Raw genomic sequence first — 57671 nt, forward strand, 5'->3', positions numbered from 1 at the left:
CGTGGAAACCCACGTCATCGAATTTGCGCCTATGCTGATGGCCGAACAGCTGGATAGTATGGGCGGCGAGCAGCTCAAGCGTAAAATAGAAAGTATGGGCGTGAAGGTCCATACCAGCAAAAATACCAAAGAGATTGTCCAGCAGGGCAACGACGCCCGGAAAACCATGCAGTTTGCTGATGGCAGCGAGCTGCAGGTCGATTTTATCGTCTTCTCCACCGGTATTCGTCCACGCGACAAGCTGGCGACCCAGTGCGGCCTGGCCGTGGCGCAGCGCGGCGGTATCGTGATCAATGACACCTGCCAGACCTCCGACCCGGATATCTATGCTATCGGCGAATGCGCCAGCTGGAACAACCGCGTCTACGGTCTGGTGGCGCCGGGTTATAAAATGGCCCAGGTGACCGTCGACCATCTCCTCGGCAACGACAACGGCTTTATCGGGGCCGATCTCAGTGCCAAACTGAAGCTGCTTGGCGTTGACGTGGGCGGCATCGGCGATGCGCATGGCCGCACGCCTGGCGCCCGCAGCTACGTCTATCTTGATGAAAGCAAAGAAGTCTATAAACGACTGATCGTCAGCGAAGACAATAAAGCGCTGCTTGGCGCGGTGCTGGTCGGAGATACCAGCGATTACGGCAATTTGCTGCAGCTGGTGCTCAACGGTATTGAACTACCGGAAAACCCGGACTCGCTGATTCTGCCAGCGCACGCCGGCAGCGGTAAGCCGTCAATCGGCGTCGATAAACTGCCGGACAGCGCGCAAATCTGTTCCTGCTTCGACGTGACCAAAGGGATGCTGATTTCCGCCATCAACAAAGGCTGCCATACCGTCGCCGCGCTGAAAGCTGAAACCAAAGCCGGTACCGGCTGCGGCGGCTGCATTCCACTGGTGACCCAGGTGCTGAACGCCGAACTGGCGAAACAGGGGATCGAAGTGAGCCACAATCTGTGCGAACACTTTGCCTACTCCCGCCAGGAGCTGTTCCACCTGATTCGCGTAGAAGGCATTAAAACCTTCGAAGAGCTGCTGGCGAAACACGGAAAAGGCTACGGCTGCGAAGTGTGTAAGCCGACCGTCGGCTCTCTGTTGGCCTCCTGCTGGAATGAGTACATCCTCAAGCCTCAGCATACGCCGCTGCAGGATACGAACGATAACTTCCTCGCCAACATCCAGAAAGACGGGACCTATTCGGTTATCCCGCGCTCCGCCGGCGGCGAAATTACGCCGGAAGGCCTGGTGGCCGTGGGGCGTATCGCGCGCGAATACAATCTCTACACCAAAATCACCGGTTCCCAGCGTATCGGCCTGTTCGGCGCGCAAAAAGACGACCTGCCGGAGATCTGGCGTCAGCTGATTGAAGCGGGCTTCGAAACCGGCCACGCCTATGCCAAAGCGCTGCGTATGGCGAAAACCTGCGTCGGCAGCACCTGGTGCCGCTACGGCGTCGGCGACAGTGTAGGCTTCGGCGTCGAGCTGGAAAATCGCTACAAAGGCATCCGCACGCCGCACAAAATAAAGTTTGGCGTCTCCGGCTGCACCCGCGAATGTGCGGAAGCACAGGGTAAAGACGTGGGGATTATCGCCACCGAGAAGGGCTGGAATTTATATGTCTGCGGCAACGGCGGGATGAAGCCGCGCCACGCCGACCTGTTGGCCGCCGATCTTGATCGCGAAACGCTGCTCAGCTACCTCGATCGCTTTATGATGTTCTATATCCGCACCGCCGATAAGCTGACGCGTACCGCGCTGTGGTTAGACAACATGGAAGGCGGCATCGATTACCTGAAGCGCGTCATTATCGACGACAAGCTGGGTCTGAACGCCCACCTGGAAGCAGAGCTGGCGCGTCTGCGTGACGCTGTCGCCTGCGAGTGGACCGAGACGGTCAACAATCCGGCGGCGCAAACCCGTTTCAAACACTTTATCAACAGCAACCAGCGCGACCCGAATGTGCAGGTCGTCCCGGAACGCGAGCAGCACCGCCCGGCAACGCCGTATGAGCGTATCCCGGTCACTCTGGTGGAGGAAAACGCATGAGCCAGTGGGTAAACATCTGCAAGATTGACGATATTCTGCCTGCAACCGGCGTCTGCGCGCTGCTGGGCCAGCAGCAGGTCGCCCTGTTCCGGCCTTACCACGACGATCGGGTCTATGCGATCAGCAATATTGACCCGTTCTTCAATGCCAGCGTGCTGTCGCGAGGCATCATTGCCGAACATGAGGGTGAACTGTGGGTCGCCAGCCCATTGAAGAAACAGCGCTTTCGTCTGCGCGACGGCCTGTGCATGGAAGATGAAAGCCACTCCATAGCGCATTTTGACTCGCGCGTAAAAGACGGCAACGTTCAGCTGAAGGCATGATGCCCTGAGGTTCCCGCCGCGCCCCGGCGGGAGCCATATTTTCTTCTTATGCCAACTAAGCGGTAGGCGCCCGAAAAATCGTATATTGTGCCCTCCCTCTGCTGCTATGCTACGACCGCTTACCCTCTCCCACTGCTTTGCTGCGAGGATGTTCCGTGGATCACTTACCTATTTTCTGTCAGCTGCGCGATCGCGACTGCTTACTGGTCGGCGGCGGTGATGTTGCCGAACGCAAGGCGCGCCTGCTGCTCGATGCCGGCGCCAGAGTCACGGTCAACGCGCTGACGTTCTCGCCGCAGTTCCATGTGTGGGCTGATTCGCAGATGCTGACCCTGGTGCAAGCGCCGTTTAACCCGGCGCTTCTCGACCCCTGCTGGCTGGCCATCGCCGCCACCGACGATGAGGATGTCAATCAGCAGGTCAGCGACGCCGCCGAGGCGCGGCGGATATTCTGTAACGTGGTGGATGCGCCGCAGCAGGCCAGCTTTATTATGCCGTCGATCATTGACCGCTCGCCGCTGATGGTCGCCGTCTCCTCTGGCGGTACCTCACCGGTACTGGCGCGTCTGCTGCGCGAAAAGCTGGAGTCGATTCTGCCGCTCCATTTAGGCCAGTTGGCCCGCTATGCCGGCCAGCTGCGTTCGCGGGTGAAAAAACAGTTTGCGACGGTCGGCGAACGCCGACGTTTCTGGGAAAAGCTGTTCGTCAACGACCGTCTGGCGCAATCGCTGGCCAATGAAGACCGCCAGGCCGTTGCCGATACTACCGAGCAACTGCTGACGGAGCCGCTGGATCATCGCGGCGAAGTGGTGCTGGTCGGCGCCGGCCCCGGCGATGCCGGGCTGCTAACCCTCAAAGGGCTCCAGCAGATTCAGCAGGCTGATGTCGTGGTGTATGACCGTCTGGTCTCCGACGACATTATGAATCTGGTACGTCGCGACGCCGATCGGATTTTCGTCGGCAAACGCGCGGGCTATCACTGCGTGCCGCAGGAAGAGATTAACCAGATCCTGCTGCGCGAGGCGCAGAACGGACGTCGCGTGGTGCGTCTGAAAGGCGGCGATCCCTTTATTTTTGGCCGTGGCGGCGAAGAGCTGGAAACCCTGTGCCACGCCGGAATCCCCTTCTCGGTGGTGCCAGGCATTACCGCGGCTTCAGGCTGTTCCGCCTATTCTGGTATTCCGTTGACCCATCGCGATTTCGCCCAGGGGGTCCGCCTGATCACCGGCCATCTGAAGACTGGCGGCGAGCTGGATTGGCAAAACCTGGCGGTAGAGAAACAGACGCTGGTGTTTTACATGGGGCTGAACCAGGCCTCAGCTATCAGAGAGAACCTGATTGCTCACGGCATGGCGGCGGATATGCCCGCGGCTATCGTTGAGAACGGCACAGCGGTCAGCCAAAGAGTGGTCTCCGGCACCTTAGATCAGCTGGATGTTCTGGCGCAGCAAATGGCCAGTCCGGCGCTGATTATCGTTGGCCGCGTAGTCAGCCTGCGCGACAAGCTGAACTGGTTCTCACATCACTGATACTTAACCCGGCTCAGGCTCGCGGACGCGGCGAAACTGAGCGGTAAACATCTATCGCACACGCTTAAAATACAAAAGGGCGGAATTTATCCGCCCTTTGCTGTCTCTCGCCCGGCTATCGCTTACGGCTTAGCCACAAAACCAATGGCTTCATAGACCGCTTTCAGCGTTTGCGACGCGCGCGCGCTGGCTTTTTCAGCCCCGTCTCTCATCACCTGATTGAGGAGCGCTTCGTCGTTACGGAAGCGGTTATAGCGCTCCTGCAGCTCCAGCAGCATACCGGACACCGCATCAGCGACTTCGCCTTTCAGGTGACCATACATTTTGCCTTCGAAATGCTGCTCCAGCTGCGGAATACTCTGCCCGGTAACGCCCGAGAGGATATCCAGCAGGTTGGAAACGCCGGCTTTATTCTGCTGGTCATAGCGAACAACAGGCGGCTCATCACCGTCGGTCATTGCACGCTTGATCTTCTTCACCACCGATTTCGGGTCTTCCAGCAGGCCGATCACGTTATTGCGGTTGTCGTCTGACTTGGACATTTTCTTGGTCGGCTCAAGCAGGGACATCACGCGGGCGCCGGATTTAGGAATAAACGGCTCAGGCACTTTAAACACTTCGCCGTAAAGGGCGTTGAAGCGCTGCGCGATATCGCGGCTCAACTCGAGGTGCTGTTTCTGATCTTCGCCGACCGGAACCTGGTTGGTCTGATACAGCAGAATGTCCGCCGCCATCAGCACCGGATAGTCAAACAGACCGGCGTTAATGTTTTCCGAATAGCGCGCCGACTTGTCTTTGAACTGAGTCATACGGCTCAGTTCACCGAAATAGGTGTAGCAGTTCAGCGCCCAGCCCAGCTGCGCGTGCTCCGGCACGTGCGACTGAACGAAGATGGTGCTTTTCTCAGGATCGATACCACATGCCAGGTAAAGCGCCAGGGTATCCAGCGTCGCTTTACGCAGTTTCTCAGGATCCTGACGCGCGGTGATGGCATGCAAATCCACGATGCAGTAGATGCAGTGATAATCATCCTGCATGCTCACCCACTGACGCAGCGCACCCATATAGTTGCCAATGGTCAATTCACCTGAGGGCTGTGCGCCACTAAAAACGATGGGCTTAGTCATTTTTCAATTCCTGAGTTTCACTGTACGGTAGCCCGAGTGCGGGCAAGAGTTCATTAAATTGGTCGAAAATGTAGTCCGGTTCGCTGAGCGCAATCGACTCGCCGTAGTTATACCCGTAGGTCAGCCCGATAGAGCGGCAGCCAGCGGCTTTAGCCGCCTGGATATCATTACGTGAATCACCAACGAACAGCAGCTCAGCAGGCGCCAGCCCCAGCTTCTGCGCCACAAGCAGCAGCGGATCCGGATGGGGTTTTTTATTCTTCACATCATCACCGCCGATGACGACCGTAAAATATTTCGCGATATCCAACGCTTCGAGAATTGGTGCAACGAACGGCGTCGGCTTGTTGGTCACCAGCGCCAGCGGCAGGCCTTTCGCATGCAGTGCGCCGAGCGTATCAGCCACCGCCGGGAACAGAAAACTGCCCTCTTCCGCCGCTTCAGCATAGTAGCGATCGAACAGCTTGCGCAGCACCATTAGCTGCTCTGCCTGGGGAATATCGTCATGATCGACGGAAGGTTTCCCCATCGCGGCACGCTGAGTTGCGCGCTCCTGACGCGCCCAGTTCAGGGCCCGCTCCATCAGAACATCCGCCCCGTTACCGATCCAGGTGACGACGCGCGCCTCGCCCGCCATCGGCAGCTCCAGCGCATAGAGCGCGCTATCAACCGCAGCCGTCAAACCCGGCGCGCTGTCGACCAGCGTGCCATCAAGGTCAAAGGCGACACCGCGAACAGAGTGTAATTTATCCATGACTAACCTTTGCTAATTCACTACGCATTTGATCAATAACCTCCTTGTAGTCCGGACGATCGAAAATCGCCGAACCGGCAACAAACATATCCGCGCCTGCCGCCGCAATATCCGCAATGTTGCTGACCTTCACGCCGCCGTCGACTTCCAGACGAATGTCATAACCCGACGCATCGATGCGCTGCCGCACTTCACGCAGTTTATCCAGAGTCTGGGGGATAAACGACTGGCCGCCGAAACCCGGGTTAACGGACATCAGCAGGATCACGTCCAGCTTATCCATCACATAATCAAGGTAGCTCAGCGACGTGGCCGGGTTAAACACCAGGCCGGCTTTACAGCCATGTTCTTTGATAAGCTGCAGGCTGCGATCGACGTGCTCAGAGGCTTCGGGGTGGAAGGTGATGATGCTGGCACCCGCCGCGGCGAAATCAGGGATGATGCGGTCGACCGGTTTCACCATCAGGTGCACGTCGATCGGGGCGGTGATGCCGTAGTTGCGTAGTGCTTTCAGCACCATAGGGCCGATGGTCAGATTCGGCACGTAGTGGTTGTCCATCACGTCAAAGTGCACAACGTCCGCACCTGCAGCCAGCGCTTTGGCGGTATCTTCACCCAGGCGGGCAAAATCAGCCGACAGAATCGAAGGGGCAATCAAATACTGCTTCATCCGCATCTCCTTGAAATTATTTAGTCTTGGGCGGACGGTAAAGAGCCAGAAGCTCGTCCACCTTCTTTCGTGTACCACCGTTGCTGCTGATACTGCGTCGCACTTTGACGACATGCAGTTTAGCCTGACGATACCATTCGCGCGTTAGCGCCGTATCGTGGTTGGAAATCAGAACCGGAACCCGCTGCTCCAGCAGGTTCTCCGCCAGCTGCGCCAGATGGGCCTGCTGCTCAGCGTTAAAGCTGTTCGTATGATAGGCCGTAAAATTGGCGGTAGACGACAATGGCGCATACGGGGGATCGCAGTAGACCACTGAAGAACCGTCCGCACGCGCCATGCTGTCGGCATACGATTCGCAATAGAAGTACGCATTCTGCGCCTTTTGGGCAAAATGATACAGCTCAGCTTCCGGGAAGTAGGGCTTCTTATAACGGCCAAACGGGACGTTAAATTCGCCGCGCAGATTATAGCGACACAGGCCATTGTAACCATGGCGGTTCAGATACAGGAACAGCACCGCACGCCGCAGCGGATCCTGGCTTTCGTTGAATTCAGTACGGAACTGGTAGTACGGCTCTGCTGCGTTATTCTCGGGCGTAAACATGTCACGCGCCGCCGCAACGTATTCATCCGTCTGCAATTTAACGATGTTGTAAAGACCGATCAGGTCGCTGTTGATGTCCGCCAGAATATAACGAGAAAAGTCGGTATTAAGAAATACCGACCCTGCGCCAACAAAGGGCTCAATCAGACAATCGCCTTGCGGCAAATGTTTTTTAATATCGTCAAGCAGGGGGTATTTCCCCCCTGCCCATTTCAGAAAAGCGCGATTCTTTTTCACATGCTGCCTAACTAATTACCACATTCTCCGGCTGTGGAGAAAGCTCCGACAGCATCCTGCGCTTAAGACTACACCGCACTTACTTCAGATCGGCCTGCACCTGATGCAGCGGTTTCGCCCACGGGTTTTTCGCCTGCACATCCGCTGGCAGAGTGGCGACAGCACGCTTCGCTTCATCTTTCGAAGCATAGATACCGCTGACCAGTACATACCATGGCTGACCGTTACGCGTAGTCTCGTAGACGACATATTTATCCAGCTTCTCTTTCTTCGCCCAGCTATTCAGGTTGTTGTAGTTGGAGGAGCTGCTGAGTTGCAGAGTGTAGTTACCCGCCGGCGCCGATTTCATCGAGCTGACATCGCCCGCGGTTTTACCCCCGGCAGTCGCCGCCGGAGCCGCCGTCGCCGCAGCGGTAGCCGCAGGTGCGGTCGCGATTGTCGTCGGCTTAGTCGTCTGTGCGGTGGCAACCGGTTTTTCCGGCTGAGCGACAGGCGCTTTCACCGGCGTGGCTGCTGCGGTGCTTTCGACACGCTTAGACTGGACCGGTTTCGCTTCAACTGGCGCTTTCGCCACCGGTTTCGGCTCAATCACCGTATGCTTGCGCTCTACCGGACGCTGAGCGGCGGCAGTCTGATGTTCCGTTGTTGCCTGGCGTGGAGCGGCGCCATTACGAACAGGAGCAACGGTCGCCGGTTCAGTCGGCAGCGTGGAGTTCGCAACGGCGCTGTCAATCTGGCCCTGCTGCTGAGTCAAGGCATTATTCAGATCGCCCTGAACCTCAACACGCTGCTGTCCCTGCGGCTCGGCGGCAGTCTGGCCCTGAGTCGGGTTAGACGCGATCGGCGGCAGAGAAACATCCTGCTGCGGGTTGTTCGCCGCTGTCTGGCCCTGAGCGGCAGGCTGGCCATTACCAGACTGCCCATTGTCAGACTGATCGCCTGACAGATTAATGCTCTTCTCACCTGACGCGGTTTGTTCACTGGAAGAGGATGGCGACTTCAGCGCAGAGCCAATGCCAACGATCAGCAGCAGCAGCACGAGAATCCCCACCCCCATCATAATATACTGGCGGGAGGCTGGCTTCGCGGGCGCTTTCTTGCGCTTGCGCGGGCGACGCTCAACCGGCTGCTCTTCGGACTCGTCTTCAGACTCTACGTCCGCTTCATACTCTTCTTCATCGCGCTCACGGCGTGCTTTGCTGGCGCGCGTCGGACGGCTGTCGTCCGCATCAAGATCGACATCATCAAAATTGATCTGCGGATCGCTATCGCGCTCGGAAGATTGACGGGAACGACCAGTACGACGATCGCTGCGATCGGCTTTCAGATCGTCTTCTGGTTTTAATTCATCCATTTAACACCCCACTAAAAGGCTTATGCTCACGACTATTGCATGTCACCCGAAATGATAACGCCGCGCGGACGCGGCTAGACCTTCTTATTGTTGCGCTAACTGAGTATCAGCAATCGCGCCAAGAACTACATCATGCGACACTCCGCCGCGAACTTCGCTTTTCCCTATTGCCAGCGGTAGCACCAGCCGCATTTCGCCTGCCAGCACCTTTTTATCACGCATCATGTGGGGCAGATACGCCTGCGCAGTCATCTCCTGCGGCCCACGTACCGGCAAGCCCGCACGCTGCAGCAGCGTCACAATACGCTGTGTATCCTGTGCGCTGAACTGACCTAATCGCTCGGACGTATGCGCGGCCATCACCATGCCAGCAGCAACGGCCTCGCCGTGTAACCAGTTACCGTAGCCCATTTCGGCTTCAATAGCATGGCCAAAAGTATGTCCAAGATTGAGTAAAGCACGTAACCCGGTTTCGCGCTCGTCGGCAGCGACAACTTCGGCTTTCAGCTCACAACAACGGCGAATACAGTACGCCATCGCCTTCTCATCAAGCGCCATCAGCGCATCGATATTGCTTTCCAGCCAGTTGAAGAACTCACCGTCGAGGATAATGCCGTATTTGATCACTTCGGCCAGTCCGGAAGAGAGTTCACGGGCCGGCAACGTCTTAAGACAGTTGAGATCGACGACCACGGAAACCGGCTGCCAGAAGGCACCAATCATGTTCTTACCAAGAGGGTGATTGACGGCCGTCTTGCCGCCGACCGAAGAGTCCACCTGCGACAGCAGAGTGGTGGGAATCTGGATAAAACGCACGCCGCGCTGATAGCTAGCCGCAGCAAAGCCGGTTAAATCGCCGACCACGCCGCCGCCGAGCGCCACCAGAGTGGTGTCACGACCGTGCGGTTTTTGCAGTAAAGCGGTAAAGACGGAGTCCATTACCGTCAGGCTTTTGTACTGCTCGCCGTCGGGTAGAATGACGCTATCGACCTTAACCCCCGCCTGCTCCAGTACAGAGCGAACGTTATCCAGATAAAGCGGCGCCAGCGTTTCATTGGTAACCAGCATAACCTGGTCGCCTGATTTCAGTGGCAGGAAGGAAGCTGGATCGTTAAACAAACCAGCCGCGATGGTAATCGGGTAACTACGTTCCCCGAGGGTTACAGTAAGCCTCTCCATAACGCGACGTCCACCTCAGTTGCTTTTACTCTGACGCTCTTTATTAAGCCAGAATCAATTGCTTTCCAGCATATGAATAATCTGGTTTGCCACTACTTTTGCGCTCTGATCGTCGGTACGGATAGTGACGTCAGCAATCTCTTCATACAGTGGGTTGCGTTCGTCGGCCAACGCTTCAAGAACTTCGCGAGGCGGCGCTTCAACTTGTAATAGAGGACGCTTTTTATCACGCTGCGTACGGGCAAGCTGCTTTTCGATCGTGGTTTCCAGGTACACCACCACGCCGCGGGCGGAGAGACGGTTACGCGTTTCACGGGATTTCACAGAGCCGCCGCCAGTCGCCAGCACGATTCCCTGTTTTTCCGTCAACTCATTGATGATCTTCTCTTCACGGTCGCGGAAGCCGTCTTCACCTTCGACATCGAAAACCCAGCCCACATCTGCGCCAGTGCGTTTCTCAATCTCTTGATCAGAATCGTAAAATTCCATATTGAGCTGTTGGGCTAACTGGCGCCCAATAGTGCTTTTGCCGGCACCCATAGGCCCAACCAGAAAGATATTGCGTTTCTCTGCCATTTTTTCGGTACTACTAAGACTATTCGTTAATGGTAAACCCGCTTCGCGAATACCCAGCGCAGCAGGACATGAACTGAAACCTCATATGCAATAGAGCGAGAGTCAGACTAAAAATTATCTCAATACTCAGGCAGGTTTGGCAACTGAATATACTCGTCATTATTCAAACTACCTCGCCGTCGGCTGCACTTATCCGCCTCCAGCTGCATAGTTATCTATGTTTCTGGGGGTAGCCTCGACGCATCCTGAATGATCTTGTGGATAAATCACCGGACAAAAAGGGAGGATTGATGCCGAACCCGACTCTCAAATCGGTACCCCTTGTATGCTAAATCCGTCCTCACGTCAAACACCTGAAACGTGTTTAGCAAGAAAAACCGCTTAATGCACTGCCAGAATTCGTGGAGTAATGAAGACAACCAGTTCACGCCGTTCGTTATCTTTACCGTCACGACGAAACAGCTGACCGAGCAGCGGGATATCACCCAGTAGCGGAACGCTGTCGCGGGCAGATTTCTTTTTTTGCGAAAATATTCCGCCCAGAGCCAGCGTTTCGCCGCTTTTCACTTCAACCTGGGTCTCAATTTCCTGTTTATCGATAGCCAACGCTTCGCCATTTTCCTGTTTCAGAACCTGGCCCGGCGTATTCTCCGTAATGCGCAGTTTCAGGCGCACGCGATTCTGTTGCAGAACCGTTGGCGTGACCTCCATTCCCAGTACCGCCTCTTTAAACTCAATCGCCGTGGCGCCGCTTTCCCCGCTGGAGACCTGATAGGGGATTTCACTCCCCTGTTTGATGCTGGCGGGTTGCATATGAGAGGCCAGCAAACGCGGGCTGGCGATAATTTCCACCTGCTGTTTTTGTTCCAGCGCCGAAAGCTCCAGCTCCAGCAATCGCCCGCTCAGGCGGCCGATATTAAACCCCACGCGGGTGCTGGCGTCGTTCATCGCCTGATGGCTGCTTAAGGTCGTCAGCTTACCGGAACCCGGCGCGCTGCTGGCTTCGGCCATGCTCCATTTCACCCCCAGCTCACGCAGGCTGGTTTCACTCATCGAGACGATATGTGCCGCCAGCTCGACCTGACCGACCGGCAGATCCATCTCCTGAGCCCACGCCACCAGCGCCGACAGATGTGAAGCATCGTCGTAAATGAACAGGCGATTGGTGCGTTTATCCACCGTCAGGCTTCCCCGTGCGCTGAGCAATTTATCCCCAGCCTTTACCAGCTCGCTCGCATCGGCATGCTGCAGCACCACGCTCTGCCTCTGCAAAGGCAGGTTCTGCAATTGCTTCGCGCGCGCCGCCTCTTGTTGCGCCTGCCGCGTATTTTGCCAGGCCAGAGTATGCACATACAGTACCGTGCCCTGCTGGTTAGATATCAGCCCGGCGCTATCAGTCACCGCGCGCAATGCCTGCTGCCAGGGCACGTTTTTCAGATGAAGCGACACCGTACCGCTGACGTCAGGCGCCACGACCAGATTTTTTTGCTGCATCCCGGCCAGCGTTTGCAGCACCTGGGCAACCGGCACATCATCAACCACCAGCGACACGGGGTTCTCATTTTTTGCCGTCGCTATCGCTGGCAGCAGCAGAAACAGCAGGCTTATCCATCGCATCATGTTTTACTCCTTTTTCGCGCAGCCATGCCCAATGCGCGGGTTCGCATCCAGGCCCTGTTGTTATTTCAACCCGCTCCGCCGTCAGCACACGGATTCGCCAGCCCCCCGGCAAAACGTCATCTTGTCGCACCCGGCGCCATTGGCTGCGATGGTCCAGTAAATAGCCCACCCAATAGTGCGGATGACCGACCGCGCCACCATAGCGCCATTGCGCCAGCTGTGCCGTCTGGCAGCGATCCTCCGCAGGCAGAAACGGATCGCGCTCGTCGGCCAACAATGGAAGCGGGAGCGCAAGCAGCCACAGCAGACGCCCGCCCTTACTCGACATCTTCGGCCTCCAGCTGCAGCGTCATCAGGAGCGCCTCTTTTTCCGGTCGCAGCGAAAAACCCGTTACGCGCATCCCACACTCCGCCAGCCAGGAAAACAGCGCTGGGACCGCCTGCCAGCTGGCCTCCAGCAGCAGCTCACCACCGCGCCCCAACGGGCGCCAGGTCACCAGCATGGCACCTGATACCGGCAGTGCAATCGGGGAGAACAGCAATCGCTTTCGCTCATCCGGGGGGATATTTTGCAAGGCGGTTCGCAGCGGCATTAAGCGAAGCCACTGCTGGCGCAGACGGAGATGTCCGTCGGTTTCTGGCGGTGGAGGCGAAGCTGGCAGCCGCAAAAAAATTACCGCGACCAGCCCCAGAACAATCGGCAGCGCGAGCCACCCGCCACGCAGAGAAAAAAATGCCGTCATTCCACGTTCAATAAGTGCCTGCATCAGCGTGCTCTCCGCTCAGAGAAAAGCGAAACTGCCAGCGCCCCTGTTCACCGCGGCGCGTTTCACCGGCTCTGGCTGGTTTGAACCCGGCAACCGCGTTCAGCGCTTTTTCCAGCCCCGCCACGGCGTTAAGATTCAGCGCCAGACCGCTTAACATCAGGGTATCGCGCTGGTATTCCAGCCGGGTTAACCAGGCCTGCTCCGGTAACTGCGCGGCGATTGCCCGCAATCGGGGTTGCCAGGCCTCGGTTAATGCCCGTCTTTGCTGTCGCAGGCGCTGCCGCTGTACTTGCTGCTGCCGCTCCAGCATGCTGTTTTCGCGTTGCCGGAGCGCGGAACTGAGCTGGTTTTCAGCCGCGGCTCTCACCGCAGCCAGCGCCTCAACCGCATGACGTTCTGCCCGGTGAACCTGGGCAACCGTCAGTAAGATCAATAGCAACCCCGCCGCGTACAGCAGCGTGACACGCAGCCGCTGGCGGCGACGCGCTTCACGCCATGGCAAAAAATTCACCGCCATCGTCATCGTTACCGCCCCCCTAACGCCAGCCCAATCGCCACGGCATAGCGCTCTCCGCAGTCCGGCAACGGAGGCTGCAGGCGATCAATCACGCGCCAGGGGTCAAAAGAGGTCTCATCGTCAGTACGGGTGGCGCAGTGCTGGAGTGATTGACCATCGATCAGCAGGGAGAGTTGTGAAAAAGAAGAGGCTTCAGCGCACGGCAAACTGCCCCAGCCCTCCCGCGTTGCCCACAGCCAATGAGGATCGTGGCGCCATGCCAGGCCTTGCGAACCGGAGGGTAGCCAGGGGAGAAATGCCGCCAGCGCGCTGGCGTCCGGTACAATTCCCGCGATGCGCAGTTTCAGGCGGGCGGCGAGCTGGCGTAGCACGTCGATATCCAGGCGCTGCGCCGCCGTCACCCGCCACTCGTTCTTTGCCGGCGCGGCGCAATAATCGACGCATAGTGAGGCAGCGGGCATCTCCAGCTGTTGCGCCATCACGCTGGCTATCCAGGTTGCCCGCTCCCTGTCGCTGAGAGACAGCTGCGGACGCGGTAGCTGTTTTTGTAGCGTTCGGCTGGCCGGAAACGCAATGCTGACCTGATGCTGCAAAGGCAGCTCCCGCCGCCAGTTCTGCAACCGTTCGGCCAGCGCAACCACGTCAACCACTATGCCATGACGCACGATGCCGGGCGCCAGTTCGATATCCCACCAGCGGCATAACGCCCAACGGGAACGCGCGTAGCGCAGTGCGACCAGCACTATCGCGTCCTGCTGAATATGCATCCCGATTCGCCAGTTGCTGAAAGCCATGCTTACGATCTCCTTGTCCGCCATTACGGCTCGACTCTATCAATGCACCAGGCTTGCCTTTATACTACCGCGCGTTTGTTTATAAACTGCCCAAATTAAACTTAATGGGAAATCTCCGGTGAAGTTCGTAAAGTATCTATTGATCCTTGCAGTCTGTTGCGTACTGCTGGGAGCAGGCTCGGTTTTTGGCCTCTACAAATATATTGAGCCGCAACTCCCTGACGTTGCGACCTTGAAGGATGTGCGTTTGCAGATCCCGATGCAGGTCTATAGCGCGGATGGCGAGCTTATTGCGCAGTATGGCGAGAAACGCCGTATTCCCGTCACGCTGCAAAACATGCCGCCCGAGCTGATTAAAGCGTTTATTGCCACCGAAGATAGTCGCTTCTATGAACATCACGGCGTCGATCCGGTCGGTATTTTCCGTGCAGCCAGCGTCGCTATGTTCTCAGGCCATGCCTCACAGGGCGCCAGTACGATTACCCAGCAGTTAGCGCGTAACTTCTTCCTGAGCCCAGAGAAGACGCTGATGCGTAAGATTAAAGAAGCCTTCCTGGCGATTCGCATCGAGCAGTTGCTGAATAAAGACGAAATCCTTGAGCTGTATCTGAATAAAATCTATCTCGGCTACCGCGCCTATGGCGTCGGCGCGGCGGCGCAGGTTTACTTTGGTAAATCCATCGACCAGCTTAGCCTGAGCGAAATGGCCGTTATCGCCGGGCTGCCTAAAGCACCCTCGACGTTTAACCCGCTCTATTCCATAGACCGCGCGACCGCGCGTCGTAACGTTGTTCTGGCACGTATGCTGAACGAAGGCTATATCACGCAGACGCAATACGATCAGGCGCGCAGCGAAGCCATTGACGCCCGCTACCACGCACCGGAAATCGCCTTCTCCGCGCCGTATCTCAGTGAGATGGTCCGCCAGGAGATGGTCAACCGTTATGGCGAGCAGGCGTATGAAGATGGCTACCGCGTTTACACCACCATCACGCGTAAAAATCAGCAGTCTGCTCAGCAGGCCGTGCGCAATAACGTGCTGGATTACGATATGCGCCATGGCTACCGCGGTCCGGCCAACGTGCTGTGGAAAGAGGGTGAAGCGCCCTGGGATCAGGCGAAAATCATCGCCTCGCTGAAAAACCAGCCCGGCTACGGGCCGCTTGCTCCGGCGGTGATTACCTCGGCAAATCCACAGGAAGCGCACGCGTTATTAAGTAATGGAACGTCGGTCACCCTGAATATGCAGGGCGTCCGCTGGGCGCGTCGTTTTATCTCCGATACCCAGCAAGGGGCGACTCCGCGCAAGGTCACCGATGTCCTGCAGTCCGGGCAGCAAATTTGGGTCCGCCAGGTCGGCGACGGCTGGTGGTTGTCGCAGGTACCGGATGTGAACTCGGCGCTGGTTTCGATTAACCCGCAGAATGGCGCCATTATCGCGCTGGTCGGCGGGTTCGACTTCAATCAAAGTAAATTCAACCGCGCAACCCAGGCCCTGCGCCAGGTGGGCTCAAACATTAAGCCGTTCCTCTACACCGCGGCGATGGATAAAGGTCTGACGCTGGCCAGTATGCTTAACGATGTGCCGATTTCTCGTTGGGACGCCGGTGCAGGTTCCGACTGGCAGCCGAAAAACTCCCCGCCGCAGTACGCTGGCCCTATTCGCTTGCGTCAGGGGCTGGGAGAGTCGAAGAACGTGGTGATGGTTCGCGCCATGCGCGCCATGGGCGTGGATTACGCGGCGGAATATCTACAGCGTTTCGGTTTCCCGGCGCAAAATATCGTGCATACCGAGTCGCTGGCGCTGGGATCGGCATCCTTTACGCCGATGCAGGTTGCGCGTGGTTATTCGGTGATGGCCAACGGCGGCTTCCTGATAACGCCATTCTTTATCAGCAAAATCGAGACCGATCAGGGCGGCGTGATCTTTGAAGAGCGGCCTAAAGTTGCCTGTCCGCAGTGCAACCTGCCGGTTATTTACGGCGAGACGCCGAAATCCGACGTGCTGGAAAATAAAGATGTCGAAGATGTCGCGACCTCTGCAACACCGCAGAACGCCGCGGTGTCGCCGCAGCCAGAGCTTGAACAGGTTAACCAGGCACTGGTTGCGCAAACCGGTTCTGCGGAATACGCGCCGCATGTGATCAGCACACCACTGTCATTCCTGATTAAGAGCGCCCTGAACAGTAACATCTTCGGCGAACCGGGCTGGATGGGGACCGGCTGGCGCGCCGGTCGCGATCTGCAGCGCCACGATATCGGCGGTAAAACGGGGACCACCAACAGCTCAAAAGATGCGTGGTTCTCCGGCTACGGTCCGGGCGTGGTGACGTCGGTATGGATTGGATTTGACGATCACCGCCGCGATCTGGGGCGGACCACCGCATCCGGCGCGATTAAAGATCAGATCTCCGGCTATGAGGGGGGAGCCAAAAGCGCCCAGCCAGCCTGGGATGACTTTATGAAACGCGTACTGGAAGGCGTACCTGAAGAGCCATTAACCCCGCCGCCTGGCGTGGTCACGGTCAATATCGACCGCAGCACCGGCCAGCTGGCGAGCGGCGGCAACAGCCGCGCCGAATACTTCATTGATGGCACACAGCCGACCCATCAGGCGGTGCATGAGGTGGGGACCACGATCACCGACGGCGGCGGGGAAACCCACGAACTGTTCTGACAAAAAAAGCGCCTGCGGGCGCTTTTTTTCTGTTTCTTGTTTGCAGGCCGGACGTCTACAGGCGTCCCTGAGCCCGTAGCCACTCACGGACCAAAAACAGGGCGCTGACGTTGCGCGCTTCGTTAAAATCTTCATCATCGAGCAGCGTCATCAGCTGCGACAGCGGCCAGCGTACCTGCGGTAAAGGTTCCGGCTCATCGCCGGGCAGCGATTCCGGGTACAGATCTTCTGCCACCAGAATATTCATCTGGCTGGAGAAATAGGACGGTGCCATGCTCAGTTTTTTCAGGAACGTCAGCTTATTAGCGCCGAAACCCACCTCTTCTTTCAGCTCACGGTTCGCGGCTTCCATGACGGTTTCACCCGGATCAATCAGCCCTTTAGAAAACCCCAGTTCATAAGATTCGGTGCCAACGGCATATTCACGGATCAGAATGAGATGGTCATCAACAATCGGTACAATCATCACGGCTTCACGCGTCGAAGGGCGCATGCGTTCATAAACGCGACGCACGCCGTTGCTGAACTCGAGGTCCACGCTTTCAACGTTAAAAAGACGCGAACGCGCTACTGTTTCAACATTGAGAATGGTGGGTTTTTGTAATGATTTGCTCATTGTTATCGATCTATGCTGTGATTCCAGGAGTCATTGTGCGATACGCAGCACGGTTTCGGCAATTCAATTCGCCACTTATTTACATAGTTGCAACTTCTGCTCCCAAAATCCGGGAATCAGAAAGATAAAAAAGTCAATAGGTTGAAATGTTTTTGAGAATTTACTGATTCCTGAATTTTCACGATTTTGATAAGCTTGTATGCTGCTGTATCGCACAATAAATTTTCCCGTATACATACGATATCTGCCGAGAGCACCCTGCAGGTTCACGCAAAGTGTTAAGCAACTAAAGACACCTGTAAGAAAAGAATAACTACGATGGGATGGGCATGGGCACCTTTCTGATTTCTTTCACAGCTCTGCTAATCTGCGCATTGCTTATCGGGTGGTGGTATCGATCGCATGCCAGGCGTCGCCGCCTCCCCCTCCTGCATGCCTTTAGCGATGCCGTCACCCGCACGCTTTCTGAGCCAGAACGCCGCGCGGTGGAAAAGTACCTTGAAGGACTCAACCACGCCCGTCAAATGCCGGCGTCGGGGGCAAGCGTTGCCCCTGCCGTACTGTCTCTCACCCAACAGAGCGATACCGTCTTCACGGTGACCCGCGCCATTACGCGCTATGGCATTACCACTGATGACCCGAACAAATGGCGCTACTTCCTCGACTCGGTGGAGGTGCATCTCCCTCCCTTCTTAGAGCAGCATATCAATGATGAAAATAGCGTTGAGCTGATTCCTACCGACAGCCTGCCGCTGGTCATTGCGCTCAATGGCCACGCGCTCAGCGACTACCCGCAGGAGAGCCGCAGTTACGCCCTTGAACGGACATCGTCAACCCAGGCGTCAATCCGCGGGGAAGAGAGCGAGCAGATAGAGCTGTTGAGCATTCGCCAGGAAACGCCGGAGGAGCACGCGCTGAGCCGCCCGGATGGGCTGCGTGAGGCTATCTTTATCGTCACCTCGTTCCTGCTGTTTTACTTCAGCCTGATAAGCCCCTATGTTTTTACCCCGTGGCTACTGGTCGGCGGGCTGCTGTTACTGGCGGCGGGCCTGTGGGGGATCTATGCGCCGCCGCGTAAAACGTCGCTCCGGGAGATCCACTGCCTGCGCGGGATGCCCAAACGCTGGGGTCTGTTTGGCGAGAATGACCAGGAGCAGATCAATAATATCTCCCTGGGGATTATCGATCTGATCTATCCGCGCCACTGGCAGCCGTGGATTGCCCAGGATCTCGGCCAGCAGACGGATATCGATATCTATCTCAGCCGCCACGTCGTGCGCCAGGGGCGCTTCCTGTCGCTGCACGATGAAGTGAAACACTTCCCGCTGCAGTACTGGCTGCGTAGCGCCATTATCGCCATCGGCGCGCTGCTGGTGGTCGTGATGCTGTGGGCCAGCGTGCCGTTGAATATGCCGTTTAAGTTTACGCTTTCCTGGTTGAAAGGGGCGCAAACCGTGGAAGCGACGACCGTCGCCCAACTGGAGAAGTCGCAGGTGCGTATTGGCGATACGCTGCGATTGCAAGGTACCGGAACCTGCAATATCCACTCGCCGGATAGCTGGACGGCGAAAGAGAACTCGCCGTTTATGCCGTTTGATTGCTCGCAGATCATCTGGAATGACGCGCCTCCCCTGCCGCTCCCGGAGTCCGACGTCGTCAGCAAAGCCACGGCGCTGATGCAATCCGTGCAGCGTCAGCTCCATCCCGATCCGGACGATGATTCGCGCGTCAGCCCCACGCTGCGCTCGGCGATTCAGCAATCCGGGATGGTGCTGCTGGATGATTTTGGCGATATCGTCATTAAAACCAACAATCTGTGTGCGGCAAAAGATGACTGTACCCGTTTGAAAAACGCGCTGGTTAACCTCGGTAATACGCGGAACTGGGAAACGCTGACCAAACGCGCCAACTCGGGCAAGCTGGATGGCGTCAACGTTCTGCTGCGCCCGGTAAGCGCTGAATCGCTGGAAAATCTGGTGACCACTTCAACGGCGCCATTTGTCATTCGTGAAACCTCACGCGCGGCGCAGGCCCTTAACAGTCCGGCTCCCGGCGGTTTCCTGATTGTCAGTGATGAAGGCAGCGAGCTGGTGAGTCAGCCGTGGCCGACCACCAGCTTGTATGACTATCCGGCGCCGGAACAGTGGGGCGAACTGCAGCGGCTGGCCCGAATGCTGATGCATACGCCGTTCCACGCCGAGGGGATTGTGACCAGTCTCTATACCGATGCCAATGGCACGCGGCACATTAACCTGCATCGCATTCCAGACCGTTCAGGCCTGTGGCGCTATCTGGGCACGACGCTGCTTCTGCTGGCCATGCTGGGCTGCATGTCCTGGCACGGGGTCCTGACGATTCGTCGCTACCAGCGTCATCGCCAGCGAATGGAAGAGATACAGAAATACTACCAAAGCTGCCTGAATCCGGTACTCATCCCCTCGCCGGAACATCAAGAGTAACTCTCTGCGCGGCGGGGTGTGATACCCTGTCGCGCATTTCCCCTCGCTGGAGACTCACCATGCATTTTGATATCGCCTGGCAGGAGGTTGATACCGTTCTGCTGGATATGGATGGCACGCTGCTTGACCTCGCCTTCGACAACTATTTTTGGCAAAAGCTGGTTCCTGAAACCTGGGGGGCGGCACGTGGGCTTAACCTGTCGGAGGCCAAAGAGGAGATGCGCCAGGAGTATCACGCGGTGCAGCATACGCTAAACTGGTACTGTCTGGACTACTGGAGCGAGCGCCTGAATTTGGATATTCGTGCGATGACCAGCGAGCAGGGGCCAAGAGCCGCACTGCGTGAAGATACCGTCCCGTTCCTTGATGCGCTCAAGGCCAGCGGCAAGCGGCGCATCCTGCTGACCAACGCCCATCCGCATAATCTGGCGGTAAAGCTTGAACATACCGGTCTCGACGCACACCTTGATTTATTACTTTCTACCCACACATTTGGTTATCCGAAAGAAGATCAGCGTCTGTGGCGTGCGGTAGCGGAAGAGACCGGCTTCGATGCGCGCAAAACGCTCTTTGTTGACGATAGCGAGGCGATTCTCGATGCCGCGGCGCAGTTTGGTATTCGCTACTGCCTGGGCGTCACGAATCCGGATTCCGGACTGGCGGAAAAAAGCTATGCCCGCCACCCGGGACTGAACGACTACCGGCGCCTGATCCCTTCGCTGACCCCACAGGAGAGGCCATGAAAGAGAAGCCCGTCGAAGCCGTCAGACTGGACAAGTGGCTTTGGGCAGCCCGCATTTATAAAACCCGCGCGCTGGCGCGCGAGATGATTGAAGGCGGCAAGGTGCATTACAACGGACAACGCAGCAAGCCGGGGAAAGTCGTTGAGCTGGGCGCCACCCTGACGCTACGCCAGGGCAACGACGAACGTATCCTGCTGGTCAAAGGGATAACGGAACAGCGCCGACCTGCCAGTGAAGCCGTCACGCTGTATGAAGAGACGGCAGAAAGCATCGAGAAACGCGAGAAAATGGCGCTGGCGCGCAAAATGAACGCGCTAACCATGCCGCATCCCGACAGACGTCCGGACAAGAAAGAACGCCGCGACCTGATGAGATTTAAACACGGCGACAGTGAGTAATCGCCTATACCTGTAGGCACCGCTGTTGCCAGCAAGAGAGACCATTATGACTCAACACGATCAATTACATCGTTATCTGTTTGAAAACTATGCCGTACGCGGTGAACTGGTGACCGTCTCGGAAACCCTGGAACAGATTCTGGCGAACCACAGCTACCCGCAGCCGGTCAAAACCGTGCTGGCAGAGCTGCTCGTTGCCACCAGCCTGCTGACCGCAACGCTGAAGTTTGCCGGCGATATCACCGTGCAGCTGCAGGGCGATGGTCCTCTGTCTCTGGCGGTTATTAACGGCACGAATCAGCAGCAGCTGCGCGGCGTAGCGCGGACTCAGGGCGACATTCCGCAAGATGCGGACCTGAAAACGCTGGTCGGTAACGGGTATCTGGTCATCACCATCTCTCCGCATGAAGGCGAGCGCTATCAGGGCGTGGTCGGTCTGGAAGGTGACACCCTGGCGGCTTGCCTGGAAGATTATTTCCAGCGCTCAGAACAGTTGCCAACGCGCCTTATCATTCGCACCGGCGAACATGAAGGGAAGCTGATGGCGGGCGGCATGCTGCTTCAGGTCATGCCGGCGCAAGAGACGCAGACCAATGATTTCGACCATCTGGCAACGCTGACTGAGACGATCAAAGCCGAGGAACTGTTTACCCTCTCAGCGACTGACGTCCTGTGGCGCCTGTATCACGAAGAAGAAGTGACCGTGTACGATCCGCAGAATGTGGAATTTAAATGTACCTGTTCCCGCGAACGCTGCGCCGGTGCGCTGAAAACGCTGCCGGATGAAGAGATCGACAGCATTCTCGCTGACGAAGGTGAAATTGATATGCACTGCGATTACTGCGGCAATCATTACCTCTTCAACGCCATGGATATCGCCGAGATTCGCAATAACGCGTCTCCGGCCGACCCGCAGGTTCACTGATAATCCTGCCCGCCAAAGCTCGCGGCGGAGGTTTTCCGCCTCCGCCGCGCCTGTTGTCAACCATTTCCTCGCGTGATGAATCGATTTTCACTGAAAGAGTTACGTAATTTTCTTTCCAGAAAGCGATTACATTCACAATTCGGCAGTTTTTTTAATTACTTTTTAACCAATAAGAAACATCCATCCCCACCAACGACCAATTTCCTGAGATAATCACGCACGTTTCGTGACAGGAGTCACCGTGTTTTTCGTAAGTAAGGCGTTTGTCGAGATACGTAAATCTATGAGCCTGGTCGCGGTCTATACCCCGAAAGAACCCCTACAATTTGAAGCAGTATATATTATTGGCTAAGGAGCAGTGACATGCGCGTTAATAATGGTTTAACCCCGCAGGATCTCAAGGCTTATGGTATCAATGACGTTCAGGATATCGTCCACAACCCTGATTACGATACGTTGTATCAAGAAGAACTCGATCCCACTCTGGAAGGGTATGAGCGTGGCGTACTCACCGATCTGGGCGCGATCGCCGTCGATACCGGTATTTTTACCGGTCGTTCGCCGAAAGATAAATATATCGTTCGTGACGATACAACCCGCGATACCGTGTGGTGGTCTGATAAAGGCAACGGTAAAAACGACAATAAACCGCTCTCTCAGGAAACCTGGCAGCACCTGAAAGATCTGGTCACTCATCAGCTTTCCAACAAACGTCTGTTCATCGTTGATGCGTTCTGCGGCGCCAATGCCGACACGCGTCTGAGCGTACGCTTCATTACCGAAGTGGCCTGGCAGGCACACTTCGTCAAGAACATGTTTATTCGCCCGAACGATGAAGAACTGGCCAACTTTAAGCCGGATTTCATCGTGATGAACGGCGCCAAATGCACCAACCCGCAGTGGAAGGAACAGGGTCTCAACTCTGAAAACTTCGTTGCCTTCAACCTGACCGAGCGAATCCAGCTGATTGGCGGCACCTGGTACGGCGGCGAAATGAAGAAAGGGATGTTCTCTATCATGAACTACCTGCTGCCGCTGCAGGGCATCGCATCGATGCACTGTTCCGCTAACGTGGGTGAGAAAGGCGACGTGGCGGTCTTCTTTGGCCTCTCCGGCACCGGTAAAACCACTCTCTCCACCGATCCGAAACGCCGTCTGATCGGCGATGACGAACACGGCTGGGATGACGATGGCGTCTTCAACTTCGAAGGCGGCTGCTATGCCAAGACCATTAAACTCTCCGAAGCCGCAGAGCCAGATATCTATCACGCGATTCGCCGTGATGCGCTGCTGGAAAACGTGGTGGTTCGCGCGGACGGCACGATTGATTTCGACGACGGTTCGAAAACCGAGAACACCCGTGTCTCCTACCCGATCGATCATATCGAGAACATCGTTAAGCCTGTCTCGAAAGCGGGCCATGCCACCAAAGTTATCTTCCTGACCGCGGATGCTTTCGGCGTGCTACCGCCGGTATCGCGCCTGACGGCAGACCAGACCCAGTATCACTTCCTTTCTGGCTTTACCGCTAAGCTGGCCGGTACCGAGCGTGGCGTCACTGAACCGACGCCAACCTTCTCCGCCTGCTTCGGCGCCGCGTTCCTGTCGCTGCACCCGACGCAGTATGCGGAAGTTCTGGTAAAACGCATGCAGGCATCCGGGGCACAGGCTTATCTGGTCAACACCGGCTGGAACGGCACCGGCAAACGTATCTCAATTAAAGATACCCGCGCCATTATCGACGCCATTCTCGACGGGTCGCTGGACAATGCCGAAACCTTCACCCTGCCGATGTTCGATTTGCAGATCCCAACCTCGCTGCCTGGTGTCGATACGCACATCCTCGACCCGCGCAACACCTACGGTTCGCCAGAGCAGTGGCAGGAGAAAGCCGGGCAGCTGGCGAAGCTGTTTGTAGAGAACTTCGAGAAGTACACCGATACGCCAGCGGGCGCCGCGCTGGTCGCTGCCGGTCCGAAACGCTAACCGTGTAGCCATCGTGTAGCCATAAAGAACAAGCCGGGCAATGCCCGGCTTTTTTATCCTCTCGCGCCGACTCGCGCGATTCAGGCGGCCGCTTAGCTCTCTTTGCTCTGCTTCGTTGGCATTAACGCTCGTTGAACCGGCACCGGCAGCCAGGCGCGAATCAACAGCCCGCCCCGCTCGCTGGAGCCAATCTCCAGGCGACCGTTATGGTTATCGATAATACGTTGCACAATCGCCAGTCCCAGCCCGGTACCGCTGGTGCTGCGGGCGCTATCGCCACGAACGAACGGCTGGAACAGATGCTCGCGTTGTTCCGGCTTAATCCCCGGGCCATCGTCCTCAACCTGGAACCAGGCGCTGCTCGCTTCGCTACCGCTGCTGACCTTAATCCAGCCGTTGCCGTAACGCGCGGCGTTAACCAGCATATTGGCCAGCGCACGCTTGATAGACAGCGGATGAATGCGCAGCGGAATCTCGCCGGCCTGCAGGTCCGTCGCAATTTCGCGTTCGTAACCGCTTTCCGCCGCGATAACCTCGCCCAGCACGGCGTTCAGGTCCGCCAGCTCCATCGGCATCTCCTGGCCCGTGCGCAGGTAATCAATAAACTGCTCGATGATGGCGTTACACTCTTCGATGTCTTTGTTGATCGACTCGGCAAGGTAACCGTCCTCTTCCCCCATCATCTCTGTCGCCAGGCGAATACGCGTCAGCGGCGTGCGCAGATCGTGGCTGACGCCGGCCATTAACAGCGTACGATCGTCCGCCAGCTGTTTTACGCCAGCGGCCATGTGGTTAAAGGCCCGGGTGACCGAACGGACTTCGGATGCGCCGTATTCCCGCAGCGGCGGCGGAATAATGCCGCGCCCGACCTGCAGCGCCGCATGTTCAAGATCGACCAGCGGCCGGTTCTGAATACGGATAAACAGCCAGGCGCCGCCAATCGCCAGCAGCATAATCGCCAGGGTATAGCGGAACAGCGGCGAGAAGTCGCCCTGATGGATTTCCGTCAGCGGTACGCGCACCCAGATATTGGGCGACAGCCAGGTTTTCAACCACACCACGGGGGAGCTTTTGTTGACCTCGACCCGCACTTCGGTTGGCCCACCCAGCTGGTGCGCCATCTGCTGACTTAAAAACTCATAATGCTGCGCCCAGCGCAAACCCGCGTCTTCCGCCGCTTCATTGGAATAGAGCGAAATGCCCAGCTCGCGATAAATTTCGCGGCGAAACGCCGGCGGCACCACCAGCTGGGTGCCATCCTCCAGCTGCAGTTTATCGGTCATCAGCATACGCACTTCGTATGCCAGCACCTTATTAAACTGCTGGAGGCTCGGTAGAATCGCAAAATTCAGCACCACCAGGTAGGTCGTCACCAGGCTGACAAACAGCAAGGTGACAATCAACAACAGGGTGCGAGCAAACGAGCTTCGCGGCGAAAAGCGCACGCGTTTCATGCCTTAGAGCCGTCCGGTACGAAGACGTAGCCAAGCCCCCACACGGTCTGGATGTAACGCGGATGTGCCGGATCCTCTTCGACCATGCGGCGCAGACGGGAGATTTGTACATCGATGGAACGCTCCATCGCCGAGTATTCGCGACCGCGAGCAAGATTCATCAGCTTGTCACGGGAGAGCGGCTCACGCGGATGACTCACCAGCGCTTTCAGTACCGCAAATTCACCGCTGGTCAGCGGCATCGGCTCATCTTCACGGAACATCTCACGGGTGCCGAGATTGAGCTTGAATTTACCAAAGGCGATAACCGCCTCTTCCTGCGATGGCGCGCCCGGCAGCTCATTGGCCTGACGACGCAGCACGGCGCGGATACGGGCCAGCAGCTCACGCGGGTTGAACGGTTTTGGAATATAGTCGTCCGCACCGATTTCGAGGCCGACGATACGGTCAACCTCTTCCCCTTTCGCCGTGACCATGATGATCGGCATCGGGTTGCTTTGGCTACGCAGACGACGACAAATGGAGAGGCCATCTTCGCCCGGCAGCATCAAATCCAGCACCATCAGGTGGAAGGACTCACGAGTCAACAGGCGATCCATTTGTTCAGCGTTGGCGACGCTTCGAACCTGGAAGCCTTGCTCGGTCAGATAACGTTCGAGCAGCGCGCGCAGGCGCATGTCGTCGTCGACAACCAGAATCTTATAATTCTCTTGCATTGTTTATACTCCCAAAGGTTCACTGCAATGGTCAGTGCGTATTCTCAAAAAAGCCCGGGTCGCCGACCAGCTAAATCTGGTATATATTCCGGGCTAAATTGTTACAAAGCATATTTAACAGCAGCTTAAGTATACATTTAATCATAAGACACATTATTTATCCTGTCGGTATTATTACGCACTGCGAATTGTGCGCAACCGCACATCGTCGCACACAGTGTCCGACAATCAGAAGGTAGAACGATAAATGAAGACGCCGCTGATCACCCGTGAAGGGTATGAAAAACTTAAAAAAGAAATGGACTATTTGTGGCGTGAAGAGCGTCCGGAGGTCACCAAAAAAGTGACCTGGGCGGCAAGCCTGGGCGACCGTAGCGAAAATGCCGATTACCAGTACAACAAAAAGCGTCTGCGCGAAATCGACCGCCGGGTACGCTATCTCACCAAATGTCTGGAACATCTGAAGATCGTCGATTACTCCCCGCAGCAGGAGGGCAAAGTGTTTTTCGGCGCGTGGGTTGAAATCGAAAACGATGATGGCGACATCAAGCGCTTTCGCATCGTCGGTTATGATGAAATTTTCGGACGCAAAGACTACATCTCTATCGACTCGCCGATGGCCCGCGCGCTGCTGAAAAAAGAGGTCGGCGACCTGGCGGTGGTCAACACGCCCGCCGGCGAAGCCAGCTGGTATGTCAACAATATCGAATATGTGAAATAACGCGCCCGGAACAATCTGAGAGCCTGATGCAGCGACTGGCATTTTGCCGTGTCAGTCCGTATAACTATCCCCTGATTTTCGACCCACAAGATGAAATAGACATGATGAATGATTCGCTCTGCCGCATTATTGCGGGTGAACTTCAGGCCAGGTCTGAACAGGTAGAAGCTGCCGTTCGCCTGCTTGATGAAGGGAACACCGTGCCGTTTATCGCACGCTATCGTAAAGAGGTCACCGGCGGTCTGGATGACACGCAGTTGCGTAATCTGGAAACCCGGCTCGGCTATCTGCGTGAACTGGAAGACCGCCGTCAATCGATCCTCAAATCGATCGGCGAACAGGGTAAGCTGACCGAGGCGTTGGAAAAGGCGATTAGCACTACGCTGAGCAAAACCGAACTCGAAGACCTGTACCTGCCCTATAAACCGAAGCGCCGCACCCGTGGGCAAATCGCCATTGAAGCCGGGCTGGAGCCGCTGGCGGACCTGCTGTGGAACGAACCGTCCCACGACCCGGAAACAGAAGCCGCGAAGTTTGTCGCTGCCGATAAAGGCGTCGCCGATACCAAAGCCGCACTGGATGGCGCGCGTTATATCCTGATGGAGCGTTTTGCTGAAGATGCTGCGCTGCTGGCGAAGGTGCGTGACTACCTGTGGAAGAATGCGCATCTGGTGGCCACGGTGGTGAGCGGGAAAGAAGAGGAAGGGGCAAAATTCCGCGACTACTTCGATCACCATGAACCTGTCGCTACCGTCCCGTCGCATCGCGCGCTCGCCATGTTCCGCGGTCGTAACGAAGGCATCCTGCAGCTGGCCCTGAATGCCGATCCGCAGTTTGACGAGCCGCCGAAAGAGAGCCATTGCGAACAGATTATTATCGACCATCTCGGTTTACGGCTGAACAACGCCGCAGCCGACAGCTGGCGTAAAGGGGTTGTCAGCTGGACATGGCGCATTAAGGTGCTGATGCATCTGGAAACCGAGCTAATGGGCACCGTGCGCGAACGCGCGGAAGATGAAGCCATCAACGTGTTTGCCCGTAACCTGCACGATCTGCTGATGGCCGCCCCCGCCGGGCTGCGCGCCACCATGGGCCTCGACCCGGGTCTGCGTACCGGCGTAAAAGTCGCCGTGGTAGATGGCACCGGCAAACTGGTCGCCACCGATACCATCTATCCGCACACCGGGCAGACCGCCAGGGCAGCGGTTGTCGTCGCCGCGCTGTGTGAGAAGCACAACGTTGAGCTGGTCGCTATCGGCAACGGCACCGCCTCCCGCGAAACCGAACGCTTCTTCCTCGATGTGCAGCAGCAGTTCCCGAAAGTCACCGCGCAGAAAGTCATCGTCAGCGAAGCCGGGGCTTCCGTCTACTCGGCTTCCGAACTGGCGGCCCTGGAGTTCCCGGACCTCGATGTTTCTCTGCGCGGCGCCGTTTCAATCGCCCGCCGTCTGCAGGATCCGCTGGCCGAGCTGGTGAAAATCGATCCGAAATCCATCGGCGTGGGCCAGTACCAGCACGACGTCAGCCAGTCGCAGCTGGCGCGCAAGCTGGATGCGGTGGTCGAAGACTGTGTTAACGCCGTCGGCGTGGATCTGAACACCGCTTCCGTGCCGCTGCTCACCCGCGTAGCGGGCCTGACGCGGATGATGGCGCAGAATATCGTCGCCTGGCGCGATGAGAACGGCCAGTTCCAGAACCGCCAGCAGTTGCTGAAAGTCAGCCGCCTTGGTCCCAAAGCCTTCGAGCAGTGCGCCGGGTTCCTGCGCATCAACCACGGCGACAACCCGCTCGATGCTTCCACCGTTCACCCGGAAGCCTACCCGATCGTTGAGCGCATTCTGGCCGCCACCCGGCAGGCGTTAAGCGATCTGATGGGCAACAGCAGCGAGTTACGCAATCTGAAAGCGGCCGACTTCACCGATGAAAAATTCGGTGTGCCAACCGTCACCGACATTATCAAAGAGCTGGAAAAACCCGGCCGCGACCCGCGTCCGGAATTTAAAACCGCGAAGTTCGCCGATGGCGTGGAAACCATGAACGACCTGCTGCCGGGCATGATCCTTGAAGGTGCGGTCACCAACGTCACTAACTTTGGCGCCTTTGTCGACATCGGCGTGCACCAGGATGGCCTGGTGCATATTTCGTCGCTGTCAAATAAATTCGTCGACGATCCGCATACCGTCGTCAAAGCTGGCGATATCGTGCAGGTTAAAGTGATGGAGGTCGACCTGCCGCGTAAACGTATCGCGCTGACCATGCGTCTGGACGAGCAGCCGGGCGAGAGCAACGCACGACGCGGCGGCGGTAACGATCGTGCGCAGGGCGCTCGTCCGGCAGCAAAAGCGGCGAAACCGCGCGGTCGCGAGGTGCAGTCAGGTGGCAACAGCGCCATGATGGACGCACTGGCAGCGGCCATGGGTAAAAAACGCTAATCCCTCCCCGGCCCCTCATTGCAGGGGCCATTTTTCCCGACCCTTTCTCTGACCCAATAGAGGGTTACTGCAAAACCGCTTAGCGGCGGCGAATAAAGGCGGGTAAATAAGTTAATTCCCAAGGTTTCATTTTATTAACCAATGAAACCTTAATTAAACATTAGATGACAAAATAAATATTCCCCTTATTTAGCGCTACAGCGCAGACCTTGCGCCATATCAAAGAAGCAGCATATTTCCGGCAAATGGTGCTTATTAAGCCATTTATGTATTGATGATAAAAACCATTATCATTATCATCATTTGCAGTAAGTTTCTGTTTTTCTCCGTTGGCTATGCTCTCCGGTGCTGTGCGATGAGCGCACACGGAAAACTCTCATTCAGTTAGCGATTACAGGTAGGCCCTATGCAATTCACTCCTGATAGTGCGTGGAAAATCACGGGTTTCTCTCGCGATATTAGTCCGGCTTATCGTCAGAAACTGTTGTCTCTTGGCATGCTGCCAGGATCCTCTTTTAATGTGGTCCGCGTCGCGCCGCTCGGCGATCCCGTACATATCGAAACCCGGCGCGTAAGCCTGGTATTACGCAAAAAAGATCTCGATTTAATAGAACTGGAAGCGGTCGCACAATAACACCTGATCCGGTACTCAGAGTCTGAAATATGAAAAAGTTAACTCTTGGTTTAATTGGTAATCCGAACTCCGGTAAAACAACATTATTTAATCAGCTTACCGGTGCCCGTCAGCGCGTCGGCAACTGGGCCGGGGTCACCGTCGAGCGCAAAGAAGGGGCCTTTACCACCACCGACCACCAGGTCACGCTGGTGGACCTGCCCGGCACCTATTCGCTGACGACTATCTCTTCACAGACCTCTTTAGATGAGCAGATCGCCTGCCACTATATCCTCAGCGGCGATGCCGACATGCTGATTAACGTGGTCGACGCTTCAAATCTGGAACGCAACCTCTATCTGACACTGCAATTACTGGAGCTGGGCATCCCCTGCATCGTTGCCTTGAATATGCTGGATATTGCCGAGAAGCAAAAAATCCGCATCGACGTTGACGCGCTGGCGGCCAGACTGGGTTGCCCGGTGATTCCGCTGGTCTCGACTCGCGGACGCGGTATCGAAGCTTTAAAAATGGCCATCGATCGCCACCAGCAAAATACGTCGCTTGAACTGGTGCACTACCCGCAGCCGCTGCTGCGCGAAGCCGAAAAGCTGGCTCAGGAGATGGTGCCGGAGATCCCCCAGCGTCAACGCTGCTGGCTGGGTCTGCAAATGCTGGAGGGTGATATTTACAGCCGCGAGTATGCCGGGAACGCTGCGCATAAGCTCGATGATGCCCTGGCGAATCTGCGCGCGGACATTGACGATCCGGCGCTGCATATCGCGGATGCCCGCTATCAGAGCATTGCCGCCATCTGCGATGCCGTCAGCAACACGCTCACCGCTGAGCCGAGCCGTTTCACCACCGCGATGGACAAAATCATCCTCAGCCGCATGCTGGGACTGCCCATCTTCTTATTTGTCATGTACCTGATGTTTCTGCTGGCGATCAACATCGGCGGCGCGTTACAGCCCATCTTTGACGCCGGTTCCGTGGCTATCTTTATTCACGGTATTCAGTGGCTGGGCTATACCCTGCATTTCCCGGACTGGCTAACCGTTTTCCTTGCCCAGGGGCTGGGCGGCGGTATCAACACCGTGCTGCCGCTGGTACCGCAAATCGGCATGATGTATCTGTTCCTCTCCTTCCTTGAGGATTCCGGCTATATGGCGCGAGCGGCCTTCGTCATGGACCGCTTGATGCAGGCGCTGGGGCTGCCGGGGAAATCCTTCGTTCCGCTGATTGTCGGCTTCGGCTGCAACGTACCGTCGGTCATGGGGGCGCGCACGCTGGATGCGCCGCGCGAACGCCTGATGACCATCATGATGGCGCCGTTTATGTCCTGCGGCGCGCGCCTGGCGATCTTCGCCGTATTCGCCGCCGCGTTCTTTGGTCAAAACGGCGCGCTGGCGGTCTTCTCGCTGTATCTGCTCGGGATCGTGATGGCTATCCTGACCGGCCTGATGCTCAAACACACCATTATGCGCGGCGAAGCATCGCCGTTCGTGATGGAGCTGCCGGTCTACCACGTCCCGCATATCAAAAGCCTGGTCATCCAGACCTGGCAGCGGCTGAAAGGCTTTGTGCTGCGCGCGGGTAAAGTTATCGTCATCGTCAGTATTTTTCTTAGCGCCCTGAACAGCTTCTCGCTCAACGGTAAGCTGGTGGATAACATTAACGATTCGGCGCTGGCCTCCGTCAGCCGTATTATCACGCCGGTTTTTAAACCGATTGGCGTGCATGAAGATAACTGGCAGGCCACCGTCGGGCTGTTTACCGGCGCCATGGCGAAAGAGGTGGTCGTCGGGACGCTGAACACGCTTTACACCGCCGAAGATATTCAGAATGAAGCGTTTAATCCGCAGGAATTCCACCTCGGCGACGAACTGCTGGCCGCGCTGGACGAAACCTGGCAGAGCCTGAAAAACACCTTCAGCCTGAGTGTCCTGGCTAACCCTATCGAAGCCAGCAAAGGCGATGGTGAAATGGGAACCGGCGCGATGGGCGTCATGGGCAGCAAATTCGGCAGCGCGGCGGCCGCCTACAGTTACCTGATTTTCGTTCTGCTCTATATTCCGTGCATCTCGGTGATGGGGGCCATCGCTCGCGAATCCAGCCGCGGCTGGATGTCATTCTCCATCCTGTGGGGACTGAACATCGCCTACTCGCTCTCCACGCTGTACTACCAGACCGTGAGTTTCAGCCAGCATCCGCGCTACAGCCTGGTGTGTATTCTGTTGGTGGTGCTGTTTAATATCGTGGTCTTTGGCCTGTTACGCCGGGCCCGTAGCCGGGTTGATGTCTCCCTGCTGGCTACGCGGAAAACGCCGTCATCCTGCTGCCAGAGTCCGGCGGGCGACTGTCACTAAGGCGTTATCATGGCATCGTTGATTGAAGTACGCGATATGCTGGCCCTGCAGGGGCGGATGGAGGCGGCGCAGCTCAGCGCTCGCCTGCATACTCCGCAGCCGCTGGTTGATGCCATGTTGAGTCGTCTGGAAGCCATGGGGAAAGCCGTGCGCATAACGGAAGACGCGGACGGCTGTTTGTCCGGGAGCTGCAAACATTGCCCTGAAGGGAAAGCCTGCTTGCGAGAGTGGTGGGCGCTGCGCTGATAACCCCTGGGCTAAGCCCCTTAAGTCGTAAAACCAAAGCGGGTCCTGAGACCCGCTTTGGCTTATTTGTAGACGTCGGCGTTAGCGTGAACGGTTTTCTCGTTTTTCGAACCGGCAATCACCACAAAGTACTTGCCGCCCAGCTCATCCGCCTTCTTCGACAGATCGCGCTTTGCATCCATCGGTGAAGTCGTTCTTGAAGTCGTAATGCTGCCGATTTTCGTCAGCTTCATTGACGCCACTTCATCTTTTTGAATCTCTTTCGCTGCAAACGCACCAAAAGACAGGGAGCCAATCACCAGAGATGCAACAATACCCGTCATTATTTTCATAGCCTCAACTCTCCATAAGGTTGTTTTTATTGGCCACGGGGGCGACAGAAACGCATTCTCCCCGCGACAACCTAAGTATTGCTATGGTCGGGATTTTTGCCACAGCCCGCTAAAAATAATTGCGCAGGCGATTTTTCAACGCCACCAGAGGCTCACAGAACGCCTGCGGGTGCGAGATGAACGGCGCATGGGCCGCCTTGTCAAAGACCACCGATTCACTCTGCGGCCATAATGCATCCAGAACCGGGACAATTTTGCGCGGCACCAGGCCATCCAGTCGGCCATACAGCCGCAGGAACGGCTGCGCGAATGCGGACAGCGGCTGGCGTAAATCGGCCGTTTTCAGGATCTCCAGCCCGCCGTTCAACACCTCTGAAGACGGCATCGGCAACGACAGCACGGTACTTTTCAACGCCCGGGCATCCTGACGAGCGCTTTCCGTCCCCATCGTTTGCAGCGCCAGAAACCGCTCCACGGTACGCTGGAAGTCTTCGCTCAACTGCTGCTGAAACCCACTCAGCACCTCCGCTTTAATTCCAGGCCAGTCGCCATCGGCGCCAAAACAGGGCGAAGAGGCCACGGTGACCAACGCCTGTACGCGCTCGGGGTGGTGCAAGGCAATCTGACTGGCCACCAACCCACCGAGGCTCCAGCCCAGCCAGATAGCCTGTTTCGGGGCCTGGCTCAGAACCTGCTGCGCCATCTCCTCCAGCGACAGGGCGCCAAAGCCGCTGCTGCGACCATAGCCCGGCAGGTCAACCAGATGCAGCGTAAAGTGCGAGGCCAGTTGCGGCGTCACGCAATCCCAAACCCTGGCATTCAGCCCCCATCCGTGCAGGAGCACAAGATGACAATTTCCTTCACCGACGGTTTGCCACCAGATGTCGTTCATCAGTTACTGTTCTCTTTCCACTATGACGAGGTGAAATATGCTAACAGCACACAGCTTATGCTGGCTATGCCAAATGCCGGTGGCGATCGCCAGCTGGGGCATCTGCTCCCGCTGCGCCGCCTCTCTGACACAACCCCCGGCGCTTTGCCCACGCTGCGGCCTGCCGGCAGCGGCCGGCAAACTTCCCTGCGGTCGCTGCCTGCAGAATCCACCGCCGTGGCACCGACTGGTGACGGTCAATGATTACCGGCCGCCGCTGAGCGGTTTGATCCATCAGCTTAAGTTTTCCCGTCGTCCGGAACTGGCGCCAGCGCTGGCGCGTCTGCTGCTGTTACGCGTTCGCCAGAGAGAAGAATATCCCCGACCAGACCGTCTCGTCAGCGTCCCGCTGTGGCAGCGCCGTCAATGGCGGAGAGGCTTCAATCAAAGCGACCTGCTATGCCGCCCGTTGGCGCACTGGCTGCAGTGCGCCTGGCACCATGATGCCGTGCGCCGCAACCGGCGCACGGCGACCCAGCACCACCTCTCCGCACGCTTGCGCAAACAGAACCTGAAAAATGCCTTTCAGCTTGAAATATCGGTACGCGACCTCCATATCGCCATTGTGGATGATGTCGTCACAACCGGAAGCACCGTCGCTGAAATATCCCGCCTGCTTTTGCGAAACGGCGCCGCGACGGTTCAGGTATGGTGTATATGCCGTACCTTGTAGACCCCTGCTGATGGGCGTATTATAACCCAGTAAAATAGTCAACTATTAGGCCAACGCTATGATCCGTATTTCCGATGCTGCACAAGCGCACTTTGCCAAATTGCTGGTAAATCAGGAAGAAGGGACACAAATTCGCGTATTTGTGATTAATCCCGGCACCCCTAACGCTGAGTGCGGCGTATCCTACTGCCCACCGGATGCGGTGGAAGACACCGACACGGCGCTGAAGTTTGAGCAACTGACGGCGTATGTCGACGAACTCAGCGCGCCGTACCTGGAAGACGCTGAAATTGACTTCGTCACCGATCAGCTTGGCTCTCAGCTGACGCTAAAAGCGCCGAACGCCAAGATGCGCAAAGTTTCCGACGACGCTCCGCTGATGGAACGCGTTGAATACCTGCTGCAATCGCAGATTAACCCGCAGCTGGCCGGCCATGGCGGACGCGTCACGCTGATGGAAATCACCGAAGACGGTCTGGCTATCCTGCAGTTCGGCGGCGGTTGTAACGGCTGCTCAATGGTCGATGTAACCCTGAAAGAAGGGATCGAGAAACAGCTGCTGAACGAATTCCCTGAGCTGAAAGGCGTGCGCGATCTGACCGAACACCAGCGCGGCGAGCACTCCTACTACTAAGTACGCCCCCTCTTCCCGATGTTAAGCCCGGCGGCATTTACCCTGCCGGGCTGTCCCTGCCAATGTTACCGCGCAACATTTGCCCCTGAGCCGCCCGGCAAAAGCCCGGCAAAGAGTATGACTTAAGTCTCATATTTAAAATTTTACCTCGCCGGGTGATTCTCAACCCGCACATGTTACCCGTATCATCTCTTTCAGGCACCGCTGCTATAAAAATAGCCAGCTATCCTTTCTTACAGGAGTGATAGTCGATTTTATGGCGCCGTACCGTTTGCCAGCCCAGGCGGAGCAAACGAAAGAAGATTGAAATTTGACGTTACCCATAACAAATGAAAGGCCAGGTAAATTATGCCATTAGTCATCGTTGCTATCGGGGTTGCCCTGTTATTGCTGCTGATGATCCGTTTCAAAATGAACGGCTTCATCGCTCTGGTTCTGGTGGCGCTCGCCGTCGGGCTTATGCAAGGTATGCCTCTGGATAAAGTCATCGTATCCATTAAAAACGGCGTGGGGGGAACCCTCGGCAGTCTCGCGCTGATCATGGGCTTTGGCGCTATGCTCGGTAAGCTGCTGGCGGATTGCGGCGGCGCTCAGCGGATTGCCACAACCTTAATCGCTAAGTTCGGTAAGAAGCATATCCAGTGGGCCGTCGTGCTGACCGGTTTTACCGTCGGCTTCGCGCTGTTCTACGAAGTGGGCTTCGTGCTGATGCTGCCGCTGGTGTTCACCATTGCCGCATCTGCCCGCATCCCGCTGCTGTACGTCGGTGTGCCGATGGCGGCTGCGCTCTCCGTGACTCACGGTTTCCTGCCTCCGCACCCGGGCCCAACGGCGATTGCCACTATCTTCCACGCCGATATGGGCAAAACCCTGCTGTACGGTACGATTCTGGCTATCCCGACGGTTATCCTTGCCGGTCCGGTTTTCGCCCGCTTCCTGAAAGGCATCGATAAGCCGATTCCGGAAGGGCTGCACAACCCGAAAACCTTCACCGAAGAAGAGATGCCGGGCTTTGGCGTCAGCGTCTGGACCTCACTGGTACCGGTTATCCTGATGGCGATGCGTGCCGTTGCCGAGATGATCCTGCCGAAAGGCCACGCCTTCCTGCCGATTGCCGAGTTCTTCGGCGACCCGGTCATGGCGACCCTGATTGCGGTCCTCATCGCGCTGTTCACCTTCGGCCTGAACCGTGGGCGTTCGATGGAGCAGATCAACGACACGCTGACCTCGTCTATCAAAATTATCGCCATGATGCTGTTGATCATCGGCGGCGGCGGCGCCTTCAAGCAGGTGCTGGTCGATAGCGGCATGGATAAATACATCGCCTCTATCATGCATGAATCCAACATGTCTCCGCTGTTTATGGCCTGGTCTATCGCGGCGGTACTGCGTATTGCGCTCGGCTCTGCGACCGTTGCCGCCATCACCGCCGGCGGGATTGCCGCCCCGCTGATTGCCACCACCGGCGTCAGCCCGGAACTGATGGTTATTGCCGTCGGCTCCGGCAGCGTTATCTTCTCTCACGTTAACGATCCGGGCTTCTGGCTGTTTAAGGAATACTTCAACCTGACCATCGGAGAAACCATTAAGTCGTGGTCGGTGCTGGAAACCATTATCTCAGTGTGCGGCCTGATTGGCTGTCTGCTGCTGGGGATGGTGGTGTAAGCCAGCAGGTATCCGCATAAAAAAGGCCGGGTCCGCATGTGCGACCCGGCCTTTTTGTTAGCCCTTTGATACCATTTCCCCGGTGATGCCGGGGAAATGGCGGCACTACTTCTTCTTAGCGACCGCTTTGCGCCGCTTATCCAGATCCTTAATCAGCTTATTCACCCGCTCATCGGCAAACATCTGCTCAAGAGTGGTGGAGAGTTTACGCCGCCAGTTCGGATACTCGCTGCTGGTTCCCGGGATATTGACCGGAGTGGCCATTTCCAGCCAGTCTTCCGGCTGTAACCCCAACAATGCGCTGTTGCTGTCCGCAATGTAGCGCTGCATCCCACGATTGAGGGTCGACGTCATCGCCATCAGCGAGGCATGATGCCCGGCGCGTTTTGGCAGACAGCCGTATTGATGCAGCGCATCCAGCAGCCCCTGCTTCGCCCGTTCACGATCCTGATACAGACCACGTAAAACCACTTCATCAGGGTACAGACCTAACGATTTGCCCAGCGTCAGGTCTGCGCTTTCCCAATAGCCGCGCAGCGTCGGCAGGTCATGCGTTGTCGCCACCGCCATTGATTGTTGCGGATACGTCCGCGGCGCGCGAAACGTCTTCTCATGGTCATTTTCGAAATAGAGCACCTTGTAGGAATAGACGCCGCTCTTACGCAGCTTGCCGACGATCTCCACCGGTACGGTACCCAGATCTTCGCCAATCACCATACAGCGATGACGCTGACTCTCCAGCGCCATAATCGACAGCAGATCATCGACCGGATACTGCACATAGGCGCCGTGGTCGGCGGTTTCACCATACGGAATCCACCACAGACGCAGAACCGACATCACGTGATCGATGCGCAACGCACCGCAGTTTTGCATGTTGGCGCGCAGCAGTTCGATAAACGGCTCATAGGCACGGGCGACGATGATATGCGGATCCATCGGCGGCAGGCCCCAGTTTTGCCCCAGCGGGCCAAGAATGTCCGGCGGTGCCCCAACGGAGGCTTGCAGACAATACAGCTCGCGGTCGCACCAGGTTTCCGCACCGCCTTCCGCCACGCCCACCGCCAGATCGCGGTACAGGCCAATCGGCATCGCATCGTGCTGGCTGGTGTGCCAGCATTCGGCGAACTGGCAATACGCCAGCCACTGCAGCCAGAGGTAGAAACTCACCTCATCGGCCTGCTCAGTGCAAAACGCTGTCACTTCCGGGCTGCTGATATCCTGATACGCTTTTGGCCAGGCAGGCCAGCCCCAGCGGAGCGGATCTTGCTGTATCTGCCAGGCGTGCAGGGCATCATACGCCGCCTGCCAGTACAGGCTTTCGCCTTCACGAAGCACGAACTGACGGAACTCCGCCATCGTCTCATCGTGACGGGCGGAAAATCGTTTCCAGGCCATGCGCAGCGCGGTCATTTTCAGCGTGGTCACGGCGGTATAATCCACATCCTCGGTTTGACGCGCGGCCTGTAATGCCCGCTGCGTCTGCGGCGATTGCCACCAGGCCTGCGCCTCTTTACTCTGACGGAAATCATCGACCGCGTTGACGTCAATATAGATAACGTTCAGCCAGCGGCGTGAGGATGGGCTGTAGGGGCTGGCGCTCTCCGGGTTTGCCGGGTAGAGCGCATGAATCGGGTTCAGACCGATAAACGCGCCGCCGCGCCGGGAAATTTCCGGCAGCATCGCGCGCAAATCGCCAAAATCGCCGATGCCCCAGTTTTTCTCCGAGCGCAGCGTATAAAGCTGTACGCAGGCGCCCCACAGTTTTTTCCCCTCTTTCAGGGCCTGTGGTTCATAGCAACGCACCGGCGTCACGATCGCCCGACAATGCCAGCGTTCGCCATCCTGAGTCAGGGTCAGCGAATGATAGCCTTCAGGCAGTCTGGCTGGCAGCGGGAGGCTCTCCCCACCACGCACGTTGCCTTGATACTGTTTGCCCTCTTCGGTCGTGAGGATCCACTGAAATTCCCCGCGACCGGCGACCGGCAGCGACATTTTCTTACCGTGAGTGAAAACCTGCACCGGCGGCAGCGGAACAACCGCCGCTTTCGCGGCGGTTGTTGTACGATGCATCGCATTCAGCAGACGTTGTTTAGTCGTCGCAGCAATCGACTGCGGCTTACCGTGCGCATTGATGTAGTCAGGACTTATTCCCGCCGCCAGCGCGGCGTTATCAAGGCGTTTAGTCTCCATAGGCCTGTCCTTAGCGTTTTGCCTGCCAGATACGTTGTTGATAGTCGCGAATTGAGCGGTCGGAGCTGAACATGCCGCAGCGCGCGCTATTCAGAATCGCCGCGCGGGTCCAGGCTTCCTGGTCACGGTACAACGCATCCACCCGCTTCTGCGCGGCAACATACGCGGCGAAGTCCGCCAGCACCAGGTACGGATCGCCGCCTTTCAGCAGGCTGTGCAGCATCTGGTCGAAAGCATGCTTGTCGCCGTCGCTATACTTGCCGCTTTCCAGCTCTTTCAGGAGCGCATCCAGCAGTTTATCCTTTTTACGCCATTTCAGCGGGTCATAACCTTTCGCTTTCAGCGCCTTAACTTCTTCAACGGTATTACCGAAGATAAAGATATTCTCTTCGCCGACCTGTTCGGCGATTTCAACGTTCGCACCGTCCAGGGTCCCGACGGTCAGCGCGCCGTTCAGCGCCAGCTTCATGTTGCCGGTACCGGAGGCTTCTTTCCCCGCCGTGGAGATCTGTTCCGAGACATCCGCCGCTGGAATCAGCATTTCTGCCGCAGAGACGCAGTAATCCGGCAGGAAGACCACTTTCAACTTGTCGCCCACCAACGGATCGTTATTCACCGCTTGCGCCACCTTATTGATAGCAAAAATAATATTTTTCGCCAGATAGTAGCCCGGTGCGGCTTTCGCCCCAAACAGGAACACGCGCGGTACGCGGTCCGCCTGCGGGTTTTCGCGGATTTCTTTGTACTGCGCCAGAATGTTCAGCAGATTAAGATGCTGACGTTTGTACTCGTGCAGACGCTTAATCTGAATATCGAAAATCGCCTGTGGGTTGATCTCGATGCCGGTACGCGCCTTAACAAACTCCGCCAGGCGAACTTTGTTAGCCAGCTTAATTTCACGCCAGGTCTGGCGGAACGCCGCATCGTCAGCATATTTCTCCAGATGGATCAGCTGATCAAGGTCGTTAACCCACTCTTTCTTCAGCGTCTTATCCAGCAGCGCGGCCAGTTCCGGGTTGCACTGTTTAATCCAGCGGCGCGGCGTAATGCCATTGGTCACGTTGTGGAATTTATTCGGCCACAGCTGGTGATATTCCGGGAACAGATCTTTCACCACCAGATCGGAGTGCAGCGCGGCGACGCCGTTGACCGCAAAGCCGCTGACCACACACAGGTTCGCCATCCGTACCTGCTTGTCATGCACCACCGCCAGCTTCGCCCACACCGGATTATCGCCAGGCCAGGTTTTCTCGACCAGCTTCTTAAACCTGGCGTTAATTTCTTTGATGATCTGCATATGACGCGGCAGCAACGCTTTAACCAGCTTCTCGTCCCAGCACTCCAGCGCCTCAGGCATCAGCGTGTGGTTGGTATAGGCGAAGGTTTTGCTGGTCATAGCCCAGGCGTCATCCCAGCTCAACTGGTGCTCATCGATCAGCACGCGCAGCAGTTCAGGAATCGCGATGGTCGGATGGGTGTCGTTAAGCTGGATAACTTCATAATCCGCCAGCTCTGCCAGCTTGCGCCCCGCCAGATGGTGGCGACGCAGAATATCGGCAACCGAACAGGCGCACTGGAAGTATTGCTGCATTAAGCGCAGCTTTTTCCCTGCCTGATGGTTATCGTTCGGGTAAAGCACCTTGGTCAGCTTGTCCGCGTCGATGCCCTGCTGCTCTGCGCGCAGGAAATCGCCATCGTTAAATTTGGTCAGGTTAAACGGATGAGCATGGGTCGCCTGCCACAAACGCAGCGGCTGCGCCACGTTATTGCGATACCCCAGCACCGGCAGATCCCAGGCCTGGCCGGTAATCACAAACGCCGGTTCCCAGGCGCCGCTTTTGCTGACCTTACCGCCGATCCCAACCTGCACATCCAGCTGTTCGTTATGACGGAACCACGGGTAGCGGCTACGCCCCCAGTCATCCGGCGCTTCGACCTGCTGACCATCGTCGAAAGACTGGCGGAACAGACCGTACTGATAATTCAGGCCATAGCCAGTCGCCGACTGGCCAACGGTCGCCATCGAGTCGAGGAAGCATGCTGCCAGACGGCCCAGCCCCCCGTTGCCGAGACCCGGATCGATCTCTTCTTCCAGCAGGTCGGTCAGGTGAATGTCATGCGCCTGCAGCTCATCGCTTACCCCTTGATACCAACCCAGATTCAGCAGATTGTTGCCGGTCAGACGACCGATCAAAAACTCCATTGAGATGTAGTTGACGTGACGCTGCCCTTTGACGGGTTTCACCACCGGTTGAGCAGCCAACAGCTCGGCAAGCGCACCGCTGACGGCGTGCCACCACTGACGCTGGGTCATCTCAGAAGCGGACTGTAAGCCAAAATGCTGCCACTGACGGGTCAGTGCAGCCTGAAACTGATCTTTATTAAAAGAAGTCTGTGACATAAGAAATCCGGGTCCTTTACTAAAACGTTGGCGTTAGTGTGCCGACCTCCTGAAGCAACGTCCTCATCCCGATGGGGATTAGGCAGGGAGGAGCAGCAGGGATGAGCGAAAAGTGTGATCTCGGCCACTATAACGGTAGCTCTCCGCCAGAAATATGCTGAAAAATTCATCGTACAGGAACACTATGTTGCTCTGCACCAGCAGAAGAAGATTTGTTACAGGCCGAGACAACGCGTTGCATAAAACACCGTTACCTGATTATCGCGAAATAAAAATAAGCGTTGTGTAAAAATAATCCTTCCTTATGACACAAATACGCCAAAACGATTATTTATAAGACTGGCCTGAAATTAACCGAATAAAAACATACAACTACAAAAAAATGGCGCGAGTGCTATTTTACCCGTGTCTGAGCCGGGGAAAACCCAGTAACCACGCGCGCTGGTACCGGTTTTACAACCGCAGGGTTTTAATTGGGAATTTGTGACCTGGTGCAAATTCAAGAGCATAAAACCCGGACATAACTTGCAATAATTTTCATTATCGTCGACCTTAATAGTCATTAATTACGAAGCGCAAAAAAAATCGCAAATCCTCTCCTGCACAGCGAAATGATTAACTATGTTGATTCCGTCTAAATTAAGTCGCCCAGTACGCCTTGAACACACCGTGGTTCGCGAGCGATTGCTGGCTAAACTTTCCGGCGCGAACAATTACCGTCTCGTGTTGGTCACCAGCCCCGCTGGGTACGGCAAGACAACGCTCATCTCTCAGTGGGCGGCGGGGAAAAATGAACTCGGCTGGTTTTCGCTGGATGAAGGCGACAACCAACAGGAGCGTTTTGCCAGCTATCTGCTCGCCGCCATTCAGCAGGCTACCGGCGGCCACTGCGTGGCCAGCGAAACCATGGTGCAAAAACGCCAGTATGCCAGCCTGCCCTCGCTTTTTGCGCAGCTGTTTATCGAGCTTGCCGACTGGCAGCGCCCGCTGTATCTGGTGATTGATGACTATCATCTGATCAACAATCCGGTGATTCACGATGCGATGCGCTTCTTCCTCCGTCATCAGCCGGAGAACATGACCCTGGTGGTGCTCTCGCGTAACCTGCCGCAGCTCGGCATTGCCAACCTGCGCGTGCGCGAACAACTGCTGGAAATTGGCAGCCGGCAGCTGGCGTTTACCCATCAGGAAGCAAAACTCTTTTTCGACTGTCGCCTGGCCTCACCAATCGAAGCTGAAGACAGCAGCAGGCTGTGCGACGATGTCGCCGGCTGGGCCACAGCGCTGCAGCTTATTGCCCTTTCAGCCCGCCAGAATAACACCTCCGCCCACCACTCCGCCCGTCGTCTTGCCGGTATTAATGCCAGCCATCTCTCTGATTATCTGGTGGATGAGGTTCTGGATAATGTCGACGCGCGTACGCGTAATGTTTTGCTGAAAAGCTCGCTGCTGCGTTCCATGAACGATGCGCTCATCGTTCGCGTGACCGGGGAAGAAAACGGGCAAATGCAGCTGGAAGAGATTGAACGTCAGGGGCTGTTCATGCAGCGAATGGACGACTCCGGCGAATGGTTCCGCTATCACCCTCTGTTTGGCAATTTCCTGCGTCAGCGCTGCCAGTGGGAGCTGGCGATCGAACTCCCGGAGATTCACCGCTCCGCCGCCGAAGGCTGGATGGCGCTGGGTTTCCCGAGCGAAGCCATTCACCACGCGCTGGCGGCCGGCGATGCCAACATGCTGCGTGATATTCTGCTGAACCACGCCTGGGGCATGTTTAACCACAGCGAACTGGGGCTGCTTGAGCAATCGCTGGCGGCGCTGCCCTGGTCAAACCTGCTGGAAAACCCAAAGCTGATTTTGTTACAGGCCTGGCTGATGCAGAGCCAGCACCGTTACAGCGAAGTCAACACCCTGCTGGCTCGCGCCGAACAGGAAATGAACGTAAAAATGGATACCGCGATGCATGGCGATTTCAACGCCCTGCGGGCACAGGTGGCCATTAATGCCGGCGATCAGGATGAGGCCGAACGTCTGGCGATGGTTGCGTTAGAAGAGCTGCCGCTGGCCAGCTACTACAGTCGAATTGTTGCGACATCGGTCCACGGCGAAGTGCTGCATTGCAAGGGTCAGTTAAGTAAATCGCTGGCGGTCATGCAGCAGACGGAGCAGATGGCCCGCCGCCATGACATCTGGCACTACGCGCTGTGGAGCATGATCCAGCAAAGCGAGATTCTCCTGGCCCAGGGCTTCCTGCAGGCCGCCTGGGAAGTTCAGGAGAAAGCGTTCCAGCTTATCCGCGAGCAGCATCTCGAACAGCTGCCGATGCATGAATTCCTGCTACGTATTCGCTCACAGCTGCTGTGGGCCTGGGCGCGTCTGGACGAAGCGGAAGCGTCCGCTCGTAATGGTATGAATGTCCTGTCTGGCTATCAGCCGCAGCAGCAGCTGCAGTGTCTGGCCCTGATGGTGCAGTGCTCGCTGGCGCGTGGCGATCTGGATAACGCCCGCAGCCACCTCAACCGCCTGGAAAACCTGCTCGGCAACGGTCACTACCATAGCGACTGGGTATCGAATGCCGATAAAGTCCGGGTTATCTACTGGCAGATGGTCGGAGATAAAGCCGCGGCCGCCAACTGGCTGCGCCAGACGCCGAAACCAGAATTCGCTAATAACCACTTCCTGCAAAGCCAGTGGCGCAACATCGCCCGGGCGCAAATTCTGCTGGGTGATTTTGACTCGGCGGAAATGGTGCTGGAAGAGTTAAACGACAATGCCCGCTCGCTGCGCCTGATGAGCGATATTAACCGCAACCTGCTGTTGCTCAACCAGCTTTACTGGCAGGCGGGACGGAAAAGCGAAGCACAGAAAGTGCTGCTGGAGGCGCTCGCGCTCGCCAACCGCACCGGCTTCATCAACCACTTTGTGATTGAAGGCGAAGCTATGGCGCAGCAGCTGCGCCAGCTTATTCAGCTCAATACGCTACCAGAGCTGGAACAACATCGCGCCCAGCGCATCCTGCGCGATATCAACCAGCACCATCGCCATAAGTTTGCCCACTTCGATGAGGGCTTTGTTGAACGGTTACTGAGTCATCCGGAGGTCCCGGAACTGATTCGCACCAGCCCGCTGACCCAACGTGAATGGCAGGTGCTGGGGCTAATCTATTCCGGCTACAGCAACGAACAGATTGCCGGTGAGCTGGACGTGGCGGCCACGACCATTAAAACTCACATTCGTAATCTGTATCAGAAGCTGGGAGTCGCACACCGCCAGGACGCGGTACAGCACGCCCAGCGGTTGCTTAAAATGATGGGATACGGCGTTTAACGCCGTTTAGCACAGTTCCAGCTGAAGATTGTGGTCCTTAATCACCTTCAGTACGCCCGCCGGCGGCATCACATCGGTGTAGACCGCATCGACCATGCTGATGCTGCCCATATTCACCATCGCATTGCGCCCAAATTTCGAATGATCCACCACCAGCATCACGTGGCGAGAGTTTTCAATAATCGCACGCTTGGTGCGCACCTCATGGTAATCAAACTCCAGCAACGAACCGTCGCTGTCTACGCCGCTGATACCGAGAATGCCGAAATCAAGGCGAAACTGGGAGATAAAATCCAGCGTCGCTTCGCCGATAATGCCGCCATCCCGGCTGCGCAGCTCGCCGCCCGCCAGAATAATGCGGAAATCCTCTTTCACCATCAGCGTCGTAGCCACATTCAGGTTGTTGGTGACGATGCGCAGATCGTTATGTTCCAGCAGCGCATGTGCAACCGCTTCCGGCGTGGTGCCGATATCGATAAACAACGTCGCGCCATCGGGGATCTGGCTGGCCACCTTGCGGGCGATACGCTCTTTTTCCTGCCTCTGGGTGGCCTTCCTGTCGTGCCAGGAGGTATTTACCGAACTGGAAGGCAGCGCGGCTCCACCGTGGTGACGTAGGATCATCTTCTGTTCGGCAAGGTCGTTCAGGTCACGACGAATGGTCTGGGGGCTGACGGCAAACTGCTCAACCAGCTCTTCCGTGCTGACATATCCCTGTTTTTTTACCAGCTCGATAATGGCGTCATGACGTTGTGTTTGTTTCATGAAATATCCCTGGAATTATAAGACTCGCATAAAGGCGCTGTCGTTGCAGAGAGCCGGGTAAGGCGGCCCTATGTTCGCTTTCGCACATGTTGCGTATCGACAAACGCCATCGCCAGTCCGGTCAGGAGACCCGCCACATGCGCGCCGTTCGCAATCGACATGCCAAAAACATCAAACCATCCAGCAATTAACCACACTAAAGAGAAGAGAATCAGGCCGCGCTGCAAATAGATGCCGCTTTGCGGATCCCGCTCTCCGCGCAGCCAGACATAGCCCATCAGCGCATAGACGACGCCGGATAATCCCCCAAACCACGGGCCACTAAACTGGTGCTGGATAAACCCGCTTAACAAGGCGCTAATGACGGTAATGACCACCAGCTTACCGCTGCCGATGCGTTTCTCCACCGCTCCGCCAAGGTACCACCACCATAGCAGGTTAAACAGGATATGCATCAGCGAGAAGTGCATGAAAGCGTGGCTAAAGTAGCGCCAGACTTCAAATTTCAGCGACGGATCATAAGGCCAGGCCAGCAGCAGCATGACCGGCCGATCGCCGATGATATTTTGCAGAGCAAAGACCAGGATGCAGACACACAAAATGGCCCACGTAAACGGCCCGGCGTTGTGACGCAGGGTGGCAAAGAAAGGGAAACGCTGGTAGTGCAAACCGCTGTTGGTCTGCCCGGATTGCCAGCTGGCCGCCAGATAGCGCGGATCGGCGGGGTTTTCCAGGAAGCGAGCCAGTTCATCCTGCACCCGTCCGGCCTGACTCTCATCGGCCAGCCAGACATCGCTCTGATCATGCTGCTGAATGGTCAGGATAATGCCCTGCGTCGCCATATAGTCGACAAACGCCTGGGCCACACGCGGGTTAGCAAAAGAGGTAATCATTAACATACGGCGGATCGCTTATTCCACACAAAGGGGGCTAGTATATACGAGTTGCAGGAGTGGCGCGCCCTGGGCATCCCTGAAGCAGCCATGCCATCTGCACAAAGACGGTATGGCGTACTAATGCTTAAAGCGCGCCATGTTCCACTTCCGCCGGGAAATGACGATGCCACGCATCGAATCCGCCATCCACGCTGTAAACCTTGTCATAGCCCTGCTGTAGCAGATACTGCGCGGCGCCTTTACTGCTATTGCCGTGGTAGCACATCACCATCACCGCGGTATCAACGTCGTTATCGCGCATGAACGCGCCCAGCGTTTCGTTAGTCAGATGAAATGCACCCGGCGTATGCCCCATCGCAAAACTCTGCGGATCGCGGATATCCACCAGCACCGCCATGGCCTGATGCAGTTTCTGGTGCGCTTCTTCAACATTGATACATTCAAAGTGGTCCATGTGCTCTTTCTCTATATATAGCGGAATGATATTGCTGGCAGGTAACCGGCCATGATTCTACTGTCTAGTTTACCGTCAGACGGGAAATAAACGCCAATATGTTACACGCATCACTCCGAAATGTTTTTTTGATGTTACCAATGGCGCGTTTGTTTGCTATATTGAGCGATAACGAACATTTTTGAGCTTAAACGAAAGTGCCAGAGGTAGCGAACGTGGAAACCAAAGATCTGATTGTGATAGGGGGCGGCATCAACGGTGCCGGTATCGCGGCAGACGCCGCCGGGCGTGGTTTATCCGTACTGATGCTGGAAGCGCGCGATCTCGCTTGCGCCACTTCCAGCGCCAGTTCGAAGCTGATTCACGGCGGGCTGCGCTACCTTGAACACTATGAATTCCGCCTGGTCAGCGAAGCGCTGGCCGAACGCGAGGTGCTGTTAAAAATGGCGCCGCATCTCGCTTTTCCCATGCGCTTTCGCCTGCCGCACCGCCCGCACCTGCGTCCGGCCTGGATGATCCGCATCGGTCTGTTTATGTACGATCACCTGGGGAAACGCACCAGCTTACCCGGTTCGACCAGTTTGCGATTTGGCGCAGAATCAGTATTAAAACCTGAAATCGTGCGCGGTTTCGAATATTCCGACTGCTGGGTAGACGATGCGCGTCTGGTACTGGCTAATGCGCAGATGGTGGTCCGCAAAGGTGGTGAGGTCCGGACTCGTACCCGGGCAATTTCGGCGAAACGCGAAAACGGCCTGTGGATTGTCGAGGCGGAAGATATTGATACCGGCGAGAAATTCAGCTGGCAGGCCCGTGGCCTGGTCAATGCGACCGGCCCGTGGGTCAAACACTTCTTTGACGAAGGGATGCATCTGCGCTCGCCGTACGGCATCCGCCTGATTAAAGGCAGCCACATCGTGGTACCGCGCGTGCACACCCAGAAACAGGCCTACATTCTGCAAAACGAAGACAAACGCATTGTGTTCGTGATCCCGTGGATGGATGAGTTCTCGATAATCGGTACCACCGACGTTGAGTACAAAGGCGATCCGCAGAAAGTGGCGATCGATGACCAGGAGATTAACTATCTGCTGAACGCCTATAACGCGCACTTCAAAAAGACGCTGTCCCGCGACGATATCGTCTGGACCTACTCCGGCGTCCGTCCGCTGTGCGATGACGAATCAGATTCGCCGCAGGCGATTACCCGCGATTACACCCTGGATATTCATGACCAACAGGGCCAGGCGCCGCTGCTGTCGGTCTTTGGCGGCAAGCTGACGACCTATCGCAAACTGGCCGAGCACGCGCTGGAAAAACTGACGCCCTACTACAAAGGCATCGGTCCGGCCTGGACCAAAACGGCCGTGCTGCCCGGCGGCGATATCGACGGCGACCGCGACGATTACGCGGCCAGACTGCGCCGCCGGTTCTCATTTATCAGCGAATCGATGGCGCGTCACTATGCCCGCACCTACGGCAGCAACAGCGAGCTGATCCTTGCAGAGGCGGCCTCGATAGCGGATCTGGGCGAAGATTTTGGCCATGAGTTCTATGAAGCCGAGCTGAAATACCTGGTGGAACATGAGTGGGTACGCACTCTTGAGGATGCCATCTGGCGGCGGACGAAACAGGGAATGTGGCTGAATGACCAGCAGCAGGCGCGGATCGGCGCATGGCTGGCGCAGCACACGGGAAAGTCTGAGCTTTCGCTGGCATCGTAAATTGACATCACACGCGATATAAGGGGGAATCCCCCCCCTTATGTGCATTAACGGACGCTTTCCTCAATCACTTTCCGCCAGAGGCCGCAACGCCAGCCGCTTTTTTCCGCGCCTGACCAACGGCATCAGCGGCTCGCAATGCCGCCAGCACCGCCTCCGGGGTGATGGTAAACGGCTCGTTATGTATCGTTTCCCCCGTCTGACAAGACGCCCGGGCAACGGCCAGCAGTTCATCATCGCTAACGCCGGCCAGACCAATATCGGCCAGCGTAGTTGGCAAGCCGATATCTTCACAGAACTGATACACCTCCTCGATCAGCTCAGGCGCTCTATCGGTGAGCATGAGCATTGCCAGCGTGCCAAAAGCGACTTTTTCACCATGCCAGTATTTGTGCGTGGCGGGTAGCACGGTCAGACCGTTATGAATGGCGTGTGCGGCCGCCAGCCCGCCGCTTTCAAAACCGAGCCCGGATAACAGCGTGTTCGCTTCAATAACGTGTTCGAGCGCTGGGGTAACCTGATGTTGTTCGCAGGCCAGTTTCGCCAGACGCCCATAGCGCATTAACGTAGAGTAGCAAAACCGCGCCAGCTCAAATGCGGTCATCGGCCCTGGCCTGGTCGTCATATTCCCGGCCCCTTTGATCCGACAATCTTCCGCTTCAAACCAGGTTGCCAGCGCATCGCCGATCCCAGAAATCAAAAAGCGTACCGGCGCGGCGGCAATAATGCCGCTGTCCACCAGCACAAGCGTCGGGTTACGCGGAATCATCAGGTAGCGTTTGAATTTCCCTTCCGGCGTATAGATAACAACCAGTGAACTGCATGGCGCATCCGTTGAGGCCAGCGTCGGAACCACAGCAATAGGCAGCCGCAGGCTGGCACCGGTCGCTTTCGCCGTATCCAGGGTTTTTCCACCTCCCATACCGACAATCACATCGGCACCGATTTCCTGCGCGCGTGCGCAGATGCGAGCAATTTCCTCATCGCTGCACTCGCTACTGAACACCTCGATATCAAAATCAATCACCCCGTGGAGTGCCGTTGCAACCGTATCCCGGTAGCCATTATGGACAACAGGATCCTGCAAAATCAGTGCCTTATGACCGAGCGCGGCCAGTTCCTGCGGGAGATGCGTTGTCAACGCCCCTTTTCCCTGCACATATCGTGACGGAAAGATCGCGGTAGTAACCATTGTTTCTCCTTAAAAGACAATAAAGTTCAATATATGGAACAATATTTCCATATAAAGAATTTAATGCCGTTTACTCTGAACATACAATGACCAGGTGAGAGCATAATTTTATCCTGTGAGGCAGCGCACAATTTCAGGCCAGCAGGCGCTATTCACTAGCTTACCCACTCTTTTTCACCCTGTTTCCGCTCATTTTTGAAGCAAATCACAAAACATAACCTTACTTAATATATGGAATTGACGCTATATGAATACATCATCATATTATCAATATACAGAACATAAGTTCTATATACAGAACAATAATTTTTAATACTAAAGGGATGCAATGATGAGCATTGGAACAGAGAAACCGACCACACGAGGGCGCTGGCTGCATATTATCCCAGCCACGATCCTCGTTTATATCGTGGCCTATATGGACAGGACCAATATCGCCATTGGGATCGCAGGCGGCATGGATGAAGATTTAGGCATGACCGCTTCTTTTGCCGGTCTGGTCGCCGGGATCTTCTTCATTGGTTATATCTTCCTGCAAATTCCCGGCGGTCAGATAGCCGAGCGTCTCAGCGCCAAAAAATTAATTGCCTGGACTATTGTCGCCTGGGGCGGTTTTGCACTGCTGACCGGCTTTGTTCAGACGCCAACGCAGCTGCTGATTATTCGCTTTGTGCTCGGCGTGGCGGAAGGCGCTGTATACCCCGCTATTCTGGCGCTGATTGGCCACTGGTTCCCCAATGAGGAGCGCGCCAGGGCCATCGCCTATTTCCAGATGAACCTGGCCGCCGCCTCCATCATTACCGGGCCGCTTTCCGGCTGGCTTATCGAAACTTACGGCTGGCGGGAGATGTTTATCATCGAAGGTTTGCTCTCTCTGGGGCTGCTTTTTGTCTGGCTACCTCTGGTTTCCGATCACCCGCATCAGGCGAAGTGGCTGGATCCGAAAGAGCGCGCCTGGATCGAACAAAAGCTGCTGGCCGATCGCGCATTGAGTATTGGCGGCGAGCAAAGCAGTGTTCGCGGAGTATTAAAAAGCGTCAATCTGTGGAAGCTTGTCGGTATCTATTTCTTCGTACAGGTCGGCTTCTATGGCTTCGCGCTGTGGATGCCTAATCTGATTAAACACCTGACCGGCAGCGGCATGACCATCGTTGGGGCGCTTACCGCAGCGCCTTATGTTCTGTGCATTATCGGTCAGTATTACATTGCCAAATGGTGTGATAAAACCATGAATCGCCGCCTTTACACGGCTATTCCTCTGCTGGGTTTCGCGGTCTGTCTCGCCCTGTCCTTATTACTGAAAGATAACGTCTGGCTCGCCTACGGCATGATGGTGATTTGCGGATTCTTCCTGCAAGCCTATGCCGGCCCATTCTGGACGCTACCCCCCTTACTCTTCGCCCCCAACGTACTCGGCGGCGTGCGTGGCACCATCAACGCGCTCGGCAATATCGGCGGCTTTATCGGGCCCTACCTCGTAGGGCTGTTAACGGTGACGTTCTCGCAAACGGCAGGGATGACCGTACTGGTTGCCGCTCTGCTTATCGCCGTCGGACTGCTTTTCAGCTTGCCTTCTGTTACCGCACGCCCTGCTGGTAGCAGCAACACACCTGACACCCCGACGCCGGGTGCCTCACTTAAACAGGAAGGAATCGCCAAATGAGCCAGAAATGTCAGCATGCTCGCGACCTGTGGTCACAGCTTGACGCCCTGCGTCTTGGAATGAATTACAGCAAAGAAGATGTCAATAAACGACAAATCCTTGTCGATGACTGCTATGGCGAAAGCCATCCTGGTAGCTTCCATCTTAACCAACTGGGCGATGAAGCCGTACTGGGCGTGCATGAAAGCGGGGGGCGTGCGGTCCGTCACCATGTGACGGATATCTGCGACGGCTGGGGCCAGGGCCACGATGGGATGAACTACATCCTGGCGTCTCGCGAAGCCATTGCCAACATGGTCGAAATTCATGCCTCAGTGGTGCCTTATGATGCCGCGATTCTGATCTCAAGCTGCGATAAATCGATCCCGGCACATCTGATTGCCGCCGCACGCCTCAATCTGCCGCTGCTGCATATTCCCGGCGGCTCCATGCGTCCTGCCCCGAATATGAGTACTTCTGACCTCGGCGGGATCACCGCTAAGTTGAAGAAAGGCGAAATCAGCATTCAACAAGTGGAAGCGATGCAGCAATGCGGTTGCCCTACCGCCGGAGCCTGCCAGTTTATGGGAACCGCCAGCACTATGCAGTGTATGTCGGAGGCATTGGGGCTGGCCCTGCCTGGCAGCGCTCTGCTGCCATCGACCCTGGCGGAAATTCGCCGCGTCGCCCGCACCGCAGGCCACCAGGCGCTGTATCTGGCGGAGAAAAATATCACCACCCATAAGATTCTGACCCCTGCGGCGTTTGAAAACGCGATCAAAGTCCATGCGGCGATCGGCGGCAGCACCAATGCAATGATCCACCTTCCGGCTATCGCTCACGAACTGGGATGGGAGCTGAAGCCTGAACTGTTCGATCGGATCAATAATGAAATCCCTTATCTGACCAACATTCAGCCCAGCGGCGAGTACGTTACCGAAATGATGTGGTTTGCGGGCGGCGTGCCAATGGTGCAGTGGTATCTGCGCGATTATCTGGATCTTGATGCACTTACCGTGACGGGCCGTACGCTCGGTGACAATCTGGAAATGCTCCATCAATCCGGCTTCTTCACCCGCAATCACGGCTACCTCAGCAATTACAAAGTCAGCCCGGAAGAGGTGATTCGGCCACCCGAAAATGCCACTAAGAAAGGGTCGATTGCGGTACTGAAGGGCAACATCGCGCCTGAAGGAGCAGTCATTAAATATGCCGCCTGTGCGCCGGATATGCACCACCATACCGGCCCGGCCCGCGTCTTTAACTCCGAAGAAGATGCCCAGCAGGCGATCATTCATAACCATATCGAACCCGGCGATGTCATTTTTATTCGCTACGAGGGGGCAAAAGGTTCTGGCGCCCCGGAAATGCTGATGACCACCGATGCCATTGTGTATGACAAGCGCCTCGACGGAAAAGTCGCGTTGATTACCGACGGTCGTTTCTCCGGCGCTACCAGCGGGCCATGCGTCGGACACGTTTCGCCGGAAGCGGCCGACGGCGGGCCGATTGCCCTGGTGGAAGATGGCGATTTAATCGAAATGGATGTCAAAGGCCGCAGGCTCAATATCGTTGGCATCGACGGGGTGCACAAAACGGAAGAAGAAATACGCCGCTGCCTTGAAGACCGGCGGGCAAACTGGCAGAAACCCGATTATTCGAACCGTCGCGGTGTCTTTAAACAATTCACTGCTAACGCCGCATCATTAATGGCCGGAGCCTGGCTTAAATAATATCCCTGGCGGGCTTCGGCTCGCCTGTTTTAAGGATCGATACATGACTCAGATTACGAAATTTCACGGCGTATTTCCGCCAGTCCCGACTATTGTTAATGCGCAAGGAGAGTTAGATAAAACCGGTATGGCGACGTTGCTCGATCATCTTATTGCAAGCAAGGTCAACGGCGTATTACTGCTGGGCAGCGGGGGGGAGTTTTGTCATATGACCAAGGCACTGCGCCTGGAAACCGCAGAGTTTTGCGTTCGTCATATTAACCGCCGTATTCCGGTGCTGCTCGGCATTAGCAGCACCAGCACGCAGGAAGTGATTGAGTATGGTCAGCATGCCGACCAGCTCGAAGTCGATGCGGTCCTGGTACTGAATCCGTACTATGCCAGATTAACCGATGAGTATATTTATCATCATTTCAGCACCGTGGCTAATCACAGCAAAAGCCCGATCATTCTCTATAATTTCCCGGCGCTAACGGGGCAGGATCTTAGCGTTGATTTAATTACCCGGCTGGCACAAGACCACCCCAATATTATCGGCATTAAGGATACCGTTGATAATATTAGCCACATCCGTGAAATCATCAATAATGTCAGGCCAGCGCGTCCGGATTTCGTTATTTTCTCCGGCTATGATGAATATATGATGGATACGCTTATTTTAGGCGGCAACGGCGGGATCCCGGCGACGGCGAATTTTGCGCCGCAGCTCACCTGCGGGATCTACCGTGCGTGGTGTGAAAAAGAGTACGAGACGATGTTTGGCTTACAGCGCAGACTGTCCGCGCTTTCTACTATTTACAGCCTGGATTCACCTTTCTTCGGGATAATAAAAAAGGCGATTCAGCTGAGCGGAGTTGATATTTCTCCCCACGTGATGCCGCCCGTTTTACCGGCAAATGAAGGTCATATTGTGAATCTGAAGCAGGTATTGCTGCGTGCGGGGTTATAAAAGCCTGTATTCGATATCGGGCTGATATTTCTGCCGGGTGGCGGTTGACCCCTTACCCGGCTATCAACATGCGATAAGGTATCTGTAGGTTCATGTAAGCGAAGCGTCGCGGGCTCATTCCTGAGAAGCACGCTTCCTCAGCGCTCTGGGCGGGCTTTACTGTCCGCGCTATGATGATTTCAGCACAGCAGGTGAGTCAGGCTACGGCTGGCATCCATCATTAATGTCGCGAGCGACTCGCGTTTATCGTCAGGGATCTGGAACGCAACGCCTGATACGCTCAACGCGGCAATCACTTTCCCCTGCGCATTGAATACCGGTACCGCAATACAGCGCACGCCAAGGGAGTCCTCTTCGTTGTCATAACCCCAGCCGCGGCGGCGGATTCCAGCAAGCTCCTGCTTGAGGATATTCACGTCCGTGATCGTCGTCTGTGTAAAACGCGTCAGTATTTGATCCGAAGGCAGCAGCTCTTCCAGCTCCTCCTCGCTCAGCCATGCAATCAGCACTTTTCCCAGACCTGAGCTATGTAATGAGAGACGCTTGCCTTCCCAGCTTCGTATCACAATAGCCTGCGGACTTTCGACTTTCAGAAGATAAATTGGCGCATCGCCTTCCAGCACGCCAAGATGGCAGGTCAAGCCGGTGTTATCGCGGATCTCTTCGAGAATCGGTAAAGCGATTTTTTTAATGTCATACTGTTCCGCCGCTTTATTACCTAATTCATACAGGCGTAACCCCAGATAATACTTATCTTTTTCCTGGCGTAATAACCCATGTTCCACCATGCCATTCAGCAAAGATGAGGTGCTGCTTTTCGCAATCCCTGAATTTTGATGGATCTGGGTAAACGTTGCGCCGCCGCACTCCAGAAGATAATCAAATACACGCATGGTTTTATCGAGGGCCGGAATAGATGTGGTAATTTTTTTCATATTATTATCAATTAATTATGAATTGTTCTGCTAATACTATACACCAGTACTCAACCCTTTTTCCATCACAGCAGCCAAATGCCGCCGACAGATTCAGCAGACGAATAACCAGCAGCCCGACGTCAAACGCATATTTATAGACCGCGATAAAAAACGGGGCCAGTGGCCCCGTTGTGACTGCATGACCGGCTACAGTCGTACCGGGTCGATATGCCAGATATGATCGGCATATTCCTGAATCGTACGGTCAGAAGAGAAATAGCCCATATTGGCGATATTATGCATCGCCGTCATCGCCCACTCTTCCGGATGACGATACAACTCATCCACCTTATCCTGGCAATCCACATAGCTCCGGTAATCAGCCAGCACCTGATAATGGTCGCCAAAGTTGATCAGCGAATCCAGCAGGTCGCGATAGCGGCCCGGCTCCGACGGACTGAACAGCCCGGTGCCAATTTGTGTCAGCGCCTGATGCAGCTCCGGATCCTGTTCGTAAAATTCCCGCGGCTTATAGCCGTTACGACGCAGCGCCTCAACCTGTTCCGCGGTATTGCCGAAGATAAAGATATTATCCTCACCCACGTGCTCCAGCATCTCGACGTTCGCGCCGTCCAGGGTACCGATGGTCAAGGCACCGTTAAGCGCGAATTTCATATTACTGGTTCCGGAAGCTTCGGTACCCGCCAGCGAGATCTGCTCTGAAAGATCCGCAGCCGGAATAATCAGCTGCGCAAGGCTAACGCTGTAGTTCGGAACAAAGACCACTTTGAGCTTCTCGCCAATCTGCGGATCGTTGTTCACCACCGCCGCCACGTCGTTAATGAGGTGAATAATGTGCTTGGCCATGTAATAAGCCGAGGCGGCTTTACCGGCAAAGATATTCACGCGCGGCACCCATACGGCGTCGGGATCGGCCTTAATACGGTTGTAGCGGGTAATGACGTGCAGGATGTTCATCAGCTGACGCTTGTACTCGTGGATACGTTTGATTTGCACGTCAAACAGCGCTTTCGGGTTCACCACCACATTCAACTGATGGGCGATCGCGTTTGCCAGCCGCTGCTTGTTCTCCAGCTTCGCCTGACGTACAGCCTGATTCACCGTCGGATAGTCAATGTGCTGCTCCAGCTCCTTCAGCTGGCTCAGGTCGGTACGCCAGGTACGGCCGATGTTCTCGTCCAGCACCTTTGATAAAGGCGGATTCGCCAGCGCCAGCCAGCGGCGCGGCGTCACGCCGTTGGTGACGTTTGTAAAGCGCATCGGGAAAATCTTCGCGAAGTCGGCAAACAACGACTCCACCATCAGTCGGGAGTGCAGTTCGGAAACGCCGTTTACTTTATGACTAATCACCACCGCCAGCCACGCCATGCGCACGCGACGGCCGTTGGATTCGTCGATAATCGATGTGCGGCTCAGCAGCGCGGTATCATTGGGATACTGCTCCTGTAGCGTCTTCAGGAAGTAGTCATTGATCTCGAAAATAATCTGCAAATGGCGCGGCAGAATCTTGCCCAGCATATCGACAGGCCAGGTCTCCAGCGCTTCGCTCATCAACGTATGGTTGGTGTAGGAGAACACCTGGCAGGTGACTTCAAACGCTTCATCCCAGCCGAACTTATGCTCATCAATCAGCAGGCGCATCAGCTCCGGGATCGACAGCACCGGATGGGTGTCGTTGAGGTGAATCGCTATTTTGTCTGCCAGGTTAGCGAAAGATTTGTGCAGTTGATAATGGCGGCTGAGAATATCCTGCACCGTAGCGGAGACGAGGAAATATTCCTGACGCAGGCGCAGCTCGCGCCCGGAGTAGGTCGAGTCGTCCGGATACAGTACCCGGGAGACGTTTTCAGAATGGTTTTTATCTTCTACCGCCGCGAAGTAATCACCCTGATTAAATTTACCAAGGTTAATCTCGCTGCTGGCCTGAGCGCTCCACAGACGGAGCGTGTTGGTCGCATCGGTATCAAAGCCCGGGATAATCTGATCGTAGGCTTCCGCGAGGATCTCTTCGGTTTCAACCCAGCGCGACTGTTTGCCTTCCTGCTGAATGCGCCCGCCGAAGCGCACTTTGTAACGCGTATTATGCCGCTCAAACTCCCACGGGTTGCCGTACTCAAGCCAGTAATCCGGGGACTCTTTCTGCCGCCCGTCAACGATGTTTTGCTTAAACATCCCGTAGTCATAGCGGATACCGTAACCACGACCAGGCAAGCCTAACGCCGCCAGCGAGTCGAGGAAACAGGCGGCCAGGCGCCCAAGGCCGCCATTGCCCAGCCCCGGGTCATTCTCTTCGTCAATCAGCTCTTCAAGGTTCAGCCCCATCTCTTCCAGTGCGCAGTTCACATCCTCATAGATGCCCAACGACAGCAAGGCGTTAGAGAGCGTACGACCAATCAGAAACTCCATCGACAGGTAATAAACCTGGCGAACCTCCTGAGAAAGCTGAGCGCGATTAGAGCGCAGCCAGCGCTCCACCATACGGTCGCGAACGGCAAACAACGTGGCGTTGAGCCACTCGTGCTTATTGGCAATAGCAGGATCTTTACCAATGATAAACATCAGCTTATAGGCAATAGAGTGCTTTAACGCCTCAACGCTCAGCGTGGGTGATGCGTAGCTAAAGGGTACATTCATCGCAATGACTCCTGTGGTTACATCAAGCGTTGATAAAGTTCTCGATAAGAGTTCGCCGCGACCTGCCAGCTAAAATCCATATTCATCGCCTGACGCTGAACGTAACGCCAGAGCGACGGGCGCGACCACAGCACGAACGCG

The 57671-nt window shown here is 56.2% G+C and carries 48 protein-coding genes (2 of these 48 only partly in view); 22 read left to right on the forward strand and 26 right to left on the reverse strand.

Annotation, left to right across the window (positions count from 1 at the left end; all coding sequences use genetic code 11):
* The 3 genes from nirB to cysG all read left to right on the forward strand — a co-directional run.
* Nucleotides 1–2041, forward strand: partial view of a nitrite reductase large subunit NirB gene (gene nirB / locus FNY10_RS22825; protein ID WP_160704331.1) — the 3' portion only. It extends 503 nt beyond the left edge of the window; the window shows 2041 of its 2544 coding nt (coding positions 504–2544); its start codon lies beyond the left edge, outside the window; it ends in the stop codon at nucleotides 2039–2041.
* A complete protein-coding gene (gene nirD / locus FNY10_RS22830) occupies nucleotides 2038–2364 on the forward strand; it encodes a nitrite reductase small subunit NirD (RefSeq protein WP_100684421.1) in 327 nt (108 codons plus the stop codon). The genes nirB and nirD overlap by 4 nt, the downstream gene beginning before the upstream one ends.
* Nucleotides 2365–2519: 155 nt before the next feature.
* Entirely contained in the window at nucleotides 2520–3893 is a 1374-nt protein-coding gene (cysG, locus tag FNY10_RS22835; protein WP_160704329.1) for a siroheme synthase CysG, read from the forward strand.
* Between the two features lie 122 nt (nucleotides 3894–4015).
* Here the strand turns inward: cysG and trpS are convergent, their stop codons facing one another.
* The 12 genes from trpS to FNY10_RS22895 all read right to left on the reverse strand — a co-directional run bounded on the left by trpS (nucleotide 4016) and on the right by FNY10_RS22895 (nucleotide 14092).
* Nucleotides 4016–5020 carry a tryptophan--tRNA ligase gene (trpS, locus tag FNY10_RS22840; protein WP_100684423.1) on the reverse strand — a complete coding sequence of 335 codons (1005 nt, stop codon included), beginning with the start codon at nucleotides 5018–5020 and terminating at the stop codon, nucleotides 4016–4018.
* Complete coding sequence (gph, locus tag FNY10_RS22845) at nucleotides 5013–5774, reverse strand: phosphoglycolate phosphatase (RefSeq protein ID WP_131049130.1); 762 nt, start codon at nucleotides 5772–5774, stop codon at nucleotides 5013–5015. The genes trpS and gph overlap by 8 nt, the downstream gene beginning before the upstream one ends.
* Nucleotides 5767–6444: a ribulose-phosphate 3-epimerase gene (rpe, locus tag FNY10_RS22850; RefSeq protein WP_100684425.1), complete on the reverse strand. Its 678-nt coding sequence runs from the start codon at nucleotides 6442–6444 to the stop codon at nucleotides 5767–5769. Before rpe ends, gph begins: the two co-directional genes overlap by 8 nt.
* A gap of 16 nt (nucleotides 6445–6460) precedes the next feature.
* Nucleotides 6461–7285: an adenine-specific DNA-methyltransferase gene (dam, locus tag FNY10_RS22855; RefSeq protein ID WP_141963226.1), complete on the reverse strand. Its 825-nt coding sequence runs from the start codon at nucleotides 7283–7285 to the stop codon at nucleotides 6461–6463.
* Nucleotides 7286–7364: 79 nt separating this feature from the next.
* Nucleotides 7365–8639: a cell division protein DamX gene (damX, locus tag FNY10_RS22860; protein ID WP_160704326.1), complete on the reverse strand. Its 1275-nt coding sequence runs from the start codon at nucleotides 8637–8639 to the stop codon at nucleotides 7365–7367.
* A gap of 84 nt (nucleotides 8640–8723) precedes the next feature.
* Nucleotides 8724–9818: a 3-dehydroquinate synthase gene (gene aroB, locus FNY10_RS22865; protein ID WP_100684428.1), complete on the reverse strand. Its 1095-nt coding sequence runs from the start codon at nucleotides 9816–9818 to the stop codon at nucleotides 8724–8726.
* Nucleotides 9819–9872: 54 nt separating this feature from the next.
* On the reverse strand, nucleotides 9873–10394 hold the full coding sequence (gene aroK / locus FNY10_RS22870; RefSeq protein WP_004868452.1) for a shikimate kinase AroK: 522 nt from the start codon (nucleotides 10392–10394) through the stop codon (nucleotides 9873–9875).
* Nucleotides 10395–10775: 381 nt separating this feature from the next.
* The gene (hofQ, locus tag FNY10_RS22875; protein WP_160704324.1) at nucleotides 10776–12014 is read right to left on the reverse strand and encodes a DNA uptake porin HofQ; all 1239 of its coding nucleotides are present in this window, start codon (nucleotides 12012–12014) and stop codon (nucleotides 10776–10778) included.
* The gene (locus tag FNY10_RS22880; protein WP_160704322.1) at nucleotides 11953–12342 is read right to left on the reverse strand and encodes a HofP DNA utilization family protein; all 390 of its coding nucleotides are present in this window, start codon (nucleotides 12340–12342) and stop codon (nucleotides 11953–11955) included. Before FNY10_RS22880 ends, hofQ begins: the two co-directional genes overlap by 62 nt.
* Nucleotides 12332–12781 carry a hypothetical protein gene (locus tag FNY10_RS22885; RefSeq protein WP_100684431.1) on the reverse strand — a complete coding sequence of 150 codons (450 nt, stop codon included), beginning with the start codon at nucleotides 12779–12781 and terminating at the stop codon, nucleotides 12332–12334. The genes FNY10_RS22880 and FNY10_RS22885 overlap by 11 nt, the downstream gene beginning before the upstream one ends.
* On the reverse strand, nucleotides 12765–13304 hold the full coding sequence (locus tag FNY10_RS22890; protein WP_160704320.1) for a PilN domain-containing protein: 540 nt from the start codon (nucleotides 13302–13304) through the stop codon (nucleotides 12765–12767). The genes FNY10_RS22885 and FNY10_RS22890 overlap by 17 nt, the downstream gene beginning before the upstream one ends.
* A gap of 2 nt (nucleotides 13305–13306) precedes the next feature.
* Nucleotides 13307–14092, reverse strand: coding sequence for a pilus assembly protein (locus FNY10_RS22895; RefSeq protein ID WP_160704318.1), 786 nt, complete (start codon nucleotides 14090–14092; stop codon nucleotides 13307–13309).
* A gap of 118 nt (nucleotides 14093–14210) precedes the next feature.
* Here FNY10_RS22895 and mrcA point away from each other — a divergent pair, with 118 nt between their 5' ends.
* Complete coding sequence (mrcA, locus tag FNY10_RS22900; protein ID WP_160704316.1) at nucleotides 14211–16769, forward strand: peptidoglycan glycosyltransferase/peptidoglycan DD-transpeptidase MrcA; 2559 nt, start codon at nucleotides 14211–14213, stop codon at nucleotides 16767–16769.
* Nucleotides 16770–16824: 55 nt separating this feature from the next.
* Here the strand turns inward: mrcA and nudE are convergent, their stop codons facing one another.
* Complete coding sequence (nudE, locus tag FNY10_RS22905) at nucleotides 16825–17385, reverse strand: ADP compounds hydrolase NudE (protein ID WP_100684435.1); 561 nt, start codon at nucleotides 17383–17385, stop codon at nucleotides 16825–16827.
* 329 nt (nucleotides 17386–17714) lie between these two features.
* On the opposite strand from nudE, the gene FNY10_RS22910 reads away from it, so the two are divergent.
* The 5 genes from FNY10_RS22910 to pckA all read left to right on the forward strand — a co-directional run bounded on the left by FNY10_RS22910 (nucleotide 17715) and on the right by pckA (nucleotide 23896).
* A complete protein-coding gene (locus FNY10_RS22910; protein ID WP_160704313.1) occupies nucleotides 17715–19844 on the forward strand; it encodes an intracellular growth attenuator family protein in 2130 nt (709 codons plus the stop codon).
* 59 nt (nucleotides 19845–19903) lie between these two features.
* A complete protein-coding gene (yrfG, locus tag FNY10_RS22915; protein WP_160704311.1) occupies nucleotides 19904–20587 on the forward strand; it encodes a GMP/IMP nucleotidase in 684 nt (227 codons plus the stop codon).
* Complete coding sequence (gene hslR / locus FNY10_RS22920; RefSeq protein WP_131049138.1) at nucleotides 20584–20985, forward strand: ribosome-associated heat shock protein Hsp15; 402 nt, start codon at nucleotides 20584–20586, stop codon at nucleotides 20983–20985. The genes yrfG and hslR overlap by 4 nt, the downstream gene beginning before the upstream one ends.
* 46 nt (nucleotides 20986–21031) lie before the next feature.
* A complete protein-coding gene (gene hslO / locus FNY10_RS22925; RefSeq protein ID WP_160704309.1) occupies nucleotides 21032–21910 on the forward strand; it encodes an Hsp33 family molecular chaperone HslO in 879 nt (292 codons plus the stop codon).
* Nucleotides 21911–22273: 363 nt separating this feature from the next.
* On the forward strand, nucleotides 22274–23896 hold the full coding sequence (pckA, locus tag FNY10_RS22930; protein ID WP_131049139.1) for a phosphoenolpyruvate carboxykinase (ATP): 1623 nt from the start codon (nucleotides 22274–22276) through the stop codon (nucleotides 23894–23896).
* A 92-nt stretch (nucleotides 23897–23988) separates the two neighbouring features.
* Here pckA and envZ read toward each other — a convergent pair whose 3' ends face one another.
* Both envZ and ompR read right to left on the reverse strand, forming a co-directional pair.
* Nucleotides 23989–25350 (reverse strand): two-component system sensor histidine kinase EnvZ, encoded by a 1362-nt coding sequence (gene envZ / locus FNY10_RS22935; RefSeq protein ID WP_100684441.1) that lies wholly within the window; start codon nucleotides 25348–25350, stop codon nucleotides 23989–23991.
* Entirely contained in the window at nucleotides 25347–26066 is a 720-nt protein-coding gene (ompR, locus tag FNY10_RS22940) for a two-component system response regulator OmpR (RefSeq protein ID WP_001157751.1), read from the reverse strand. The genes envZ and ompR overlap by 4 nt, the downstream gene beginning before the upstream one ends.
* A 247-nt stretch (nucleotides 26067–26313) precedes the next feature.
* Between ompR and greB the strand changes: the two genes are divergently transcribed.
* The 5 genes from greB to feoC all read left to right on the forward strand — a co-directional run bounded on the left by greB (nucleotide 26314) and on the right by feoC (nucleotide 32447).
* Nucleotides 26314–26787, forward strand: coding sequence for a transcription elongation factor GreB (gene greB / locus FNY10_RS22945; RefSeq protein WP_131049140.1), 474 nt, complete (start codon nucleotides 26314–26316; stop codon nucleotides 26785–26787).
* A gap of 101 nt (nucleotides 26788–26888) precedes the next feature.
* A complete protein-coding gene (locus FNY10_RS22950) occupies nucleotides 26889–29219 on the forward strand; it encodes a Tex family protein (protein WP_160704307.1) in 2331 nt (776 codons plus the stop codon).
* 406 nt (nucleotides 29220–29625) lie between these two features.
* The gene (gene feoA, locus FNY10_RS22955) at nucleotides 29626–29853 is read left to right on the forward strand and encodes a ferrous iron transporter A (protein WP_004868486.1); all 228 of its coding nucleotides are present in this window, start codon (nucleotides 29626–29628) and stop codon (nucleotides 29851–29853) included.
* 29 nt (nucleotides 29854–29882) lie between these two features.
* Complete coding sequence (feoB, locus tag FNY10_RS22960) at nucleotides 29883–32201, forward strand: Fe(2+) transporter permease subunit FeoB (RefSeq protein WP_160704305.1); 2319 nt, start codon at nucleotides 29883–29885, stop codon at nucleotides 32199–32201.
* Between the two features lie 9 nt (nucleotides 32202–32210).
* The gene (feoC, locus tag FNY10_RS22965) at nucleotides 32211–32447 is read left to right on the forward strand and encodes a [Fe-S]-dependent transcriptional repressor FeoC (RefSeq protein WP_160704303.1); all 237 of its coding nucleotides are present in this window, start codon (nucleotides 32211–32213) and stop codon (nucleotides 32445–32447) included.
* A gap of 62 nt (nucleotides 32448–32509) precedes the next feature.
* On the opposite strand, the gene FNY10_RS22970 is transcribed toward feoC, so the two are convergent.
* Both FNY10_RS22970 and bioH read right to left on the reverse strand, forming a co-directional pair.
* Entirely contained in the window at nucleotides 32510–32779 is a 270-nt protein-coding gene (locus FNY10_RS22970) for a YdgH/BhsA/McbA-like domain containing protein (protein ID WP_100684446.1), read from the reverse strand.
* Between the two features lie 109 nt (nucleotides 32780–32888).
* A complete protein-coding gene (gene bioH, locus FNY10_RS22975) occupies nucleotides 32889–33671 on the reverse strand; it encodes a pimeloyl-ACP methyl ester esterase BioH (RefSeq protein ID WP_131049143.1) in 783 nt (260 codons plus the stop codon).
* 37 nt (nucleotides 33672–33708) lie between these two features.
* Between bioH and gntX the strand changes: the two genes are divergently transcribed.
* The 3 genes from gntX to gntT all read left to right on the forward strand — a co-directional run bounded on the left by gntX (nucleotide 33709) and on the right by gntT (nucleotide 36682).
* Nucleotides 33709–34383, forward strand: coding sequence for a DNA utilization protein GntX (gntX, locus tag FNY10_RS22980; protein ID WP_160704301.1), 675 nt, complete (start codon nucleotides 33709–33711; stop codon nucleotides 34381–34383).
* A gap of 58 nt (nucleotides 34384–34441) precedes the next feature.
* The gene (nfuA, locus tag FNY10_RS22985) at nucleotides 34442–35017 is read left to right on the forward strand and encodes a Fe-S biogenesis protein NfuA (RefSeq protein WP_032690439.1); all 576 of its coding nucleotides are present in this window, start codon (nucleotides 34442–34444) and stop codon (nucleotides 35015–35017) included.
* Between the two features lie 348 nt (nucleotides 35018–35365).
* A complete protein-coding gene (gene gntT / locus FNY10_RS22990; RefSeq protein WP_100684449.1) occupies nucleotides 35366–36682 on the forward strand; it encodes a gluconate transporter in 1317 nt (438 codons plus the stop codon).
* A 105-nt stretch (nucleotides 36683–36787) separates the two neighbouring features.
* Here gntT and malQ read toward each other — a convergent pair whose 3' ends face one another.
* Both malQ and malP read right to left on the reverse strand, forming a co-directional pair.
* Entirely contained in the window at nucleotides 36788–38875 is a 2088-nt protein-coding gene (malQ, locus tag FNY10_RS22995) for a 4-alpha-glucanotransferase (protein ID WP_160704299.1), read from the reverse strand.
* Between the two features lie 10 nt (nucleotides 38876–38885).
* Complete coding sequence (gene malP, locus FNY10_RS23000; protein ID WP_160704297.1) at nucleotides 38886–41276, reverse strand: maltodextrin phosphorylase; 2391 nt, start codon at nucleotides 41274–41276, stop codon at nucleotides 38886–38888.
* 621 nt (nucleotides 41277–41897) lie between these two features.
* Between malP and malT the strand changes: the two genes are divergently transcribed.
* Nucleotides 41898–44603, forward strand: coding sequence for an HTH-type transcriptional regulator MalT (gene malT / locus FNY10_RS23005; protein WP_160704295.1), 2706 nt, complete (start codon nucleotides 41898–41900; stop codon nucleotides 44601–44603).
* 6 nt (nucleotides 44604–44609) lie between these two features.
* Here malT and FNY10_RS23010 read toward each other — a convergent pair whose 3' ends face one another.
* The 3 genes from FNY10_RS23010 to glpE form a co-directional block, all read right to left on the reverse strand.
* Nucleotides 44610–45368 (reverse strand): DeoR/GlpR family transcriptional regulator, encoded by a 759-nt coding sequence (locus FNY10_RS23010; protein WP_100684453.1) that lies wholly within the window; start codon nucleotides 45366–45368, stop codon nucleotides 44610–44612.
* A 68-nt stretch (nucleotides 45369–45436) separates the two neighbouring features.
* Complete coding sequence (gene glpG / locus FNY10_RS23015) at nucleotides 45437–46267, reverse strand: rhomboid family intramembrane serine protease GlpG (RefSeq protein ID WP_160704293.1); 831 nt, start codon at nucleotides 46265–46267, stop codon at nucleotides 45437–45439.
* Nucleotides 46268–46388: 121 nt separating this feature from the next.
* Entirely contained in the window at nucleotides 46389–46718 is a 330-nt protein-coding gene (glpE, locus tag FNY10_RS23020) for a thiosulfate sulfurtransferase GlpE (protein ID WP_160704291.1), read from the reverse strand.
* Between the two features lie 215 nt (nucleotides 46719–46933).
* Between glpE and glpD the strand changes: the two genes are divergently transcribed.
* Nucleotides 46934–48442 carry a glycerol-3-phosphate dehydrogenase gene (gene glpD, locus FNY10_RS23025; protein WP_160704289.1) on the forward strand — a complete coding sequence of 503 codons (1509 nt, stop codon included), beginning with the start codon at nucleotides 46934–46936 and terminating at the stop codon, nucleotides 48440–48442.
* Between the two features lie 67 nt (nucleotides 48443–48509).
* Here glpD and FNY10_RS23030 read toward each other — a convergent pair whose 3' ends face one another.
* Nucleotides 48510–49634, reverse strand: coding sequence for a glycerol dehydrogenase (locus FNY10_RS23030; protein ID WP_100684456.1), 1125 nt, complete (start codon nucleotides 49632–49634; stop codon nucleotides 48510–48512).
* A gap of 328 nt (nucleotides 49635–49962) precedes the next feature.
* On the opposite strand from FNY10_RS23030, the gene FNY10_RS23035 reads away from it, so the two are divergent.
* Genes FNY10_RS23035 through FNY10_RS23045 form a run of 3 tightly spaced genes read left to right on the forward strand, consistent with a single transcriptional unit; the run spans nucleotide 49963 to nucleotide 53958 of the window.
* Entirely contained in the window at nucleotides 49963–51297 is a 1335-nt protein-coding gene (locus FNY10_RS23035; RefSeq protein WP_131049150.1) for an MFS transporter, read from the forward strand.
* A complete protein-coding gene (gene ilvD / locus FNY10_RS23040) occupies nucleotides 51294–53009 on the forward strand; it encodes a dihydroxy-acid dehydratase (protein ID WP_100684458.1) in 1716 nt (571 codons plus the stop codon). The genes FNY10_RS23035 and ilvD overlap by 4 nt, the downstream gene beginning before the upstream one ends.
* 43 nt (nucleotides 53010–53052) lie before the next feature.
* A complete protein-coding gene (locus FNY10_RS23045; protein ID WP_131049151.1) occupies nucleotides 53053–53958 on the forward strand; it encodes a dihydrodipicolinate synthase family protein in 906 nt (301 codons plus the stop codon).
* 179 nt (nucleotides 53959–54137) lie between these two features.
* On the opposite strand, the gene FNY10_RS23050 is transcribed toward FNY10_RS23045, so the two are convergent.
* From FNY10_RS23050 to glgA, 3 genes are all read right to left on the reverse strand, one after another.
* Nucleotides 54138–54893: an IclR family transcriptional regulator gene (locus tag FNY10_RS23050; RefSeq protein ID WP_100684460.1), complete on the reverse strand. Its 756-nt coding sequence runs from the start codon at nucleotides 54891–54893 to the stop codon at nucleotides 54138–54140.
* Nucleotides 54894–55082: 189 nt separating this feature from the next.
* Complete coding sequence (glgP, locus tag FNY10_RS23055) at nucleotides 55083–57530, reverse strand: glycogen phosphorylase (RefSeq protein ID WP_131049152.1); 2448 nt, start codon at nucleotides 57528–57530, stop codon at nucleotides 55083–55085.
* A gap of 17 nt (nucleotides 57531–57547) precedes the next feature.
* A protein-coding gene (glgA, locus tag FNY10_RS23060) for a glycogen synthase GlgA (RefSeq protein WP_160704287.1) crosses the window boundary here: on the reverse strand, nucleotides 57548–57671 show its end. 1310 nt of this gene lie beyond the right edge of the window; 124 of the gene's 1434 nt are visible here — the last part of the coding sequence; its start codon lies off the right edge, out of view; the stop codon is at nucleotides 57548–57550.

Source organism: Klebsiella sp. Lac1 (assembly GCF_009825425.1).
Taxonomy (GTDB): domain Bacteria; phylum Pseudomonadota; class Gammaproteobacteria; order Enterobacterales; family Enterobacteriaceae; genus Klebsiella; species Klebsiella electrica.

Bases quoted from the DNA above. Each gene is read 5' to 3' on its own strand.
- nirD (WP_100684421.1), top strand. From the start codon at position 2,038: ATGAGCCAGTGGGTAAACATCTGCAAGATTGACGATATTCTGCCTGCA.
- trpS (WP_100684423.1), bottom strand. From the start codon at position 5,020: ATGACTAAGCCCATCGTTTTTAGTGGCGCACAGCCCTCAGGTGAATTG.
- gph (WP_131049130.1), bottom strand. From the start codon at position 5,774: ATGGATAAATTACACTCTGTTCGCGGTGTCGCCTTTGACCTTGATGGC.
- rpe (WP_100684425.1), bottom strand. From the start codon at position 6,444: ATGAAGCAGTATTTGATTGCCCCTTCGATTCTGTCGGCTGATTTTGCC.
- damX (WP_160704326.1), bottom strand. From the start codon at position 8,639: ATGGATGAATTAAAACCAGAAGACGATCTGAAAGCCGATCGCAGCGAT.
- aroB (WP_100684428.1), bottom strand. From the start codon at position 9,818: ATGGAGAGGCTTACTGTAACCCTCGGGGAACGTAGTTACCCGATTACC.
- aroK (WP_004868452.1), bottom strand. From the start codon at position 10,394: ATGGCAGAGAAACGCAATATCTTTCTGGTTGGGCCTATGGGTGCCGGC.
- hofQ (WP_160704324.1), bottom strand. From the start codon at position 12,014: ATGATGCGATGGATAAGCCTGCTGTTTCTGCTGCTGCCAGCGATAGCG.
- FNY10_RS22880 (WP_160704322.1), bottom strand. From the start codon at position 12,342: ATGTCGAGTAAGGGCGGGCGTCTGCTGTGGCTGCTTGCGCTCCCGCTT.
- FNY10_RS22885 (WP_100684431.1), bottom strand. From the start codon at position 12,781: ATGCAGGCACTTATTGAACGTGGAATGACGGCATTTTTTTCTCTGCGT.
- FNY10_RS22890 (WP_160704320.1), bottom strand. From the start codon at position 13,304: ATGACGATGGCGGTGAATTTTTTGCCATGGCGTGAAGCGCGTCGCCGC.
- FNY10_RS22895 (WP_160704318.1), bottom strand. From the start codon at position 14,092: ATGGCTTTCAGCAACTGGCGAATCGGGATGCATATTCAGCAGGACGCG.
- nudE (WP_100684435.1), bottom strand. From the start codon at position 17,385: ATGAGCAAATCATTACAAAAACCCACCATTCTCAATGTTGAAACAGTA.
- FNY10_RS22910 (WP_160704313.1), top strand. From the start codon at position 17,715: ATGGGCACCTTTCTGATTTCTTTCACAGCTCTGCTAATCTGCGCATTG.
- yrfG (WP_160704311.1), top strand. From the start codon at position 19,904: ATGCATTTTGATATCGCCTGGCAGGAGGTTGATACCGTTCTGCTGGAT.
- hslR (WP_131049138.1), top strand. From the start codon at position 20,584: ATGAAAGAGAAGCCCGTCGAAGCCGTCAGACTGGACAAGTGGCTTTGG.
- hslO (WP_160704309.1), top strand. From the start codon at position 21,032: ATGACTCAACACGATCAATTACATCGTTATCTGTTTGAAAACTATGCC.
- pckA (WP_131049139.1), top strand. From the start codon at position 22,274: ATGCGCGTTAATAATGGTTTAACCCCGCAGGATCTCAAGGCTTATGGT.
- envZ (WP_100684441.1), bottom strand. From the start codon at position 25,350: ATGAAACGCGTGCGCTTTTCGCCGCGAAGCTCGTTTGCTCGCACCCTG.
- ompR (WP_001157751.1), bottom strand. From the start codon at position 26,066: ATGCAAGAGAATTATAAGATTCTGGTTGTCGACGACGACATGCGCCTG.
- greB (WP_131049140.1), top strand. From the start codon at position 26,314: ATGAAGACGCCGCTGATCACCCGTGAAGGGTATGAAAAACTTAAAAAA.
- FNY10_RS22950 (WP_160704307.1), top strand. From the start codon at position 26,889: ATGATGAATGATTCGCTCTGCCGCATTATTGCGGGTGAACTTCAGGCC.
- feoA (WP_004868486.1), top strand. From the start codon at position 29,626: ATGCAATTCACTCCTGATAGTGCGTGGAAAATCACGGGTTTCTCTCGC.
- feoB (WP_160704305.1), top strand. From the start codon at position 29,883: ATGAAAAAGTTAACTCTTGGTTTAATTGGTAATCCGAACTCCGGTAAA.
- feoC (WP_160704303.1), top strand. From the start codon at position 32,211: ATGGCATCGTTGATTGAAGTACGCGATATGCTGGCCCTGCAGGGGCGG.
- FNY10_RS22970 (WP_100684446.1), bottom strand. From the start codon at position 32,779: ATGAAAATAATGACGGGTATTGTTGCATCTCTGGTGATTGGCTCCCTG.
- bioH (WP_131049143.1), bottom strand. From the start codon at position 33,671: ATGAACGACATCTGGTGGCAAACCGTCGGTGAAGGAAATTGTCATCTT.
- gntX (WP_160704301.1), top strand. From the start codon at position 33,709: ATGCTAACAGCACACAGCTTATGCTGGCTATGCCAAATGCCGGTGGCG.
- nfuA (WP_032690439.1), top strand. From the start codon at position 34,442: ATGATCCGTATTTCCGATGCTGCACAAGCGCACTTTGCCAAATTGCTG.
- gntT (WP_100684449.1), top strand. From the start codon at position 35,366: ATGCCATTAGTCATCGTTGCTATCGGGGTTGCCCTGTTATTGCTGCTG.
- malQ (WP_160704299.1), bottom strand. From the start codon at position 38,875: ATGGAGACTAAACGCCTTGATAACGCCGCGCTGGCGGCGGGAATAAGT.
- malP (WP_160704297.1), bottom strand. From the start codon at position 41,276: ATGTCACAGACTTCTTTTAATAAAGATCAGTTTCAGGCTGCACTGACC.
- malT (WP_160704295.1), top strand. From the start codon at position 41,898: ATGTTGATTCCGTCTAAATTAAGTCGCCCAGTACGCCTTGAACACACC.
- FNY10_RS23010 (WP_100684453.1), bottom strand. From the start codon at position 45,368: ATGAAACAAACACAACGTCATGACGCCATTATCGAGCTGGTAAAAAAA.
- glpG (WP_160704293.1), bottom strand. From the start codon at position 46,267: ATGTTAATGATTACCTCTTTTGCTAACCCGCGTGTGGCCCAGGCGTTT.
- glpE (WP_160704291.1), bottom strand. From the start codon at position 46,718: ATGGACCACTTTGAATGTATCAATGTTGAAGAAGCGCACCAGAAACTG.
- FNY10_RS23030 (WP_100684456.1), bottom strand. From the start codon at position 49,634: ATGGTTACTACCGCGATCTTTCCGTCACGATATGTGCAGGGAAAAGGG.
- FNY10_RS23035 (WP_131049150.1), top strand. From the start codon at position 49,963: ATGATGAGCATTGGAACAGAGAAACCGACCACACGAGGGCGCTGGCTG.
- ilvD (WP_100684458.1), top strand. From the start codon at position 51,294: ATGAGCCAGAAATGTCAGCATGCTCGCGACCTGTGGTCACAGCTTGAC.
- FNY10_RS23045 (WP_131049151.1), top strand. From the start codon at position 53,053: ATGACTCAGATTACGAAATTTCACGGCGTATTTCCGCCAGTCCCGACT.
- FNY10_RS23050 (WP_100684460.1), bottom strand. From the start codon at position 54,893: ATGAAAAAAATTACCACATCTATTCCGGCCCTCGATAAAACCATGCGT.
- glgP (WP_131049152.1), bottom strand. From the start codon at position 57,530: ATGAATGTACCCTTTAGCTACGCATCACCCACGCTGAGCGTTGAGGCG.